This is a genomic window from Streptomyces sp. NPDC054770 (assembly GCF_053611985.1).
On the sequence record NZ_JBSHBL010000045.1, the window covers coordinates 1 to 56856 of the forward strand.

At 71.8% G+C, this 56856-nt stretch carries 47 protein-coding genes and 1 tRNA gene (1 of these 48 only partly in view); 20 read left to right on the top strand and 28 right to left on the bottom strand.

The features are described from left to right. Positions 1-114: 114 nt before the first annotated feature. The 5 genes from ACWGKQ_RS32145 to ACWGKQ_RS32165 are packed head-to-tail and all read right to left on the bottom strand — an operon-like array spanning position 115 to position 5608. Positions 115-912 (bottom strand): type III pantothenate kinase, encoded by a 798-nt coding sequence (locus ACWGKQ_RS32145; protein ID WP_189263137.1) that lies wholly within the window; start codon positions 910-912, stop codon positions 115-117. A gap of 4 nt (positions 913-916) precedes the next feature. Continuing rightward, positions 917-1894 carry a carboxylating nicotinate-nucleotide diphosphorylase gene (gene nadC / locus ACWGKQ_RS32150; protein ID WP_453295521.1) on the bottom strand — a complete coding sequence of 326 codons (978 nt, stop codon included), beginning with the start codon at positions 1892-1894 and terminating at the stop codon, positions 917-919. Between the two features lie 5 nt (positions 1895-1899). After that, positions 1900-3648, bottom strand: coding sequence for an L-aspartate oxidase (locus ACWGKQ_RS32155; protein ID WP_453295522.1), 1749 nt, complete (start codon positions 3646-3648; stop codon positions 1900-1902). After that, the gene (gene panC / locus ACWGKQ_RS32160; RefSeq protein ID WP_453295523.1) at positions 3645-4646 is read right to left on the bottom strand and encodes a pantoate--beta-alanine ligase; all 1002 of its coding nucleotides are present in this window, start codon (positions 4644-4646) and stop codon (positions 3645-3647) included. The genes ACWGKQ_RS32155 and panC overlap by 4 nt, the downstream gene beginning before the upstream one ends. After that, complete coding sequence (locus tag ACWGKQ_RS32165) at positions 4643-5608, bottom strand: Rossmann-like and DUF2520 domain-containing protein (RefSeq protein WP_453295524.1); 966 nt, start codon at positions 5606-5608, stop codon at positions 4643-4645. Before ACWGKQ_RS32165 ends, panC begins: the two co-directional genes overlap by 4 nt. A gap of 173 nt (positions 5609-5781) precedes the next feature. Here ACWGKQ_RS32165 and ACWGKQ_RS32170 point away from each other — a divergent pair, with 173 nt between their 5' ends. Then, positions 5782-7005 carry a threonine aldolase family protein gene (locus tag ACWGKQ_RS32170; protein ID WP_453295525.1) on the top strand — a complete coding sequence of 408 codons (1224 nt, stop codon included), beginning with the start codon at positions 5782-5784 and terminating at the stop codon, positions 7003-7005. Between the two features lie 122 nt (positions 7006-7127). Here ACWGKQ_RS32170 and ACWGKQ_RS32175 read toward each other — a convergent pair whose 3' ends face one another. Together ACWGKQ_RS32175 and ACWGKQ_RS32180 are read right to left on the bottom strand one after the other, a co-directional pair. Continuing rightward, a complete protein-coding gene (locus tag ACWGKQ_RS32175) occupies positions 7128-7802 on the bottom strand; it encodes a response regulator (RefSeq protein ID WP_453295526.1) in 675 nt (224 codons plus the stop codon). Between the two features lie 82 nt (positions 7803-7884). Next, positions 7885-9090 (bottom strand): sensor histidine kinase, encoded by a 1206-nt coding sequence (locus ACWGKQ_RS32180; protein ID WP_453295527.1) that lies wholly within the window; start codon positions 9088-9090, stop codon positions 7885-7887. 118 nt (positions 9091-9208) lie between these two features. On the opposite strand from ACWGKQ_RS32180, the gene ACWGKQ_RS32185 reads away from it, so the two are divergent. After that, positions 9209-10231 (top strand): SAM-dependent methyltransferase, encoded by a 1023-nt coding sequence (locus ACWGKQ_RS32185; protein ID WP_453295528.1) that lies wholly within the window; start codon positions 9209-9211, stop codon positions 10229-10231. Positions 10232-10301: 70 nt separating this feature from the next. On the opposite strand, the gene ACWGKQ_RS32190 is transcribed toward ACWGKQ_RS32185, so the two are convergent. Further along, positions 10302-11453 (bottom strand): NADH-quinone oxidoreductase subunit D, encoded by a 1152-nt coding sequence (locus ACWGKQ_RS32190; RefSeq protein WP_453295529.1) that lies wholly within the window; start codon positions 11451-11453, stop codon positions 10302-10304. A gap of 31 nt (positions 11454-11484) precedes the next feature. Here ACWGKQ_RS32190 and ACWGKQ_RS32195 point away from each other — a divergent pair, with 31 nt between their 5' ends. Both ACWGKQ_RS32195 and ACWGKQ_RS32200 read left to right on the top strand, forming a co-directional pair. Further along, the gene (locus ACWGKQ_RS32195; RefSeq protein ID WP_453295530.1) at positions 11485-11988 is read left to right on the top strand and encodes a PH domain-containing protein; all 504 of its coding nucleotides are present in this window, start codon (positions 11485-11487) and stop codon (positions 11986-11988) included. Continuing rightward, the gene (locus tag ACWGKQ_RS32200; RefSeq protein ID WP_453295531.1) at positions 11985-13313 is read left to right on the top strand and encodes a PH domain-containing protein; all 1329 of its coding nucleotides are present in this window, start codon (positions 11985-11987) and stop codon (positions 13311-13313) included. The genes ACWGKQ_RS32195 and ACWGKQ_RS32200 overlap by 4 nt, the downstream gene beginning before the upstream one ends. 142 nt (positions 13314-13455) lie before the next feature. Here the strand turns inward: ACWGKQ_RS32200 and ACWGKQ_RS32205 are convergent, their stop codons facing one another. Continuing rightward, on the bottom strand, positions 13456-14709 hold the full coding sequence (locus ACWGKQ_RS32205) for a hypothetical protein (protein WP_453295532.1): 1254 nt from the start codon (positions 14707-14709) through the stop codon (positions 13456-13458). Positions 14710-14806: 97 nt separating this feature from the next. Continuing rightward, positions 14807-15940 (bottom strand): alpha/beta hydrolase, encoded by a 1134-nt coding sequence (locus tag ACWGKQ_RS32210; RefSeq protein WP_453295533.1) that lies wholly within the window; start codon positions 15938-15940, stop codon positions 14807-14809. A gap of 224 nt (positions 15941-16164) precedes the next feature. Between ACWGKQ_RS32210 and ACWGKQ_RS32215 the strand changes: the two genes are divergently transcribed. The 6 genes from ACWGKQ_RS32215 (at position 16165) to ACWGKQ_RS32240 (ending at position 21322) form a co-directional block, all read left to right on the top strand. Continuing rightward, a complete protein-coding gene (locus ACWGKQ_RS32215; protein ID WP_453295534.1) occupies positions 16165-17976 on the top strand; it encodes a phosphatidylglycerol lysyltransferase domain-containing protein in 1812 nt (603 codons plus the stop codon). 100 nt (positions 17977-18076) lie between these two features. Next, positions 18077-19045, top strand: a complete 969-nt coding sequence (folP, locus tag ACWGKQ_RS32220; RefSeq protein WP_453295535.1) for a dihydropteroate synthase — start codon at positions 18077-18079, stop codon at positions 19043-19045. Beyond that, positions 19042-19545, top strand: a complete 504-nt coding sequence (locus ACWGKQ_RS32225; protein ID WP_453295536.1) for a nuclear transport factor 2 family protein — start codon at positions 19042-19044, stop codon at positions 19543-19545. Before folP ends, ACWGKQ_RS32225 begins: the two co-directional genes overlap by 4 nt. 270 nt (positions 19546-19815) lie before the next feature. Further along, positions 19816-20175, top strand: coding sequence for a dihydroneopterin aldolase (gene folB, locus ACWGKQ_RS32230; RefSeq protein ID WP_453295537.1), 360 nt, complete (start codon positions 19816-19818; stop codon positions 20173-20175). Continuing rightward, positions 20172-20783, top strand: a complete 612-nt coding sequence (folK, locus tag ACWGKQ_RS32235) for a 2-amino-4-hydroxy-6-hydroxymethyldihydropteridine diphosphokinase (protein WP_453295538.1) — start codon at positions 20172-20174, stop codon at positions 20781-20783. The genes folB and folK overlap by 4 nt, the downstream gene beginning before the upstream one ends. Positions 20784-20833: 50 nt before the next feature. Next, positions 20834-21322, top strand: a complete 489-nt coding sequence (locus tag ACWGKQ_RS32240; protein WP_453295539.1) for a DUF3180 domain-containing protein — start codon at positions 20834-20836, stop codon at positions 21320-21322. A 46-nt stretch (positions 21323-21368) separates the two neighbouring features. Here ACWGKQ_RS32240 and folE read toward each other — a convergent pair whose 3' ends face one another. The 6 genes from folE to dacB form a co-directional block, all read right to left on the bottom strand. Continuing rightward, complete coding sequence (folE, locus tag ACWGKQ_RS32245) at positions 21369-21974, bottom strand: GTP cyclohydrolase I FolE (protein ID WP_453295540.1); 606 nt, start codon at positions 21972-21974, stop codon at positions 21369-21371. A gap of 136 nt (positions 21975-22110) precedes the next feature. Next, entirely contained in the window at positions 22111-24150 is a 2040-nt protein-coding gene (gene ftsH / locus ACWGKQ_RS32250; RefSeq protein ID WP_453295541.1) for an ATP-dependent zinc metalloprotease FtsH, read from the bottom strand. Between the two features lie 208 nt (positions 24151-24358). Then, a complete protein-coding gene (gene hpt / locus ACWGKQ_RS32255) occupies positions 24359-24919 on the bottom strand; it encodes a hypoxanthine phosphoribosyltransferase (protein WP_046730905.1) in 561 nt (186 codons plus the stop codon). 76 nt (positions 24920-24995) lie between these two features. Further along, positions 24996-26120, bottom strand: a complete 1125-nt coding sequence (gene tilS / locus ACWGKQ_RS32260) for a tRNA lysidine(34) synthetase TilS (RefSeq protein ID WP_453295542.1) — start codon at positions 26118-26120, stop codon at positions 24996-24998. A gap of 191 nt (positions 26121-26311) precedes the next feature. Next, a complete protein-coding gene (locus tag ACWGKQ_RS32265) occupies positions 26312-27445 on the bottom strand; it encodes a zinc-dependent metalloprotease (protein ID WP_453295543.1) in 1134 nt (377 codons plus the stop codon). Between the two features lie 128 nt (positions 27446-27573). Next, the gene (dacB, locus tag ACWGKQ_RS32270) at positions 27574-29211 is read right to left on the bottom strand and encodes a D-alanyl-D-alanine carboxypeptidase/D-alanyl-D-alanine endopeptidase (RefSeq protein ID WP_453295544.1); all 1638 of its coding nucleotides are present in this window, start codon (positions 29209-29211) and stop codon (positions 27574-27576) included. Between the two features lie 124 nt (positions 29212-29335). Between dacB and ACWGKQ_RS32275 the strand changes: the two genes are divergently transcribed. Continuing rightward, positions 29336-29827 carry an inorganic diphosphatase gene (locus tag ACWGKQ_RS32275; protein ID WP_089099927.1) on the top strand — a complete coding sequence of 164 codons (492 nt, stop codon included), beginning with the start codon at positions 29336-29338 and terminating at the stop codon, positions 29825-29827. A 129-nt stretch (positions 29828-29956) separates the two neighbouring features. After that, on the top strand, positions 29957-31615 hold the full coding sequence (locus ACWGKQ_RS32280) for a threonine/serine ThrE exporter family protein (protein WP_453295545.1): 1659 nt from the start codon (positions 29957-29959) through the stop codon (positions 31613-31615). A gap of 78 nt (positions 31616-31693) precedes the next feature. On the opposite strand, the gene ACWGKQ_RS32285 is transcribed toward ACWGKQ_RS32280, so the two are convergent. Beyond that, positions 31694-32569, bottom strand: a complete 876-nt coding sequence (locus ACWGKQ_RS32285) for a DedA family protein (RefSeq protein ID WP_453295546.1) — start codon at positions 32567-32569, stop codon at positions 31694-31696. A gap of 138 nt (positions 32570-32707) precedes the next feature. On the opposite strand from ACWGKQ_RS32285, the gene ACWGKQ_RS32290 reads away from it, so the two are divergent. Then, positions 32708-33073, top strand: a complete 366-nt coding sequence (locus ACWGKQ_RS32290; protein WP_391379029.1) for a YbjQ family protein — start codon at positions 32708-32710, stop codon at positions 33071-33073. Positions 33074-33100: 27 nt separating this feature from the next. On the opposite strand, the gene ACWGKQ_RS32295 is transcribed toward ACWGKQ_RS32290, so the two are convergent. Further along, positions 33101-33862, bottom strand: coding sequence for a MerR family transcriptional regulator (locus ACWGKQ_RS32295; RefSeq protein WP_453295547.1), 762 nt, complete (start codon positions 33860-33862; stop codon positions 33101-33103). Positions 33863-33994: 132 nt separating this feature from the next. Here ACWGKQ_RS32295 and ACWGKQ_RS32300 point away from each other — a divergent pair, with 132 nt between their 5' ends. Then, the gene (locus ACWGKQ_RS32300) at positions 33995-35281 is read left to right on the top strand and encodes an ion channel protein (RefSeq protein ID WP_453295548.1); all 1287 of its coding nucleotides are present in this window, start codon (positions 33995-33997) and stop codon (positions 35279-35281) included. Between the two features lie 67 nt (positions 35282-35348). Beyond that, a complete protein-coding gene (locus tag ACWGKQ_RS32305; protein WP_453295549.1) occupies positions 35349-36749 on the top strand; it encodes a glutamate decarboxylase in 1401 nt (466 codons plus the stop codon). 7 nt (positions 36750-36756) lie between these two features. On the opposite strand, the gene ACWGKQ_RS32310 is transcribed toward ACWGKQ_RS32305, so the two are convergent. From ACWGKQ_RS32310 to ACWGKQ_RS32320, 3 genes are all read right to left on the bottom strand, one after another. Then, positions 36757-37296, bottom strand: a complete 540-nt coding sequence (locus ACWGKQ_RS32310) for a DinB family protein (RefSeq protein WP_453295550.1) — start codon at positions 37294-37296, stop codon at positions 36757-36759. A 109-nt stretch (positions 37297-37405) separates the two neighbouring features. Beyond that, complete coding sequence (locus ACWGKQ_RS32315; RefSeq protein WP_453295551.1) at positions 37406-38866, bottom strand: aldehyde dehydrogenase family protein; 1461 nt, start codon at positions 38864-38866, stop codon at positions 37406-37408. Between the two features lie 154 nt (positions 38867-39020). After that, on the bottom strand, positions 39021-39845 hold the full coding sequence (locus ACWGKQ_RS32320) for a helix-turn-helix domain-containing protein (RefSeq protein WP_453295586.1): 825 nt from the start codon (positions 39843-39845) through the stop codon (positions 39021-39023). 354 nt (positions 39846-40199) lie between these two features. Here ACWGKQ_RS32320 and ACWGKQ_RS32325 point away from each other — a divergent pair, with 354 nt between their 5' ends. Beyond that, positions 40200-40679, top strand: a complete 480-nt coding sequence (locus ACWGKQ_RS32325) for an ATP-binding protein (RefSeq protein ID WP_453295552.1) — start codon at positions 40200-40202, stop codon at positions 40677-40679. A 90-nt stretch (positions 40680-40769) separates the two neighbouring features. Here the strand turns inward: ACWGKQ_RS32325 and ACWGKQ_RS32330 are convergent, their stop codons facing one another. Further along, positions 40770-40988, bottom strand: coding sequence for a DUF397 domain-containing protein (locus tag ACWGKQ_RS32330; protein WP_089100703.1), 219 nt, complete (start codon positions 40986-40988; stop codon positions 40770-40772). Positions 40989-42003: 1015 nt separating this feature from the next. Here ACWGKQ_RS32330 and ACWGKQ_RS32335 point away from each other — a divergent pair. Then, positions 42004-42468, top strand: coding sequence for a hypothetical protein (locus ACWGKQ_RS32335; protein ID WP_453295587.1), 465 nt, complete (start codon positions 42004-42006; stop codon positions 42466-42468). A 165-nt stretch (positions 42469-42633) separates the two neighbouring features. Next, a complete protein-coding gene (locus ACWGKQ_RS32340) occupies positions 42634-43149 on the top strand; it encodes a DUF4232 domain-containing protein (RefSeq protein ID WP_453295553.1) in 516 nt (171 codons plus the stop codon). A 221-nt stretch (positions 43150-43370) separates the two neighbouring features. On the opposite strand, the gene ACWGKQ_RS32345 is transcribed toward ACWGKQ_RS32340, so the two are convergent. Beyond that, entirely contained in the window at positions 43371-44501 is a 1131-nt protein-coding gene (locus ACWGKQ_RS32345; protein ID WP_453295554.1) for a DUF2786 domain-containing protein, read from the bottom strand. Positions 44502-44648: 147 nt separating this feature from the next. Here ACWGKQ_RS32345 and ACWGKQ_RS32350 point away from each other — a divergent pair, with 147 nt between their 5' ends. Next, positions 44649-45455 (top strand): Clp protease N-terminal domain-containing protein, encoded by an 807-nt coding sequence (locus ACWGKQ_RS32350; RefSeq protein ID WP_453295555.1) that lies wholly within the window; start codon positions 44649-44651, stop codon positions 45453-45455. Between the two features lie 67 nt (positions 45456-45522). After that, the gene (locus ACWGKQ_RS32355; protein WP_453295556.1) at positions 45523-47211 is read left to right on the top strand and encodes a bifunctional 3'-5' exonuclease/DNA polymerase; all 1689 of its coding nucleotides are present in this window, start codon (positions 45523-45525) and stop codon (positions 47209-47211) included. Positions 47212-47229: 18 nt separating this feature from the next. On the opposite strand, the gene ACWGKQ_RS32360 is transcribed toward ACWGKQ_RS32355, so the two are convergent. From ACWGKQ_RS32360 to ACWGKQ_RS32380, 5 genes are all read right to left on the bottom strand, one after another. Further along, a complete protein-coding gene (locus ACWGKQ_RS32360) occupies positions 47230-50772 on the bottom strand; it encodes a BTAD domain-containing putative transcriptional regulator (RefSeq protein WP_453295557.1) in 3543 nt (1180 codons plus the stop codon). Between the two features lie 376 nt (positions 50773-51148). Further along, the gene (locus tag ACWGKQ_RS32365) at positions 51149-52042 is read right to left on the bottom strand and encodes a glycosyltransferase family 2 protein (protein WP_453295558.1); all 894 of its coding nucleotides are present in this window, start codon (positions 52040-52042) and stop codon (positions 51149-51151) included. Positions 52043-52244: 202 nt separating this feature from the next. Next, on the bottom strand, positions 52245-55001 hold the full coding sequence (locus ACWGKQ_RS32370) for a SpoIIE family protein phosphatase (protein WP_453295559.1): 2757 nt from the start codon (positions 54999-55001) through the stop codon (positions 52245-52247). A gap of 154 nt (positions 55002-55155) precedes the next feature. After that, a tRNA-Thr gene (locus ACWGKQ_RS32375) sits at positions 55156-55229 on the bottom strand. Between the two features lie 107 nt (positions 55230-55336). Next, positions 55337-56856, bottom strand: partial view of an alpha/beta hydrolase gene (locus ACWGKQ_RS32380; protein WP_453295560.1) — the 3' portion only. It continues 97 nt past the right edge of the window; 1520 of the gene's 1617 nt are visible here — the last part of the coding sequence; its start codon lies off the right edge, out of view; it ends in the stop codon at positions 55337-55339.

Genomic DNA, 56856 nt, shown 5'->3' on the forward strand with positions numbered 1-56856 from the left:
TGGGGGTGGAGCTCCCCGTACCGGGGCGGTCGAAGGTGGCCAACCCCCTGGTGTGCCGGGTCGGGTTGGGGCGGTGGGGGCTAGAAAACCCCCGCCCGCCCCCACCGCCCCCGCTCACATCCGCGACACGTTCCGCTCGTACACCAACCGCAGCCCCACCAGCGTCAGCCACGGCTCATGCTCGTCGATCACCGACGACTCCCCGAGCACCATCGGCGCCAGCCCACCCGTCGCGATCACCGTCACATCGTCCGGATCGTCCGCCAGCTCCCGCGCCATCCGCCCGACCACCCCGTCGACCTGCCCGGCGAACCCGTACACGATGCCCGCCTGCATGGCCTCCACCGTGTTCTTCCCGATCACACTCCGCGGCCGTGCCACCTCGATCTTCCGCAGCTGCGCGCCCTTGACGCCCAGCGCCTCCACGGAGATCTCGATACCGGGCGCGATCACACCCCCGACGTACTCCCCGCGCGCGGACACCGCGTCGAAGGTCGTGGCCGTCCCGAAGTCGACGACGATCGCGGGCCCGCCGTACAGCTCGACGGCGGCGACCGCGTTGATGATCCGGTCGGCGCCGACCTCCTTGGGGTTGTCGGTGAGGATCGGCACCCCGGTCTTCACCCCCGGCTCCACCAGCACGGCCGGCACGTCGCCGTAGTAGCGCCGGGTGACCTCGCGCAGCTCGTGCAGCACGCTCGGCACGGTCGCGCAGATCGCGATCCCGTCGATGCCGTCGCCGAGCTCGTCGCCGAGCAGCGGGTGCATGCCCATCAGGCCCTGGAGGAGCACCGCCAGCTCGTCGGCGGTACGGCGGGCGTCCGTCGAGATGCGCCAGTGCTCGACGATGTCCTCGCCGTCGAAGAGGCCGAGGACGGTGTGGGTGTTGCCGACGTCGATCGTGAGGAGCATGGGGTCACTCCGCCTCGCGCAGATCCAGGCCGATGTCCAGGATCGGCGAGGAGTGGGTGAGGGCGCCGACGGCCAGGAAGTCCACGCCGGTGTCGGCGTACGCCCGGGCGTTGTCCAGCGTGAGCCGCCCGGACGCCTCCAGGAGCGCGCGCCCGCCGACGATGGCGACGGCCTCCTCGCACTCCCCCGGCGTGAAGTTGTCCAGCAGGATCAGGTCGGCGCCCGCGTCGACGACCTCGCGCAGCTGGTGCAGGGTGTCGACCTCGACCTCGATCGCCAGCTCCGGGAATGCCTCGCGGACGGCCTTGAAGGCCTGGGCGACGCCGCCGGCGGCGACCACGTGGTTGTCCTTGACCAGGGCCGCGTCGGAGAGCGACATGCGGTGGTTGACGCCGCCGCCGCTGCGCACCGCGAACTTCTCCAGGGAGCGCAGCCCCGGGGTGGTCTTGCGGGTGTCGCGCACGCGCGTGGTGGTGCCCTCCAGCTCGTCCGCCCACGCGCGCGTGGCGGTCGCGATGCCGGAGAGGCGGTTCAGGATGTTGAGCGCGCTGCGCTCGGCGGTGAGCAGGTCGCGGGTACGGGTGGTGATCGACAGCAGCTTCTGCCCGGCCTCGACCCGGTCGCCGTCCTCGACGTGCCGCTCGACCTCGAACTCGTCGGTGCAGACCACGGAGACCACGGCCTCGGCGACCCTGAGGCCCGCGACCACACCGGCCTCGCGTGCGACGAAGTCGCCGGTGGCCACGGCCTCCTCGGGGATCGTCGCGACGGTCGTCACGTCCACGCCGTTGTCCAGGTCCTCCTGGACGGCCACGTTGGCGATGTCCTCGACCTCGATCGGGTCGAGTCCAGCGGCGGCCAGCAGTTCGGCGAGCGCGGGGTCGAGCCCGCACTCCAGGTACTCCTCGCCGCCCTCGGCGCCACAGGCACAGCCGTCGCCGCAGCCGCCGCCGTCGGCGAGGGGAAGGTCGTTGGTGCTCACGTCTGTCACTGCTCCTGGTGTGGCTGGTGCGGCCGGGTAGGGGGGAAGTCTGCGGTGTCGGTGGTGCCCACGGCCAGCGTCCGGTCGGGATTCAGCCGTACGACGATGTGGCGTGCCCAGCGGGCGTCGTCGCGGTCGGCGTGGTCCTCGCGCCAGTGGCAGCCGCGGGTCTCCTCGCGGCGGCGGGCCGCCTCGACGAGCACGCGCGCGACGCACAGGAGGTTGGTGGCCTCCCAGGTGTCGACGCCGGGCTCGGCGGTCTTGCCGTTCTCGTCGAGGGCGTCGCGGGCGTCCGTGTGCAGCCGCTGGAGCTGTCCGGCGGCCCTGGCGAGGGACTCCTCGGAGCGCAGCACGCCGGCGCCCTCGGTCATGATCCGCTGGATGGCGAAGCGGGCCTCGGGGGCGAGCAGCGGGTGCGCGGGCTTCTCGGGGTGCGGGACCGGTGCGGGCACGCGCGCGTGCAGGCCGTGCTCCGCGCGGGCCCCGGTGATGTCGGCGGCGATGCGCTCGGCGTAGACGAGGCCTTCGAGCAGGGAGTTGGAGGCGAGCCGGTTCGCGCCGTGCACGCCGGTGCACGCGACCTCGCCGCACGCGTAGAGCCCGGGGACGGTCGTACGCCCCCGCGCGTCGGTGCGCACGCCCCCGGAGGCGTAGTGGGCGGCCGGTGCTATCGGGATGGGCTCGGTGACCGGGTCGATGCCGTTGGACCGGCAGGCGGCCAGGATGGTCGGGAAGCGGTGCTCCCACATGTCGGCGCCGAAGTGCCGGGCGTCGAGGTACATGTGCTCGGCGTCCTGCTCCTGCATGCGCCGCATGATGCCCTTGGCGACGATGTCCCGGGGCGCCAGCTCGGCCAGTTCGTGCTGTCCCACCATGAAGCGCGTGCCGTCCGCGTCGACCAGGTACGCGCCCTCGCCGCGCACCGCCTCGGAGACCAGCGGCTGCTGGCCCTCCGCGTCCGGGCCGAGGAAGAGCACGGTCGGGTGGAACTGCACGAATTCGAGGTCGCTGACCTCGGCGCCGGCGCGCAGGGCCAGTGCCACGCCGTCGCCGGTCGACACCGACGGGTTGGTGGTCGCGGAGAACACCTGGCCCATGCCGCCGGTCGCGAGGACGACCGCGGGGGCGTGCACGGCGCCCACGCCGTCGTGCTGGCCCTCGCCCATGACGTGCAGGGTGACACCGGCCGTACGGCCCTCGGCGTCGGTCAGCAGGTCCAGGACGAGCGCGTTCTCGATGGCGCGCAGCCCACGCGCGCGTACCGCTTCCACGAGGGCCCGGGAGACCTCGGCGCCGGTGGCGTCGCCGCCCGCGTGCGCGATCCGGCGCCGGTGGTGGCCGCCCTCGCGGGTGAGGTCGAGGCCGCCCTCGGAGGACTCGTCGAAGATCGCACCGGTGTCGATGAGCCGCCGTACCGCGCCGGGGCCCTCGGTGACGAGGATCCGTACCGCGTCCTCGTCGCAGAGACCGGCGCCGGCCACCAGGGTGTCGCCGAGGTGCTGTTCGGGGGTGTCGCCCTCGCCGAGGGCCGCGGCGATGCCGCCCTGCGCCCAGCGCGTGGAGCCGTCGTCCAGGCGGGCCTTGGTGACGACGACCGTGCTGAGCCCGGCGGCCTGGCAGCGCAGGGCGGCGGTCAGGCCGGCCACCCCGGACCCGACGACGACCACGTCCGCCGAGATGCTCCACCCGGGGGCGGGCGCGTGCAGTCGTATGCCGGTGCTGGTGCCTGTGCTGCTGGTGCCTGTGCTGGTCACGAGGCGGCTCCGAGGGTTCCGAAGGTGAGCGGGAGGTTGTCGATCAGCCGGGTCGTCCCGACCCGGGCGGCGACGGCGAGGACGGCCTCTCCGGTGAAGTCGTCGTCGATCTCGGTGAAGTCGGAGGGGTCGACCAGGGCGAGGTAGTCCAGTTCGAGCGGCGGGTCGTAGTGGGCGGCCTCGTCCAGGACCTGGCGGGCGGCCGCGCGGATCGCCGCGGCGGCGTTCGGCACGGCCTTGGCGACGGCGTGCGCGTCGGCGGCCGCGCGGGATTCACCTATGGCGCTGAGCGCCTCGGCGCGCGCCCGCGTGGACGGCACCTCGAGCGCCCGCGCGCGCAGCGCCTCCTGTGCGGCGTGCCGGTCGGCACCGGCGAACAGGGCGCGGGACAGCGCGAGCGCCGTGCGCCGGTCGTCGGCCGACAGGTAGCGGTTGCGGCTGGACAGCGCGAGCCCGTCGGTCTCGCGCACGGTCGGTACGCCGACGATCTCGATGCCGAAGTTCAGGTCGCGCACCATGCGCCGGATCACGGCCAGCTGCTGGGCGTCCTTCTGCCCGAACAGGGCCACGTCGGGGCGGGTGAGGTGCAGCAGCTTGGCGACGACGGTGAGGACGCCGTCGAAGTGCCCGGGGCGGGAGGCGCCCTCCAGGAGCGTGCCCATCGGCCCCGCGGTGACCCGCACCTGGGGCTGGCCGCCCGGGTAGACCTCGTCGGCCGACGGGGCGAACACGGCGTCCGCGCCCGCCTGTTCCGCGATCTTCAGGTCGGCTTCCAGGGTGCGCGGGTAGCGGTCGAGGTCCTCGCCGGCGCCGAACTGGAGCGGGTTGACGAAGACGGTGACGACGACCTCGCCGTCCGGGCCCGCGATCTCGCGTGCGGCGCGGACCAGGGTGGCGTGGCCCTCGTGCAGGGCGCCCATGGTCATCACGACGGCCCGGCGGCCGTGTCGCACGCGCGCGTGCAGTTCCTCGGCGGTGCGCAGCAGGGCGGTGCTCATCGGGGGTTCCCCTCGGTGCCGTTGGTGCCGGTCGTGCCGTCGCCGCCGCCCGCACCGCCCGCGCTGTTCGCGAGGACGCCGAGCAGGTCCTCGGCGAGCTCCGGCTTCAGCAGGCCGTGCGCGAGCGCCCGGTCGGCCGTCGCGCGGGCCATCGCCAGGTAGCCGTCGACGGCCTGCGGGGCGTGCCTGCGCAACTCGGTGACGTGCGCGGCGACGGTGCCCGCGTCCCCGCGCGCGACCGGCCCGGTCAGCGCCGCGTCGCCGGAGCGCAGGGCGTTGTCCAGGGCGGCGCCGAGCAGCGGGCCGAGCATCCGGTCCGGGGCCTCGACACCGGCGGTGCGCAGCAGCTCCATGGACTGGGCGACCAGGGTGACCAGGTGGTTGGCGCCCAGGGCGAGGGCCGCGTGGTAGAGCGGGCGGTTCTCCTCGGAGATCCACTCCGGCTCGCCGCCCATCTCGATGACCAGGGCCTCGGCGGCCAGCCGCAGCTCCTCGGGCGCGGTCACCCCGAACGAGCAGCCCGCCAGCCGCTGCACGTCCACCGGCGTCCCGGTGAAGGTCATCGCCGGGTGCAGGGCCAGCGGCAGCGCGCCCGCGCGCAGGGCCGGGTCCAGGACCTTCGCGCCGTACCGCCCGGAGGTGTGCACGAGCAGCTGGCCGGGTCGTACGGCACCGGTCTCGGCGAGGCCGGCGACCAGGCCGGACAGGGCGTCGTCGGGGACGGTCAGCAGGACCAGGTCGGCGCGCCGCAGGACCTCGGCGGGGGGTACCAGCGGGACGTCGGGCAGCATCGCCTCGGCGCGCCGCCGGGAGGCGTCGGAGACCCCGGAGACGGCCACCGGGCGGTGCCCGGCGAGTTGCAGGGACGCGGCCAGCGCGGGGCCCACCCGGCCGGCGCCGACGACACCGACGGTGAGCCGCGCGGGACGGTCGCCGGGGTCTGGCTGTTGGACTGTACTCACGCGAGAGTGGCCTTCCCGTTCCAGTCCGCTCTGGGTACCGGACGATTTCTCGTCATGTTAACGCTATCCGGTCCGGGCCCGATCGGTTGTCCACAGGCTGTGGGTTACCGGTCACACCTGCGGCACGGAAAATGCCAGGCACCCGGTCGACGCGCCACGGCATCATCCACGGCATGACTGATACGGCGACGGCCCAGGACGAGCAGCCCACAGAACCTCTGCCGACGGAACCTCTGCCGGCCGAAGAACAGATGCGGGAGCGACGCGCCGCCGCCTACCGGCAGGCCACCCGCGTCCTCGCACGCATGGGAATGCGGGCCTCGCTCCGCGAACGGCTCGCGCGGCTCCAGGAGGCGGCACCCGAGGTGTACGACCTGGACGAATCGTCGGACATCTACGGCAACGGCGTCGTCGAGGCCGTGGAACGGCGCGTCGCGTCGCTGCTGGGCACGGAGGCCGCCGCGTTCTTCCCGACCGGCACGATGGCGCAGCAGGTCGCCCTGCGCTGCTGGGCGGCCCGGACCGGCAACCCCACGGTCGCCCTGCACGCTCTCGCCCACCCCGAGGTGCACGAACGCAACGCCTTCCGCGAGGTGGCCGGCCTGCGCACGGTCCGCGTCACCGGCGAGCCCCGGCTCCCGACCGCCCAGGAGATACGCGACTTCGCGGAGCCCTTCGGGACGCTGATGCTGGAGCTGCCCCTCAGGGACGCCGGTTTCGTCCTGCCCACCTGGGAGGAGCTCACGGAGCTGGTGGAGGCGGCGCGGGAGCGTGACGCGGTGGTGCACTTCGACGGCGCGCGCCTGTGGGAGTCCACCGTGCACTTCGGACGCCCCCTGCCGGAGATCGCGGACCTGGCGGACAGCGTCTACGTGTCGTTCTACAAGTCCCTCGACGGATTCGGCGGCGCCGCGCTGGCCGGCCCGAAGCCCCTGATCGAGGAGGCGAAGACCTGGCGCCACCGCTACGGCGGCATGATCTTCCAGCAGTTCCCGACGGCGCTCGCGGCCTTGATCGGCCTGGAGCGCGAGCTGCCCCGCCTCCCGGACTACGTCCGCCACGCGCGCGTGGTCGCCGCGGCGCTGCGCGAAGGCTTCGCCGAGTCAGGCCTCCCCTGGACCCGCATCCACCCCGAGGAACCGCACACCCACCAGTTCCAGCTCTGGCTGCCGTACGACGCCGACGTCCTGCTGGAGGCGGCGGTACGCCAGGCCGAGGAGACCGGCACCTACCTCTTCACCGGCTTCTGGGAGCCGAAGGGCCCGGGCCTGTCGATGACGGAGGTGACGGTAGCGGAGGCGGGCCTGGAGTGGACGGCGCAGGACGTGAAGGCGGCGGTCGCGGACTTCGCCGGACGACTGCTGGAAGGCCCCGCCTCTGGAGGGCCCCACCTCTGAAGCGCCCCGCTCTGAAGCGCCCCGTCAGGGGCGCGGGGAACTGCGCGAGCAACCGAACACAACCCGCACCCGCCCACAGCAGGCACCCGGCACCCCAATAGGCGCCCGGCCCCCCTCAGACGTCAGCCGTGTCCGCCCCCCGCCCGCACCAGCCCGGTCTCGTAGGCCAGCACAACCACCTGCACGCGGTCCCGCAGCCCGAGCTTGGTCAGGATGCGGCCCACATGGGTCTTCACGGTCGCCTCGGACAGCACGAGCCGGCTCGCGATCTCGCCGTTCGACAGGCCCTGCGCGACCAGCACCATCACCTCGCGCTCACGGTCGGTGAGCCGGTCCAGTTCCTGGTGCCGGGGCTCCTTGCCGGCGGAGGGCAGCATCGGCGCGAAGCGGTCGAGGAGGCGCCGGGTGGTGGAGGGCGCGACGACGGCGTCGCCGCTGTGCACGGAGCGGATGGCGGCCAGCAGCTCGCCCGGGGGCACGTCCTTGAGCATGAAGCCGGAGGCGCCCGCCTTCAGTCCCGAGAAGGCGTACTCGTCGAGGTCGAAGGTGGTCAGGATGAGCACCTTGGGCGCATCGGGCTCCGCGCAGATGCGCCGGGTGGTCTCCACGCCGTCCAGTTTGGGCATGCGCACGTCCATCAGGACGACGTCCACGGCGGTGGCCTTCAGCACCTGGAGGGCCTCGACGCCGTCGCCCGCCTCCGCGACGACCTCCATGTCCGGCTGGGCCGCAAGCACCATCCGGAACCCGGTGCGCAGCAGCACCTGGTCGTCGACGAGCATCACGCGGATCGTCATCGGGTCCTCTTCCGTTTCCGTTTCTTGTTCGGGCGTTCACCCCCGGGGCGTGACAGGTGTCAACACGGGGCGTGCGTCAGTGTCAATGCGCCGGTTTGAGCGGCAGCAGGGCACTGATGCGGAATCCTCCGCCAGGCCGGGGGCCCGCGTCGAGGGTGCCGCCCACCATGCCGACCCGTTCGCGCATGCCGATCAGGCCGTGTCCCTGGCCGTCGGCGCCGCCGTCCTCGTACATCTCGTGCGGGGCGCCCTTGCCGTCGTCCTCGACCAGCAGGCCGAGTCCGTCGTCGAAGTAGACCAGCCGCACGCTGGCGCCCGTGTTGGGGCCGCCGTGCTTGCGGGTGTTGGTGAGCGCCTCCTGCACGATCCGGTACGCCGTGAGCTCGACGCCGCTGGGCAGCGGGCGCGGGGTGCCCTCGACCTTGAAGTCGACGGGCAGGCCGGAGCTGCGGCACTGCTCGACGAGGTCGTCGATCTGCTCGACGTCGGGCTGCGGAACGTACTCGCCGACCTCCTTGTGCTCGCCGGTGCGCAGCACGCCCAGCAGGCGGCGCATCTCGGCGAGGGCCTGGCGGCCGGTGGAGGAGATCGTCTCCAGGGCCTTCTTCGCCTGGTCGGGGGCGGCGTCGAGGACGTAGGCGGCACCGTCGGCCTGGACCACCATCACCGACACGTTGTGCGCGACCACGTCGTGCAGCTCACGGGCGATCCGGGCGCGCTCGGCGGCGACCGCGACCTTGGCCTGCGCCTCGCGCTCCTTCTCCAGCCGGGCGGCACGCTCCTCCAGCTGCGCGAAGTAGGCGCGGCGGGTGCGCATGGAGTCACCGAGCACCCAGGCGAGCACGAACGGCACCGTCTGGAACAGCACGATCGCGATGTGCCCCGGGAAACTCGCCTCGTCCTGCGGCCACCGGATCTCCGCCAGGGGCGCCGCGCACAGCCCGGCGTAGAGGCCGAACCGGGACGCCCAGCGCGCGCCGACCGCGGCGTTCGTGCAGACGATCACCAGCATGGCGAAGTTGGCGACGGTCGTCTCCACGTCCAGCACCAGCTGGACCAGGCCGGTGGCCGCGGCCAGCAGCAGCATCGGCTCCGGGAAACGGCGGCGCAGCGCGACGACGACGCTCATCACTACGGACACGGCCAGCATGGCGCCCCTGGATCCGTGGTGCCCCTGATCCCCGTCGAGCTTCCAGGTGCTCGCGCCGGAGATCCCGAGCAGGACGACGGCCCAGAAGCTGTCGACCCATGTCGGGTGCCTGCGGAGGAAGTCATAGAGGCGCTGCACGTAACCCAGAGTAGGGAAGCGTGATAGGTGCAGGGGTCAACCGGAGGGCCGATCCCTGTTCCGCACGTGTACTCCGCAAGGTGGAGAAGGTGATCACCTGTACGCCTAGTCTGGCCAGGTGACGGATGAGGCGACGCGTGAGACGGCCGAGGACGCCCGTGGCTGGTGTGCGGCCACCGAGGCGGCCCTGTACGGCCCCGGCGGCTTCTACCGCCGCCCGGAGGGCCCGGCCGGGCACTTCCGTACGTCGGTGCACGCCTCGCGGCTGTTCGCCGAGGCCGTGGCCGAACTGCTGTGCCGGGTCGACGAGGCCCTGGGCAGCCCCGGGACGCTGGACTTCGTCGACATGGGCGCCGGCCGGGGCGAGCTGGTCACCGGCGTGCTCGCCGTCCTGCCCGCCGACGTGGCGGCACGCACGCGTGCGTACGCCGTCGAGCTCGCCGACCGGCCGCCGGGCCTTCCCGACCGGATCACCTGGCTGACCGAACTCCCGCGCACGGTCACCGGCCTGCTCTTCGCCAACGAATGGCTGGACAACGTACCGGTCGAGGTCGCCGAGGTGGACGCGGCCGGAGTGCCCCGGCTGGTGCGGGTCCGGCGGGACGGCACGGAGCTGCTCGGCGAGCGTGTCTCGGGCGCGGACGCGGAGTGGCTCGCCCGGTGGTGGCCGCTGGGTACCGAGCCGGGGCTGCGCGCGGAGATCGGGCTGCCCCGGGACCGGGCGTGGGCGTCCGCCGCCGCCTCCGTCCAGCGGGGGCTCGCGGTGGCCGTGGACTACGCGCACACCTCGCACGCGCGTCCCCCGTTCGGGACGCTCACCGGCTTCCGTGAGGGGCGGGCGACGGCCCCCGTGCCGGACGGGTCGTGCGACATCACGGCGCACGTCGCCCTGGACGCGTGCGCGGCGCTCGATCCGGCGCTCCGGCTGCCCGAGGCGTTCCTGTGCACCCAGCGCACCGCCCTGCGCGCCCTGGGCCTGATCGGCGCCCGCCCCCCGCTCACGCTCGCCTCCACGCACCCCGCCGGCTACGTGCGCGCCCTCTCGATCGCCGGAGAGGCCGCCGAACTGACCGCCGCCGGCGGCCTGGGCGACTTCGGCTGGCTGCTGCAGCCTGTGGGCATCGAGAACCCGCTGCTCTAGCCGGCCGGGCACCCGGGGAGAATGTGCTGCGCCGGCCCGCCGGGCGCCCCGCGCCCACTGGTCTCCGGCCCTACTTGTCGATGTCCCCCACCACGAAGAACATCGACCCGAGGATCGCGACCATGTCCGCCACCAGCGTCCCCGGCAGCAGTTCGGTCAGGGCCTGGATGTTGTTGTACGACGCCGAACGCAGCTTCAGCCGGTACGGGGTCTTCTCGCCCTTGCTGACGAGGTAGTAGCCGTTGATGCCGAGCGGGTTCTCGGTCCAGGCGTAGGTGTGGCCCTCGGGTGCCTTGAGGACCTTGGGGAGCCGCTGGTTGATCGGTCCCGGCGGCAGGTCGGCGATCCGGTCCAGGCAGGCGTCGGCCAGGTCCAGGGCGTTGTGGGTCTGCGCCAGGAGGCACTCGAAGCGGGCCAGGCAGTCGCCCTCGGTCCGGGTGACCACCTCGAGCGTGTCCTGGAGCTCGCCGTAGGCGAGGTAGGGCTCGTCGCGGCGCAGGTCGAAGTCGACGCCCGAGGCGCGCGCGATGGGCCCGCTCACGCCGTACGCGTGCACGGCCTCCGGCGCGAGGGCGCCCACGCCCCGGGTGCGGCCGCGGAAGATCTCGTTGCCGAGGACCAGGTCGTCGAAGACGTCCATGCGGGAGCGCACCGCGGACACGGCCGCACGCGCGCGTGCGGTCCAGCCGGCCGGCAGGTCCTCCTTGAGGCCGCCGACGCGGTTGAACATGTAGTGCATGCGCCCGCCGGAGACCTCCTCCATGACGTTCTGGAGGACCTCGCGCTCGGTGAACGCGTAGAAGACCGGGGTGATCCCGCCGAGCTCCAGCGGGTAGGAGCCGAGGAACATCAGGTGGTTGAGGACCCGGTTCAGTTCGGCGAGCAGGGTGCGCGTCCACACCGCGCGGACCGGCACCTCCATGCCGAGCATCCGCTCCACGGCGAGGACCACGCCCAGCTCGTTGGAGAAGGCCGACAGCCAGTCGTGGCGGTTGGCGAGCATGATGATCTGCCGGTAGTCGCGGGCCTCGAAGAGCTTCTCCGCGCCCCGGTGCATGTAGCCGATCACCGGCTCCGCGGAGACGATCCGCTCACCGTCCAGGACGAGCCGCAGCCGCAGCACGCCGTGCGTGGCGGGGTGCTGGGGGCCGATGTTGAGCACCATGTCGGTGCTCTCGGCGGCGCCGCCGATCCCGACCGTCGTCTCCGTCGTAGGCGTCATGGACCCAGTCTCCCCTACGTACGCTGGCCCTATGGAGACGGGGAGCGCGGCCGGCGCCGAGACGACGGGGACCGAGCCGCTGTGGACGGGGCTGCCGCCGGGACTGCTGCGGATGCGCAGGCTGCTGCTGGTGGTGTGGCTGGGGCTGCTCGCACTGGCCGCGGGAGTGCTGCCGGGCCTGTTCGCGGGCCCGGAGTGGGCGGCCTTCGCGCTGCTGCCGCTGGCCGCGCTGGCCTGGGGCTGGGTGCTGCTGGGCCGCAACTGGCGCTCCTGGCGGTACGCCGAGCGCGCCGACGACCTGCTGATCACCCGCGGGGTGCTGTGGCGCGAGGAGACCGTGGTGCCGTACGGGCGGATGCAGCTGGTGGAGGTGACGTCCGGGCCCGTCGAGCGGTATTTCGGGCTCGCCAGCGTGCAGCTGCACACCGCGGCCGCGGCCACCGACGCGACGATCCCCGGGCTCGACCCGGCCGAGGCGGAACGCCTGCGCGACCGGCTGACCGAGCTCGGCGGGGCCCGATCGGCGGGACTGTGACCGCGCCGGGCGTCGAGGGCGCCATACGCGCGGGCAAGGCGGCGGGCGAGCGGCGCCTGCATCCGGTGACGCCGTTCCGGCGGGCGTGGGCGCCGGTCGCGGTGCTCACCGGCTGGGCGGTGCACGACCCGAACCAGGCGCAGGAGCAGCTCACCAAGCTGACCACGACCATGGTCCTGGGCGGGCTTGCCGTCCTGGTCACGGCGGGGGCCCTGTACGGCTTCCTCACCTGGTGGTTCACCTACTTCTCGGTGACCGACAGCGAACTGCGGATACGCACCGGCCTGCTGTTCCGGCGCACCGCGCACATCCGGCTGGAGCGGATCCAGGCCGTCGACGTCACGCAGCCGCTCCTCGCGCGCGTGGCGGGCGTCGCCAAGCTGCGCATAGACGTCGTCGGAACCGACAAGAAGGACGAACTGGCCTTCCTGGGGCAGGGCGAGGCGCGGGCGCTCCGCGCGGAACTGCTCGCGCGCGCCGCCGGGTTCGCGCCCGAGACGGCGCGCGAGGTCGGCGAGGCACCGGCGCACGAGCTGATGCGCGTGCCCCCGAACAAGCTCGCGATCTCGATCCTGCTGACCGGCGCCACCTGGGGCTCGCTGGCCGCCGCCCTCGTCGCCCCGCCGTTCCTCTGGGTGGCCACGCACAGCGTGTGGACGGTCCTGGCCACCGCGGTGCCGCTGCTCGGCGCGGCGGCCACCACCAGTGTGGGGCGGTTCGTCGGGGAGTACGACTGGACGGTCGGGGAGTCCCCGGACGGGCTGCGCATCGACCACGGGCTCCTGGACCGCACGCACGAGACGGTGCCGCCGGGTCGGGTGCAGACGGTGCGGATCGTGGAGCCGCTGCTGTGGCGGCCGATGCGCTGGGTGCGGGTGGAGCTGGACGTGGCCGGGTCGGCGAACTCCGTGCTGGTCCCGGTCGCCCCGCGCGCGGTCGCCGAGTCGGTGGTCGCGCGCGTGCTGCCCGGTGTGAACGTCCCCGGCGAACTGCTGCGGCCACCGGGGCGGGCCCGGTGGTGCCGGCCGCTGTGGTGGCACGGGTACGGGCTCGCGGTCACGGACGCGGTGTTCGCGGCGCGGCACGGGCTGCTGCGCCGGCACCTCGCGCTCGTCCCGCACGCCAAGGTCCAGAGCGTACGGCTGACCCAGGGGCCCTGGGGGCGGCTGTGGCGGCTCGCGGACGTTCATGTGGACACGGGAGCCAACAAGACCGTGACGACCCGTCTGCGGGGCGCCGAGGAGGCCGCGGGCCTGCTGCGCGAGCAGGCCGAGCGCTCACGGACGGGGCGCCGGTCGGCCCGCCCGGACCGCTGGATGGCCTGACGGCCGAACCGGTCGGTGGTCGGGTGGAAAGAGGGTGCTGCCGTGAGCGCCCCTTCAGGGGCGCGGGGAACTGCGCGACCAGCCACGATGGCGCGGCACCCGACCACCCACCGACCGTCCCCGGCTCAGAATCGCCACGTGTTCAGGATGCGGCGCTGCGCAGGCCGCCGAGGTTGATCTGCTCGGTCTCGTCGTGCGCGGTCAGGTCGATGACCTGGCCGACGCCCCGCGCCTGCGCGTCGGCGGGCTTGAACTCGGCCTCGGACTCGGCCTTGTGGAGCGCGAGCGCCTCCTGGCCCACGACGTCCGCGAGGTCCTCGTTGTGCACGGTGTCCAGCTCGCCGGCCGACGAGCCCTTCTGGGTGCCGAAGAAGTCGAAGCCGCCGGTGACCAGCGGGCGCGGGATCGGCGCGGCCGGCAGGACCGCCACCGCGGTCGGCACCGTGAAGTGCCCCGAAGGCTTCACGGAGTTGGCGGACGGAGCCGTCGCGGGGTGGGCGTCGTGCTCCGCGGGCACCGGGGTGGTGTCCGCCTCCGCCGGCGCCTGGGTGGTCTCCTGCTCCGCCGGTGCCGGGGCGATGTCCTCGTCCTCCTCCGGCCCGGCGGTGGTGACGGCGGCCGCGCGCGCGTGCCCGTCGGCCGCCTCGGGCTGCCCCTCCGCCTCGTCCTCCGGCGCGCTCTCGCCCTTCGGGGCCGCGGGCTCGGCGGCCGTCTCCGCCATATCCTCGCCGTCCGCGCCGGCCTCGGCCGCCGGGGCGTCCTTCTCGTCGAACCGGGCCAATGCCACCTTGGCCCGCAGGAACAGCTTGGAACCCTCCGGCGAGAAGACCGCGGGAACCGTCTCCTCGACCGTCAGCCCGTCGGTCTTCTCCGCGGCGCCCGCCGCGGCCTCGTCCGCCTCGTCCGCACTCCCGGCGGCCGGGAGCTCGTTCGACGGCGCGGTGGCCTCGATCTCCAGCAGCCGGCGGCCCTCCAGGGCGCTCGCGCGCTCGGTCTCGGCCGTGGCGTAGCGGCGCAGCAGGGACGCGTGCTCGTTGCGCAGCCCCGCCAGCTCCGCCCGCTTCGCGCGCAGCCGCTGCTCCAGCTTGGCGCGCAGCTCCCGCGACTCCTCCAGGTCGGTCTCCAGCTCGGCGATCCGCTCCTCGTGGCGCCACTCGTCGCTCGCACGCGCGCGTGACAGGTCGGCCACCTGCTTGCCCGCGTCGGTGTCCCAGCGCCGCATGACGGCGGCACCGACGGCAGCGGTGGCCGCGGCTATCGCGGCCAGGGTGCGCAGCACCGTCGGTTGGGAGAACAACCAGGGGCCCAAGGCGCAGACGAGGGAGACACCGGCGATCGCCGAAGGAGGCAACAGCCTGTGCAAAGGCGGGGAATGACGGTGGCGTCCACGTGGCATGGCCAGAAACTTACCGCGCGTAGGCGAATCGTGGTGCCCCGGGCCGTAAAAACACAGCGACAACGAAGTCTTTCCACGGTATCGGCAGGGCCAGGACTCAGCGGTCGCCCAATCGGCCGCTGAGCCACTCCAGCGTCGCGGGGATCTCGCGGCGCCAGGTATTGAAGTTGTGGCCGCCGCTGTCGAGGATGATCGACGAGATCCGGGTCAGCTTCGTGGCCTCCACGGACGCGATGAATTTCAGCGTGGCCTTGTAGTTGGTTTCTCCGACCTTGCTGCTCGTGACCAGCAGGGAGGTGTCCGGGGCGGGCTCGTGCCGCAGGAACCACCAGAGGTCCGCGCGGTTCTGGAGATTCCGGTCGCCCTGGAAGAGGTCACCGGTCGTGGGGTCCAGGGGCGCCTTGTAGGACGGGGAGAGCCCGGCACCGGCCGCGTACACGCCGGGGTGGTGCATCGCGAGCTTGAGCGCGCAGTAGCCGCCCGTCGAGTCGCCGACGATCCCCCAGCCGCCCGGCTTCCCGTTCCCGGCGGCCCGGTAGTGCGCGCGTACGGCGTCCGGCAGGTCCCTGGCGAAGAAGGTCTCGGTCTGCGGGCCGTGCGGGACGTCCACGCACTCGGTGTCCCGGGGCGGCGCGACGGTGGGCCGCAGCATCACCAGGATCGTCGGCCGCATCCGCCCGGCCCGGACCAGGTGCTGCTCCGTACGCGGGTAGTGCAGCTTGTCGACCAGCGCCCGCGCGGTGCCGGGATAGCCGCTGAGGACGACCACCACCGGGAACGTACGCGTGCGGTACTGCGGCTGGAAGTACTCCGGGGGCAGGTACACGTACGCGGGCGTGGCGATGTGGGTCGTACGTCCGACGATATCGACCTGCTGGACCTGACCGGCCGTCCGGGGCAGCGAGCCGCCCATGCCGTGCACCTCGGACGTGGACACCACCTGGACCGGGCCGCCGGCCGGGCCGCCCGCCGTGTGGTTGACGACGACGCCCTGGTCGGTTTCCGTGCCGAGCAGGTCGCCCCAGCTCGCGTAGAAACCGAAAGCCTGGTTGACGGCTATCCCCAGGCACGCGAAGAGCGCCAACTGAGTGGCCAGCAAAAGACCGACGCGGCCGCTGACGGCCCGTAGGCTGCGGCGCGCCAGCCGGGGCCATGACCACACCGTGCCTACGAACAGCAGTACGGCCAACAAGATCGTCAATGCCAGCATTTTGTCGCTCGTGAGACCCATGAGGTGTTACCTGCCTGCGCTTTCCCCCGCGGTCGTCGCCAGTTTCAGCGAGCCTTGCCCCGGGCTTTCCCTGGCCTTTGAACCGGCTTTCCGGTGAGGAGTGAACCTCTCCCCCCGAGACACCGTCCTAGAGGGCGCAATGTCGCCGGATGCCCGAATCGGGCCCGGATCCAAGGTCTCTCGCAGAACTACGGGATGCGATGTCTGTCAGGATAGATGGGGAAATGTCGGGCGAGGTTCCGAGCCGATCAGGCCGGGCGCGGCGCATAGTCCGCGGCCCGCGCCCTGAGGCCGTCCCCGCCCTGGTCGGCAGGGCGTGCGCGGTCGTAGGCGTCCTGGACATCGCGGCGGGCGTGTTCCCGCGCTTCCGTCACAGCCGTATGCACGCCATGGCCGAGGTACTGCCCGGCTCGCTCGGCCCGTTCGCCGCCGCGCTCTCGCTCAGCGTCGGCGTGCTGTTGCTGCTGCTCGCGCACGGGCTCAAGCGGCGCAAGCGCCGGGCGTGGCGGGCCGCGGTCGTCCTGCTGCCGGCCGGTGCCGTGTCGCAGTTCGTGTACCGGCACTCGGTCATCGGCGCGCTGATCTCGCTGGCGCTGTTCGTGCCGCTCGTGCTCCACCGCGACGAGTTCAAGGCGCTGCCCGACCCGCGCAGCCGCTGGCGGGCGCTCGCCAACTTCGTCCTCATGAGCGCCGGTTCCCTCGCGCTCGGGCTGATCATCGTCAGCGCCCACCCGAAGCGCACGATCGGCGACCCCAGCCTGGCCGACCGCATCACCCACGTCCTGTACGGCCTGTTCGGCTTCGAAGGCCCCGTCGACTACGAGGGCTCCACCTCCTGGACGGTGGCCTTCTCGCTCGGTGCCCTCGGCCTGATCACCGCGGTCACCACCATCTACCTCGCCTTCCGCCCCGAACACCCCGCCGCACACCTCACCGAGGAGGACGAGTCGCAGCTGCGCGCCCTCCTTGCGAAGCACGGCGCCCGCGACTCCCTCGGCCACTTCGCGCTCCGCCGCGACAAGGCGGTCGTCTTCTCGCCCAGCGGCAAGGCCGCGGTCACCTACCGCGTCGTCTCTGGCGTGATGCTCGCCAGCGGCGACCCCATCGGCGACGTCGAGGCCTGGCCCGGCGCCATCGAACGCTTCATGGACGAGGCCAAGGCCCACTCCTGGACCCCCGCCGTCATGGGCTGCTCGGAGACGGGCGGCGAGGTGTGGACCCGCGAGACCGGCCTGGACGCCCTCGAACTGGGCGACGAGGCGGTGGTGGACGTAGCGGATTTCTCGCTCGCCGGACGCGCGATGCGCAACGTGCGCCAGATGGTCAAGCGCATCGAGCGGGCCGGCTACGAAACCCGGGTACGGCGCATCCGTGACGTCGGCGAGGCCGAGCTGGACCGCATCCGCCGGGCGGCGGAGGACTGGCGCGGCACCGACACCGAGCGCGGCTTCTCCATGGCGCTCGGCCGCATCGGCGACCCCGCCGACGGCGACTGCCTGATCGCCACCGCCCACAAGGCCGACGAGACACCCGGCCCCTACGGCGACCTCAAGGCGATCCTGCACTTCGTGCCCTGGGGCACCGACGGGGTCTCGCTCGACCTGATGCGCCGCGACCGCGCGGCCGACCCCGGGATGAACGAACTGCTCATCGTGGCCGCCCTCCAGGCGTCCCCGAAGCTCGGCATCACCCGGATCTCGCTCAACTTCGCGATGTTCCGCTCGGCGCTCGCCCGCGGCGAGAAGATCGGCGCGGGCCCGGTGCTGCGCGCCTGGCGCGGACTGCTGGTGTTCCTGTCCCGCTGGTTCCAGATCGAGTCGCTGTACAAGTTCAACGCGAAGTTCCAGCCCCGCTGGGAGCCGCGCTTCGTGGTCTACCGGGCCTCCGGCGACCTGCCGCGCATCGGCCTCGCCGCCATGCAGGCCGAGGGCTTCGTCAGCCTCGCCCTGCCGCTGCCGCGCTTCCTGCGCCCTCGGCCGCCAGCCCCCCGCCCGTGCGCCCACAGCGTCGCCGAACAGGGTGTACGAGCGGCCTGACCCCGTGACCGGCCCGAGCGGACGCCCCTCCCCCTCCGGCCCGGGGGCGCCGCTCGGGCCACGGGAGCTGGCCCCGAGGCCCTGGGCCTACGCTGAACGTATGAGCAACCACAGCGGACGTGGCCAGGTGACAGGGCTTCCGGCATGGGACCGGTGCGCCGTCATGGGGGTCGTGAACGTCACCCCCGACTCCTTCTCCGACGGCGGCCGCTGGTTCGACACGACCGCCGCCGTCAAACACGGCCTCGTGCTCGTCGCCGAGGGCGCCGACCTGGTCGACGTCGGCGGCGAGTCCACCCGCCCGGGCGCCACCCGCGTCGACGAGGACGAGGAACTGCGCCGCGTCATCCCGGTGGTCCGCGGTCTCGCCGCCGAAGGCGTCGTCGTCTCGGTCGACACCATGCGCGCCTCCGTCGCCGCCCAGGCCCTCGCCGCCGGCGCCGCCCTCGTCAACGACGTCAGCGGCGGCCTCGCCGACCCCGACATGATCCCCGTCGTCGCCGACTCCGGCGCCCCCTTCGTCGTCATGCACTGGCGCGGCTTCATGGCGGCGGGCGGCAGCAACGTCAAGGGCGTGTACGACGACGTCGTCGGCGAAGTCCTCGACGAACTGCACGCGCGCGTGGACGCCGTCCTGGCCGGCGGCATCTCCCCCGACCGCATCGTGGTCGACCCCGGCCTCGGCTTCTCCAAGAACTCCGAGCACGACCTGGCGCTGCTCGCCCACCTCGACCGGCTGCACGCCCTGGGCCACCCGCTGCTCGTCGCCGCCTCCCGCAAGCGGTTCCTCGGCCGGGTCCTCGCCGGGCCCGAGGGGGCGCCTCCGCCGGCCCGGGAGCGCGACGCGGCGACGGCCGCCGTCTCCGCGCTCGCGGCGCACGCCGGCGCGTGGGCGGTGCGCGTGCACGAGGTGCGCGCCACGGCGGACGCGGTCCGGGTCGCGCGCGCCATAGAGGAGGCGCGCACCGGAGCGGACGCGCCGGGCACCCAGGCAGCGCAGGTCACCGAGGCCTCGCAGGTCAGCCAGGCCGCGCAGAACGCTTCCCGCCGCGCAGAAGGAGCCCGGTGAGCGCCCCCCATACGGACGTCGAGCAGGTCGAGGCGGCCAACACCGCCTTCTACGAGGCACTGGAGAACGGCGACTTCGAGACCGTCTCCTCCCTCTGGCTCACCCCCGCCGACCTGGGCGTCGACGAGGAGTACCACGACCCGGCCGACAGCGGTGTGATCTCCTGCGTGCACCCGGGCTGGCCGGTGCTGACCGGCCGCGGCGAGGTCCTGCGGTCGTACGCGCTGATCATGGCGAACACCGACTACATCCAGTTCTTCCTCACCGACGTGCATGTCTCCGTCACCGGCGACACCGCCCTGGTGACCTGCACGGAGAACATCCTCAGCGGCGGCCCGGCCCCCGAGGGCGGCCAGGAGCTCGGCCCGCTGGTCGGGCAGCTGGTCGTCGCCACCAACGTGTTCCGGCGCGCCCGGGACGGCTGGAAGCTCTGGTCCCACCACGCCTCCCCGGTGCTGTCCGAGACCGACGAGGACGAGGAGGAGGACACGCCCTCCTGAGCGCGGGACACCCCTCGTGGCCCCCGCACGGCCCCCTCGCGGACTAAGAGTGGCTGGAATCACGAACTCGCGAGTAGGTACGGCTACCGGCCCATGAGCCCCAAGGTTCTCCGGGGGAAACACGCGATGAACCCTGTCGCGCCCCGGCGGGCCCGCCCGCCCCGTACCCCGGCTCTGTCAGTGCCCGCAGGTAGATTCGTGTCCAGCCGGTCCGTCGCCCGCACGCGATGCCGCCCGGCCGCCGCACCGACGATTGCAGGAGTGATTCGCGTGGATCGTGTCGCGCTGCGCGGGCTGAGGGCCCGTGGGCACCACGGTGTCTTCCCCAAGGAGCGCGAGGAGGGCCAGACCTTCATCGTGGACCTCGTCCTCGGCCTGGACACCCGGCCGGCGGCCGCCGACGACGATCTGGCGAAGACCGTGCACTACGGCGTCGTGGCCGAGGAGGTCGTCGCCGTGGTCGAGGGGGAGCCGGTGAACCTGATCGAGACGCTCGCCGAGCGGATCGCCCGGGTCTGCCTCAAGCACGAGGGGGTAAGAGAGGTCGAAGTCCAGGTCCACAAGCCGGACGCGCCCATCACCGTCCCCTTCGACGACGTCACCGTCACCATCACCCGGAGCCGAGTATGACCGCATCCTCCCTGCGGGGTCCCAGCGACCCGACCGTACAGCCGGTGCCCGCCTCCGTCGTCGAGCAGGTCGACGCCGCCGACACCACGCTGTCCAACCCCAAACGAGCCGTGGTCGCCCTCGGCTCCAACCTCGGCAACCGCCTGGAGACCCTCCAGGGCGCCATCGACGCCCTGGAGGACACCCCTGGCGTCCGCATCAAGGCCGTGTCGCCGGTGTACGAGACGGAGCCGTGGGGCGTCGAGCCCGGCAGCCAGCCGACGTACTACAACGCGATCGTGGTGCTGAAGACCACCCTCCCGCCGTCCTCCCTGCTGGAGCGGGCGCACGCGGTGGAGGAGGCGTTCAACCGGGTGCGGGACGAGCACTGGGGCCCGCGCACCCTCGACGTCGACATCGTCGCCTACGCCGACGTCGTCTCCGACGACCCGCAGCTCACCCTCCCGCACCCGCGCGCCCACGAGCGCGCCTTCGTCCTCGCGCCCTGGTACGACATCGACCCCGAGGCCCTGCTGCCCGGCCGCGGCACGGTCGCGGAGCTGCTGACCGCCGTCACCCGGCACGGTGTGGAGGCACGCGGGGATCTGGAACTCCGACTGCCCGAGTAGTCGTTAAGGTCAAGACGACCACATCGCTGCGGGGGAGCTGAAGGAACACAGTGAAAGAGCTGCGGATCAGGGTGCTGGCCGGTGTCTTCGTCGTGGCCGGAGTGCTGTCCTGGGCGGGGGCCCGGCTGTGGAACGCGGTGGGGACCCTGCCCAGCGTGCCGGTGGCCGCCCCGATCGTCCTCGCGCTGATCGCCGTGGTCCTGCTCTCCACGGCGCTCTCGCTGCGCGCCCGCCTCAAGGCCCAGCGCGAGCGCCGCCCCGGCGCCAAGGGCGTCGACCCCCTGATGGCCGCCCGCGCGGTGGTCTTCGGCCAGGCCAGCGCCCTGGTCGCGGCCCTGGTCGCCGGGATGTACGGCGGCACCGGCGTCTTCCTGCTGGAACTCCTCGACCTCCCCACCCGCCGCGAACAGGCCCTCTACGCGGCCTTCTCGGTCGTCGCCGGCATCGCCGTGATAGCGGCGGCGATGTTCCTGGAACGGGTGTGCAAGCTCCCGGAGGACGACGACAACAACCACAGCGGGGCCGAGCCCGTGGCGTGAATCCGGCCCCTCGACGGCGTCAGCGGCGTCAGTGGCGTCAGCGGCGTCAGCGGGCCATGATGAGGCTCATCGCCTCGTTCCGCGTCGCCGCGTCCCGCAGCTGGCCGCGCACCGCCGACGTTATGGTCTTCGCGCCGGGCTTGCGGATCCCGCGCATCGACATGCACATGTGCTCGCACTCGACGACCACGATGACGCCCCGCGGCTCCAGGATCGACATCAGGGAGTCGGCGATCTGCGTGGTGAGCCGTTCCTGCACCTGCGGGCGGCGGGCGTAGACGTCCACCAGTCGGGCCAGCTTGGACAGTCCGGTGATCTTCCCGCTCACGGACGGGATGTACCCGACATGGGCCACGCCCCGGAACGGGACCAGATGATGCTCACAGGTGCTGTAGACCTCGATGTCCTTCACCAGCACCATCTCGTCGTGGCCGATGTCGAACGTGGTGGTGAGGACGTCCTCGGGCTTCTGCCACAACCCCGCGAAGATCTCCTGGTAGGCCCGCGCCACCCGTGCCGGAGTCTCCCGGAGGCCCTCGCGGTCCGGGTCCTCGCCGACCGCGAGGAGGAGTTCGCGGACGGCGTTCTCGGCGCGTTTCTCGTCGAACTCGCCGATGGTGCCCTCGCCGTCCAGGGTCACGGGGTCGGTCATCTGGGGTGCCTCGTTCCTTCGGGGCGGCGCACGTGGGCCGCGCGCCTCAGCTGCGGGCATACCGAAATGCCGCGCCCCCCAGGCTAGATCCTGGGGGGCGCGGCATCCATTCCGAGCCGGGTGAGGCCGGTGTGAGTCAGCTCTCGGGACGGTCCTCCGGGGCCTTCTCGACCGCGGCGGCGGGCTCGGCCGCCGTGGACTTCACCGTGCTGATCGCCGGCGTCGAGCCGTTCGCCCCGTTGGTCAGTGCGAGCTCCCTGGGGGAGAGCACCGGCGGGCGGGTGGACGGCGTACGGCGGGAGGAGCCGGTCCACGCGGGACGCGCGGGCCGCTTGTGGATCGCCGCGAAGACCTCGGCGATCTCCTCCTTGTTCAGGGTCTCCTTCTCCAGGAGCTGGAGCACCAGGTTGTCGAGGACGTCACGGTTCTCGACCAGGATCTCCCAGGCCTCGTTATGAGCGTTCTCGATCAGTTTCTTTACTTCCTCGTCCACCAGGGCGGCGACCTCTTCCGAGTAGTCGCGCTGGTGGGACATCTCACGGCCGAGGAAGGGCTCGGTGTTGTCGCCGCCGAACTTGATCGCGCCGAGACGCTCGGTCATGCCGTACTGCGTGACCATCGCGCGAGCGGTGGCCGTGGCCTTCTCGATGTCGTTGGCTGCGCCGGTGGTCGGGTCGTGGAAGACCAGTTCCTCGGCCGCGCGGCCGCCCAGCATGTAGGCGAGCTGGTCGAGCATCTCGTTGCGCGTGGTCGAGTACTTGTCCTCGTCCGGCAGGACCATCGTGTAGCCGAGGGCGCGGCCCCGGGACAGGATCGTGATCTTGTGGACCGGGTCGGAGTTCGGCGAGGCCGCCGCGACCAGGGCGTGACCGCCCTCGTGGTACGCGGTGATCTTCTTCTCCTTGTCCGACATGATCCGGGTCCGCTTCTGCGGGCCCGCGACCACGCGGTCGATCGCCTCGTCGAGCATCTGGTTGTCGATGAGCTTGCGGTCGCTGCGGGCCGTGAGCAGCGCCGCCTCGTTGAGCACGTTCGACAGGTCCGCGCCGGTGAAGCCCGGGGTACGGCGGGCGACCGCCGCGAGGTCGACGTCGGGCGCGACCGGCTTGCCCTTCTGGTGGACCTTGAGGATCTCCAGACGGCCCTGCAGGTCCGGCGGGTCGACCGCGATCTGGCGGTCGAAGCGGCCGGGACGCAGCAGCGCCGGGTCGAGGATGTCGGGCCGGTTCGTCGCGGCGATGAGGATCACACCGCCCTTGACGTCGAAGCCGTCCATCTCGACGAGCAGCTGGTTCAGCGTCTGCTCGCGCTCGTCGTGACCGCCGCCGAGGCCGGCGCCGCGGTGGCGGCCGACCGCGTCGATCTCGTCGACGAAGACGATCGCCGGGGCGTTCGCCTTGGCCTGCTCGAAGAGGTCACGGACCCGGGAGGCACCGACACCGACGAACATCTCGACGAAGTCGGAACCGGAGATCGAGTAGAAGGGCACCCCTGCCTCGCCGGCGACGGCACGCGCGAGCAGCGTCTTGCCGGTACCGGGGCGGCCGTAGAGGAGCACGCCCTTGGGGATCTTGGCGCCGACCGCCTGGAACTTGGCCGGCTCCTGGAGGAACTCCTTGATCTCGTGGAGTTCCTCGACGGCCTCGTCGCAGCCCGCGACGTCCGCGAAGGTCGTCTTCGGGGTGTCCTTGGTGATGAGCTTCGCCTTGGACTTGCCGAAGTTCATGACCCTGGAACCGCCGCCCTGCATCTGGTTCATCAGGAACAGGAAGACGACCACGATGAGGACGAAGGGCAGCAGGGAGAGCAGGACGCTGACGAACGCGTTCTGCTTGGTCGGCGCGACGGTGTAACCGTCGGGGATCTGCTTGTCCTGGAACTTGGTCTGCAGCGTATTGGCGATGGTGACGCCCTGGTCGCCGATGTAGCTCGCCTGGATCTTCGAGCTGCCGTCGACCTTCTCGCCGTTCTTGAGCGTGACCTTGATGGTCTGCTCGTCACCGGTGGTCAGCTTCGCCGATTCCACCTTGTTGTCATTGATCGCCGCCACGACCTGGCCGGTGTCCACCGTCTTGTAGCCGCCGGACGAGCCGACGACCTGCATCAACACGACCACGGCAAGGACGGCCAGCACGATCCACATGACCGGCCCACGGAAGTATCGCTTCACGTCCATCCATACGGAGCGGTGTCGCCCCGTCCCTCCTGCCATAGTGAGTTTGATAAGACAGTTCTTCTGACGGTACCCCAGCATTGTGGCCCGAAGCCGCACGAAGCTGCTCGGACGGCTGGTGAAACCCGTCTCTGCATGCTCCAACGGCGCGAAACCCGCTGGGGTTCCCGATCGTCTTACGTAAGTGGACCTCCGGCGTATCAGCCGGGGGTCAGCCGCCGTAGACGTGAGGCGCGAGCGTACCGACGAACGGGAGATTGCGGTACTTCTCGGCGTAGTCGAGGCCGTAGCCGACGACGAACTCGTTGGGGATGTCGAAGCCGACCCACTCGACGTCGATGGCGACCTTGGCCGCGTCCGGCTTGCGCAGCAGGGTGCAGATCTTCAGGGTCTCGGGCTCACGGGAGCCGAGGTTGTTGATCAGCCAGGACAGGGTCAGGCCCGAGTCGATGATGTCCTCGACGATCAGGACGTGCTTGCCCTTGATGTCGGTGTCGAGGTCCTTGAGGATCCGCACCACACCGGAGGACTGGGTGCCCGCGCCGTACGAGGACACGGCCATCCAGTCCATGGTGACGGGGGTGGACAGCGCCCGGGCGAGGTCCGCCATGACCATCACGGCGCCCTTGAGGACGCCGACGATGAGCAGGTCCTTGCCCGCGTACTCCGCGTCGATCTTCGCGGCCAGCTCTGCCAGCTTCGCGTCGATCTCTTCCTTGGTGATGAGCACCTGCTGGAGGTCGGCACCCATGTCTTTCGCGTCCACCCGCATCACTTTCGGTCGGTCGTCCCACCGGCCTACCCGGCCTTTCGGAGGAGCGCCGAGGAGCTCTCCGGGAGGTCGGGATTCAGCCTTGCCGAATCACCAGTCTGCCACCCTGGCGCTGGGCGACGACTTTGCCGGGGAGGTTGATGGCCCCCTGGCCGCGCCAGCCGGTGATGAGGCGGTCGACTTCCTCGATGTGCCGGGCGAACAGGGAACCGGCCGGTGCGCCCGCCTCGATGGCCGCACGGCGCAGGATCCGGCGGCGTACCGCGGGGGGCAGGGCGTAGAGCTTGGCGCACTCCAGCAGGCCCGCGGCGTCCCGTACGGAGGCCTCGGCCTGGCTGGCCCAGGTGTCGAGGGCGTCGGCGTCGTCGCGGGAGAGCTGGGCGGTGCGGGCGAGCGCCTCGACGACGCCTTTGCCGAGGGCCTTCTCCAGGGCGGGCAGGCCCTCGTGACGGAGCCGGGAGCGGGTGTAGGCCGGGTCCGCGTTGTGAGGATCGTCCCAGACGGGGAGGGCCTGGACCATGCAGGCCTTGCGGGCGGTCTGCCGGTCCAGCTGGAGGAACGGGCGGCGGTAACGGCCGCCGGCCCCCGAGACCGCGGCCATTCCGGACAGGGAGCGGATGCCGGAGCCGCGGGCGAGGCCGAGCAGGACGGTTTCGGCCTGGTCGTCTCTGGTGTGGCCGAGCAGGATCGCGGCGCCGCCGTGCCGTTCGAGGGCGGCGTCCAGGGCGGCGTAGCGGGCGTCCCGGGCGGCGGCTTCGGGGCCGCCGTCGCGGCCGACGGTCACGGTGATGGCCTCGACCGGGTCGAGGCCGAGTTCGCGCAGCCGTAGGACGACTTCGTCGGCGCGCAGGTCGGAGCCGGGCTGCAGGCCGTGGTCGACGGTGATGCCGCCGGCGCGGATGCCGAGCTTGGGGGCTTCGAAGGCGAGGGCGGAGGCGAGCGCCATGGAGTCGGCGCCGCCGGAGCACGCGACGAGGACGAGCGGGGAGGGGGGCCGCTCGTTCGGTGTCTGCTCCGGGATCTCGGGGACCTCGGGGAGGCCGCCGGCGGGGCGCGCGAGGCGCACGCCGATGCGCCCGCCGGTGCGGTCACCGGTGCGGTCACCGGTGGTACGACTGTGGCGGCTGTCGTCGGTGAGGATGTCGTGGAGGACGCGGCGGACCGCCAGGCGTATCGCCGCGACCGCAGGATGGGGACCCATGTCCGGTTCCCTTCATGAAGTTTTCGGGGGGTGAACCCGAGATCGGTCACTCAGAGTGTGTAGATGGTGACAGAAACGGGCCGTTCCCCGAGCATTGCACGCCTACCCATCGCTCACGGTCCCTCGGACGGGTGATTGGAGGGGCGTTCGCCTGCCGTCGGCCGGTTTCGGTTCACCACACATCCACTGGTTCACGACTCTGCCTTGCGGTGCACCCGCGCGACCCAGTCCGCCGGTTTGGCGATCTCCGCCTTGGTCGGCAGGGTGTTCGGGGAGGTCCACACCCGGTTGAAACCGTCCATGCCGACCTGCTCGACGACCGCTCGCACGAACCGTTCGCCGTCCCGGTACTGACGGAGTTTGGCATCCAGGCCGAGCAGCCGGCGCAGGGTCATGTCGAGCCGGGAGGCGCCCTTGGCGCGCCGCTGCTGGAACTTCTCGCGGATCTCGGCGACGGTCGGTACGACCGCGGGTCCGACGCCGTCCATGACGAAGTCGGCGTGGCCCTCCAGGAGGGACATGACGGCGGTGAGCCGGCCGAGGATCTCGCGCTGGGCGGGGGTCTGCACCAGTTCGACGAACGACCGTCCGCCGTCGTCCTCCTCGGCCTCGGGGCGGCCGCCGGCGAGGGACTGGGCGGCGTCCCGGACGCGTTCGAGGACGGTCATCGGGTCGACGTCGGTCTCCGCGAGGAACGACTGGATCTCGCCCTCCAGATGGGCGCGCAGCCAGGGCACCGCCGTGAACTGGGTGCGGTGCGTCTCCTCGTGCAGGCACACCCACAGGCGGAAGTCGTGGGGCTGTACGTCGAGTTCGCGCTCCACGTGGACGATGTTGGGGGCGACGAGCAGCAGCCGGCCGCCGCCGTTCTCGTCCGCCGGGAGGTCGCGGGAGGAGGGGGCGAAGGTCTCGTACTGGCCGAGGACCCGGGACGACAGGAACGACAGGAGCATGCCGAGCTCCACGCCGGTGACCTTGCCGCCGACCGCGCCGAGGACGGTGCCGCCGGGGGTGCCGGCGCGCCGCTCCTGCATCTTCTCGAGCAGCGGCTTGAGCAGCTCCCGGAAGCCGGCGACGTTCGCCTTCACCCAGCCGGGCCTGTCCACCACCAGAACGGGGGTGTCGTGTACGTCGTCGGTCCCCATACGAGTGAAGCCCCGGACGTGTTCCTCCGAGGCCTTCGCGTGCCGCCGCAGCTCCGCGACGATGCTCCGGGCCTCGTCGCGGCTCACCTCGGGGCCCGGCCGCACGAGCCGCGTCGCGGTCGCCACCGCGAGATTCCAGTCGACCATCCCAGATGAAGCAGCGCCACCGATGCTCGTCATGCGTCAACCGTACGTTAGCGCTCCCACTTGGGGCAGGCCGTGGGGGTTGGTGAGGTTGGCGTGACTTGTGCGGTGGGGCGGGGTGGGGGGCTTGCGTGGGCAGGGGCGGGCGCCTGCCCACGGCGGTTCTACAAGCCCGCCAGCGCCGTCGCCGTCTTGTCCAGAGCCGCCTGGGCCTCCACCGGGTTTGTCGTGTTCGAGGTCAGGAAGGCGAAGGCCAGGAGGCGGCCGTCCTTGTCGACGACCGTGCCCGCGAGGGTGTTGACGCCGGTCAGGGTGCCGGTCTTCGCGCGTACGACGCCTGCCGCGCCGTCCGTGTAGCGGCCGGTGAGGGTGCCGGTGAAGTGGGCGACGGGAAGGCCGGTGAGGACCGCGCGCAGACCCGGCCGGCCGGCGTCGGCGGCCTTGACCAGGAGGGCGGTGAGGAGGTTCGCGGTCAGCCGGTCGTCGCGGTTCAGGCCGCTGCCGTCGTGGAAGGAGGCACCGGTCATCGGCAGGCCCAGCTCGGTGAGTTGGGCGTCGATCGCGGCCGCTCCCCCGTCGAAGCTCGCGAGCTTTCCGGTCGCCAGCGCGGTCTGGCGGGCCAGGGCCTCGGCGATGTCGTTGTCGCTGTTGGTCAGCATGCGCTCGACGACCGAGGACAGCGGCGGCGAGGAGACGGTGGCGAGGGTGTCGGCCCGGCTGCTCGCCTTGGAGGTGCCGGGGGACGTGGTCTTGATGCCGGCGTCCGCCAGGAAGCCCGCGAACTTCTGTGCCGCGTCGGCCGCCGGGTCGCTCACCCGGGTCACCGGCCCCTCGGTGGAGTCGTTGGTGCGGCCCTCGTCGGCCGTCAGGGGGGTCACGCGCGCGAGGTTGCCGTTGACGCCGATGGGGTGCAGGTCGGGGCCTGAGTAGAGGGTGGTGTCGTACGAGAGGGTGATCTGTTTGATGCCCCGCGCGGTCAGCGACTTCGCCGTCTCGGTGGCGAGGGTGCGCAGGCTGGCCCAGCCCGCGGCGTCCTTGCGGGCGGTCAGGGTGGGGTCGCCGCCGCCGACCAGGACGACCTCCCTGGTGCCGGGTTCGAGGGCCACGCGCGTGGTGAAGCGGTGGTCGGGGCCGAGGGCGGAGAGGGCGGCGACCGCGGTGGCGATCTTGGTGGTGGAGGCGGGGGCGAGGGCCGTGTCGGCGCCGGAGCCGTACAGGCGCCTGCCGGTGGCCACGTCGACGACCACGGCGGTGCGGGTGCTGCCGAGCGCCGGGGCGTCAAGCAGGGGCCCCAGGAGGCCGGTGAGGGCCGCTCCGGAGATTCCGGCGGACTTTCCGGCGGGCGCCGACTTCACGGTGTTCGTGGCGCCGCCCAGGCCCGTCAGGACGGGTCCGGCGCTGGGTGCGGGGCCGGGCTCGCCGTCGGCTGTGACGGAGTCCGCACCCGAGCCGTGATCTGTGCCACCCGTCCGCTCCAGGGCGACGGCCCGGTCCCGCTCGGCCGTACGCTGACCGTTGGCGTCCCAGGGGCCCGCCGCGGTCACCGCACCGGCGGCCAGCGCGAGCCCGGCCGTGGCGGCGCCCGCGGTGTACTGCCAGGTCCTGAGGGTCCGGGAGCGAGGGCGAGGGGAGCGGACCAGGGTGGCCAGCCGGGGTCCCGTCGCGCGCGCGACGCGTGCGAGCTCGCGCGCAACACGTGCGAGCTGCGGTCCCACTGCCCGCCGCAACCGCTCGACCTGCGGTTTCGTGGCGGTCGCGAGGCGGGCCAGACGCGGTCGCAGGGCGCCCGCGATCTTCCGCACACGCGGTTTCGCGGACTGCCAAGGCCTCAGCTCTGGCACGACCACCAGCCCCTTTCGCGATCACACACCTGCGTGGGGGACACTTAACCATCAGAACTATGTGTTGATCATGGAGGAGCCACCGGTGGAGTTCGACGTCACGATCGAGATCCCGAAGGGTTCGCGGAACAAGTACGAGGTGGACCACGAGACCGGTCGGATCCGCCTGGACCGTCGTCTCTTCACCTCGACCGCCTACCCGACCGACTACGGCTTCGTCGAGAACACCCTCGGCGAGGACGGCGACCCGCTGGACGCGCTGGTCATCCTGGACGAGCCCACCTTCCCGGGCTGCCTCATCAAGTGCCGCGCGATCGGCATGTTCCGGATGACGGACGAGGCCGGCGGCGACGACAAGCTGCTGTGCGTCCCGGCGACCGACCCGCGCGTGGAGCACCTGCGGGACATCCACCACGTGTCGGAGTTCGACCGCCTGGAGATCCAGCACTTCTTCGAGGTCTACAAGGACCTGGAGCCCGGCAAGTCCGTCGAGGGCGCCAACTGGGTGGGCCGTACCGACGCCGAGGTCGAGATCGAGCGGTCGTACAAGCGCTTCAAGGAGTCGGGCGGTCACTGAGACCACCCCGGCAAGCCGTAACCGGGAAACGGGCCGCACGCACGCGTGGGGCCCGTTTTTCGTGCCCGCTGTGCGGTCATGCGCATACTGAGGCTCAGGTGAAGACGTCGTTCAGGGAGCGTTACGACGGTGACGGAGGCGGAGGACCGCAAACCCAGGTCGGACGAGGCACGGTACGACCCGGAGCTCACGTCCGAGTTCGCGGTGCCGGCGGGCGTCGCGTCCCCCGAGGGCGGCGGCGGTGAGCCGGAGACGACGTCCGAGTTCGCGGTACCCGCGGGGCTCGCGACGCGGCAGCCGGCGGGTGCCGAGCCGGAGGGGTCGGCGTTCAGCCTGCCGAGCACCTACAGCGTTCACGAGGCCCCGCCCGTCTTCACGCCCGCCTCCGGGTTCCCCGCGGTCAGTCTGGTCAAGGACGCGCCCTGGCAGGACCGGATGCGCACGATGCTGCGCATGCCGGTGGCCGAGCGGCCGGCGCCGGAGTCGGTGCAGAAGGCCGAGGAGGGCGGCCCCGCCGTCCCGCGCGTGCTCGACCTGACCCTGCGTATCGGGGAGTTGCTGCTGGCGGGCGGCGAGGGCGCGGAGGACGTGGAGGCCGCGATGTTCGCGGTCTGCCGGTCGTACGGTCTCGACCGCTGCGAGCCGGGCGTCACCTTCACGCTGCTGGCGATCTCGTACCAGCCCTCACTCGTCGACGACCCGGTGACGGCGTCCCGGACGGTGCGGCGGCGCGGGACCGACTACACGCGGCTGTCGGCCGTCTTCCGGCTCGTGGACGACCTCACCGACCCCGAGACCCATGTCTCCCTGGAGGAGGCCTACCGGCGGCTCGCGGAGATCCGCCGCAACCGGCACCCGTACCCCGGCTGGGCGCTGACCGCGGCGAGCGGGCTGCTGGCCGGGGCCGCCTCCGTGCTGGTCGGCGGTGACCTGCTGGTGTTCGTGGCGGCCGCGATCGGCGCGATGCTCGGCGACCGGCTGGCGTGGCTGTGCGCGGGGCGGGGGCTGCCGGAGTTCTACCAGTTCATGATCGCCGCGATGCCGCCGGCCTCGATCGGGGTGGCCTTCTCGCTCGCCCACGTCGATGTCGCGGCCTCCGCCGTCGTCACCGGTGGACTCTTCGCGCTGCTGCCCGGGCGGGCCCTGGTCGCGGGCGTCCAGGACGGGCTCACCGGGTTCTACATCACCGCCTCCGCGCGCCTGCTGGAGGTCATGTACTTCTTCGTCGGCATCGTCATCGGGGTGCTGACGGTCCTGTACTTCGGGGTGAAGCTGGGCGGCCGGCTCAATCCCGACGCGGCGCTGTCCACGGCGGACCGGCCGCTGCTCCAGATCGCCGCGTCGATGGTGCTGTCGCTGACCTTCGCCGTACTGCTCCAGCAGGAACGATCCACCGTGCTGGCCGTCACCCTCAACGGGGGTGTCGCGTGGTCGGTCTACGGCGCGATGCACTACGCCGGAAGAATCTCGCCAGTCGCCTCCACGGCCGTCGCGGCGGGGCTGGTGGGGCTGTTCGGGCAGCTGCTGTCGCGGTACCGGTTCGCGTCCGCGCTGCCGTACACGACGGCGGCGATCGGGCCGCTGCTGCCGGGGTCGGCGACCTACTTCGGGCTGCTGTCGATGGCTCAGAACGAGGTCGACAAGGGGCTGGTGTCGCTGGCCAAGGCGGCGTCCTTGGCCATGGCGATCGCCATCGGGGTCAATCTGGGGTCGGAGATCTCCCGGCTGACCTTGCGAGTGGGATCGGCCGGGAAGCGCAGGGCTGCGAAGCGGACGAGGGGGTTCTGAGCGCCCAGTGAGGTGGGAGCTGCGGCGCGACCGCGACCGCGGGTGCGTTGTGGCTGATCGCGCAGTTCCCCGCGCCCCTCAGGGGCGGTACTGCTGGTCCTCGCTGTATGGGGACGGGTACTGCTGCTGGCCGTAACCGCCCTGGTCGTAGTACGGCTGCTGGCCGTACTGCTGCTGGGGGTGCTGGCCGTACTGGGGCTGGGGCTGGGGCTGCTGGCCGTACTGCTGCTGCGGGGTGTACGTCGGCTCGATGCGGCGGAGCTGGGTCGTCGCGTCGTCCATCATCGGCGGGGCCGGCTGCTGCTGGAGCGGCTGCTGGGTGCGGGGCGCCTTCTTGTCCTTCGCGCGGGCCCGCAGGAACTCGATGATGATCGGGACCACCGAGACGAGGACGATCAGGATCAGGATCGCCTCGATGTTGTTCTTGACGAAGTCGATCTTGCCGAGCCAGGAGCCGAGCAGGGTGACGCCGGCGCCCCACATGACGCCGCCGATGACGTTGAAGGTGAGGAACGAGCGGTAGGCCATGCCGCTGACGCCGGCGATGATCGGGGTGAACGTGCGGATCACCGGCACGAAGCGGGCCAGGATCAGGGACTTCGGGCCGTGCTTCTCGAAGAACTCGTGCGCCTTGGTGACGTTCTCCCGCTTGAAGAGGCGGGAGTCCGGGCGGTTGAAGAGCGACGGGCCGACCTTCTTGCCGAACATGTAGCCCGCCTGGTCGCCGAGGATCGCGGCGACGCAGATCAGGGCGATGGCGGCCCAGAGCGGGAAGTCCAGCTGGTGCGAGGTGATCAGCAGGCCGCAGGTGAACAGGAGCGAGTCGCCCGGGAGGAAGAAGCCGATAAGGAGGCCGGACTCGGCGAAGACGACCAGGAGCAGGCCCCAGATGCCGAACGAGTCGAGAAGTTTGTTCGGATCCAGCCAGCTCGGGCCGAGGGCGAGCGTCATCACGGTTCCGGGCTCCTGAGGGGGGAAGGCACGTCGGGTTCCTTGTGCGGGCGCACAAAGCTATCAACGTAATGTGTCCGCCCCAGGTTCCACCGGTGGAACCTGGATGGACTGTGCCCGGCCTGGGGAATGGCTGTGGACATGGGTATCGAAGAATACGGCGGCGGTCAGGGACCGCAGGCCGATGTGCTGGTCGTCACCACGAACGACGTTCCCGGGTACCGGGTGCGGGAGGTCATCGGCGAGGTCTTCGGGCTGACCGTGCGCTCCCGGCACCTGGGCAGTCAGATCGGCGCGGGTCTGAAGTCGATGATCGGCGGTGAGCTGAAGGGGCTGACGAAGACGCTCGTCCAGACCCGCAACCAGGCCATGGAGCGGCTGATCGAGCAGGCACGCGCGCGTGGTGCCAACGCCGTGCTGGCCTTCCGGTTCGACGTGACCGAGGCGGCGGACACGGGGACCGAGGTCTGCGCGTACGGCACCGCCGTCATCCTCGACAAGGAGTAGCCGGCAAGGAGTGGCCGGCAGAGGCAGTCACGCCGTGTGGCGGGCCGCGTTGGCCTCGATGGCCTCCTTCAGGTGGTCGGCGAGGCCCGGGGCCATGGCGTCGTAGAAGGCCTTGAAGCGCTCGTCGGAGACGTACATGCCGGCGAGGCAGCGGTGCATCTCGTACGGGCAGTCGTAGAACCAGCCCGAGATGTGCTGGCGGTGCTCCTCGGCCAGATCCATGGCCCGTTCACCGGCCGGCGGCTCGGCCGCGGTCACCAGGGCGGCGTAACGCTCGCTCCAGTCGTCGACCTCGGCCTTCATGCGCTGCCAGTCGGCCTTGGTGTACCGGGCGGCCCGGCGCTGCGACTCGGCGTAGGCCTCGGTGCCGCCCCAGCGCTGCTCGGCCTCCTCGGCGTACTGCTCGGGGTCCTTGTCGCCGAAGACCTCGAAGCGTTCCTCGGGGGTGAGGTTGATGCCCATCCTGCGTGCCTCCATGGCGTGTTCCACGGCCGCGGCCATCTTCTGGAGCTGTTCGATCCGGGCGGTCAGCAGTTCGTGCTGCCGGCGCAGATGTGCCCCGGGGTCCGCGTCCGGGTCGTCGAGCAGGGCCGCGACCTCGTCGAGCGGGAAGCCGAGCTCCCGGTAGAACAGGATCTTCTGGAGCCGGTCGAGGTCGGCGTCGCCGTAGCGCCGGTGTCCCGCGCCGCTGCGCTCGCCCGGCACCAGCAGGCCGATCTCGTCGTAGTGGTGCAGGGTGCGCACGGTCACGCCGGCGAAACCGGCGACCTGTCCCACGGAGTAGCTCACGTCCGCTCCTTCTCGTTTCCTTCCGTGCTCCACCCTGGGTCCTCACGCCACGTGAGGTGCAAGCCCGTGCCACGGGGGGCTTTCAGAATCATTCGGGATGTTATGTCGGTTTTGCCCGCTTATCGTGGGCCCGTGGCCCAGGACACCGCGCGGCAGGCGCTCCCCACCCCGCCCTCGGCCCCCCCGCGCGCCCTGCTGCCGCTGATCCTGCCCGCACTGGTCGTCGGTGTCGGCAGCAGCCTGCTGTTCGTGCTGGTGAGCTCGCTGGCCGAACGGTTGCAGCACGTGCTGTGGACCAACCTGCCGGACGCGCTCGGCATCGGACGGTACTCGGTGCTGTGGATGCTGGTGATGCTCACGGCCACCGGGATCGCGGTGGGGCTGGTGGTGTGGAAGGTGCCCGGGCACGCGGGGCCCGATCCGGCCACCCTGGGCCTGGAGGCGGTGGCGCTGCCGCCGGCCGTGCTGCCGGGGCTGGTGCTGGCGACCGTATTGATGCTGGCGGGCGGGCCGAGCCTCGGTCCGGAGAACCCGCTCATCGCCATCAATGTCGGGCTCGCGCTGTGGCTGGGGCGGCTCGCGATGCCCCGGCTGCCGGGCTCGCTGTGGCCCGCGCTGGCCGACGCGGCGACGCTCGGCGCGTTGTTCGGCACTCCGGTGGCGGCGGCCCTGGTGATCTCCGAGGCGCTGGCCGGGAAGCCGCTCAAGGGTGCGCTGTGGGACAACCTCTTCGGGCCGCTGATGGCCGCGGGGGCGGGCGCGATGACGACCGCGCTGATGGCCCGTCCGACCCTGGATCTCGGGCTGCCCGCGCTCGGCCGGACGCGCTGGCCCGATCTGCTGGCGGCCCTGGTGATCGCCCCCGCCGCCGCGCTGCTCGGCATGTGCGCCGTCGGGGCCTTCCCGTTCGTCCACGGGGCCTTCCGGCGCCTCGGACACCCCATGGTGGCGCTGCCGGCCGGCGGGCTCGTGCTGGGGCTCCTGGGGGCGCTGGGCGGCAGCCTGACGCTCTTCAAGGGGCTGGACGAGGTCGCGGAGCTCGCGAAGGATCCCGAGGGCTGGTCGGCGGGACAGTTCGCCCTGATGACCGTCGTGAAGCTGGCCGCCCTGCTGGTGGCCGCCGCCTGCGGGTTCCGTGGCGGCCGGATCTTCCCGTCGGTTTTCATCGGCGCCGCCTTCGGGTTGTGCGCCCATGCCCTGGTGCCCGCCGTCCAGCCCTCGGTGGGCGTGGCGGCAGGCGTGTTGGGCATGCTGTTGGCCGTCACCCGCCAGGGCTGGGTGAGCCTGTTCACGGCCGCGGTGCTCGTGGCCTCGCCGACCATCATCGCGTTGCTGTGCATCGCGTCGCTGCCCGCGTGGCTGCTGGTGACCGGGCGGCCGAGAATGCAGTTGCGGGCGGACGGTACGGCCCTGCGCTGACCCTTGAGAATTCCCTCAAGTCATTCAAGTCGTTCAAGTCGTTCATGTCGTCCAGGAGGCACGCTCCATGCCGCTGCACAAAGGTTCCCAGAAACACCAAGAGCGACCCATGTCCGTCAACCCGTTCTTCGGTGAGGCGAACCCGGTCGCCGGTATGGCCGAGGCCCCGCCCACGCACCGGCTGCCGGACGGCCCGCTGCCGCCGTCCACGGCCTACCAGCTGGTGCACGACGAGCTGATGCTGGACGGCAACGCCCGGCTGAATCTGGCCACTTTCGTCACCACGTGGATGGAGCCCCAGGCCAAGGTCCTGATGGCGGAGTGCGACGACAAGAACATGATCGACAAGGACGAGTACCCGCGCACCGCCGAGTTGGAGCGGCGCTGTGTGGCGATGCTCGCCGACCTCTGGAACGCGCCGGATCCGGCCAACACCATCGGCTGTTCCACGACCGGTTCCAGCGAGGCCTGCATGCTGGCCGGGATGGCGCTGAAGCGCCGCTGGAGCAAGCGGAACCCCACGCAGACGGGCCGCCCGAACCTCATCATGGGCATCAACGTCCAGGTCTGCTGGGAGAAGTTCTGCAACTTCTGGGAGGTGGAGCCGCGGTTCGTCCCCATGGAGGGCGAGCGCTACCACCTGGACCCGCAGGCCGCCGCCGACCTCTGCGACGAGAACACCATCGGGGTCGTCGCCATCCTCGGCTCCACCTTCGACGGGTCGTACGAGCCGGTCGCCGATCTCTGCGCGGCCCTGGACGCCCTCCAGGAGCGCACCGGGATCGACGTGCCGGTCCATGTGGACGGCGCGTCCGGCGGGATGATCGCGCCCTTCCTCGACGAGGACCTGGTGTGGGACTTCCGGCTGCCGCGCGTGGCGTCGATCAACACCTCGGGGCACAAGTACGGCCTGGTCTACCCCGGCGTCGGCTGGGCGCTGTGGCGGGACAAGGAGGCACTGCCCGAGGAACTGGTCTTCCGGGTCAACTACCTGGGCGGCGACATGCCCACCTTCGCCCTCAACTTCTCCCGCCCCGGCGCCCAGGTGGTCGCGCAGTACTACACGTTCCTGCGGCTCGGCCGGGACGGCTACCGCGCGGTGCAGCAGGCGTCCCGGGACGTGGCGACCGGGCTCGCCGACCGCATCGAGGCGCTCGGCGACTTCCGGCTGCTGACGCGGGGCGACGAGTTGCCCGTGTTCGCCTTCACGACCGCCGACCACGTGACCTCGTACGACGTCTTCGACGTCTCCCGGCGGCTGCGCGAGGGCGGCTGGCTGGTACCGGCCTACACCTTCCCGGCGAACCGGGAGGACCTCTCGGTGCTGCGGGTGGTGTGCCGCAACGGCTTCTCGAAGGACCTGGCCGACCTGTTCGTCGAGGACCTGACCCGGCTGCTGCCCGAACTGCGCCGGCAGCCGCACCCGCTGATCCAGGACAAGGGGGCGGCCACCAGCTTCCACCACTGAGCAGGATCTAGGAATCCTGTTCCAGCGCCACCAGTTCGAAGGCCGTCTTCCCGTCCAGGGACTCGCGGATGATGTCGGCGTGGCCCGCGTGGCGGGCGGTCTCGCGAATCAGGTGGAGGCAGACCCAGCGCATGGAGACCCGGCCCTCCGGCGGGAACCAGGGCTGCGGCGGGAGCGGGAAGGTGTCGTCGAGGCTGGGGACCGAGCGGATGAACTTCTCGGTCTCGGCGGCGACCTGCTCCCAGTACGCGAGCTGGGAGGCCACCGTCTCGTCGCCGACCAGCTGGAAGGTCTCGTGCCAGTTCGACTGGTCCCGCTCGATCGCCGGCGGCTCCTGCTTCGCCCGGGCGATCCAGCTCTGCTCGACCTCGGCGGCGTGCTTGAGCAGACCCGCCAGGGACAGTTCGCTCGCGCTCGGCCTGCTCGCCGCCTGCTCGTCCGTCAGGCCGAGCAGCGCCCGGCGAATGCCGCCGCGCTGTTCCGCGATGAAGGAGAGCAGTGCTCCGCGCTCGTCGCCCTGCACTTCCGCGCGAACGTGAGTGACCATGACCGGCCGCCTTTCCTCGGGTCGTGTTGCCCTGACCCGACCGAAGCTACGGGCCCTTTAGGACAGATCGCGTCCTAAAGGGCCCGTCGTGGCCGAGGAACTTCCGGAGCTAGAACGGGAAGCCGCTCCGGCCGTGCTGTACCGAGATCCACTTCAGGGTGGTGAAGGACTCCACGGTCGTCTCGCCGTTCAGACGGCCGATCCCCGAGTGCTTCTCGCCGCCGAAGGGGACGACCGGCTCGTCGTGCACGGTGCCGTCGTTGACGTGGAACATCCCGGTGTCGATCTGCTTGGCGAAGGCCACGCCCCGCTCGACGTCGCCGGTGTGGACCGCGCCGCTGAGGCCGTAGGGGGTGTCGTTGACCAGGCGTACGGCCTCTTCCTCGCCGTCGAACGGGATGAGGAAGGCGACCGGGCCGAAGACCTCCTGCCGGAGCAGGTCGGAGTCGGCCGGGACGCCGGTGAGGACGGACGGCTCGACCAGGTTGTCGGTGGTCCTGCCGTGCACCAGGGCGGTGGCGCCCTCGGCGACGGCCTGCTGGACGGTGGCCGAAACCGACTCCGCCTGCTGGGAGTTGATCAGGGGGCCGATGACGGTCTGCGGGTCGCTCGGGTCGCCGGCCTTGAGGGTCCTCACCTTGGCGACGAACTTCTCGGTGAACTCGTCCGCGATCGAGCGGTCGACCAGGACTCGGTTGGCGGCCATGCAGACCTGGCCCTGGTGGACGTACCGGCTGAAGACCGCCGCGTCGACCGCGTAGTCGATGTCGGCGTCGTCGAGGACCACGATCGCGCTGTTGCCGCCCAGTTCGAGCACCGTGCGCTTGAAGAGCGAGGCGCAGACGGTGGCCACGTGCCGGCCGACCTTGTCGGAGCCGGTGAAGGAGATGACCTTCGGGACCGGGTGCTCGATGAAGGCGTCGCCGATCTCCGCGATGTCCGTGACGACGACGTTGAGCAGACCGCCGGGCAGGCCCGCGTCCTCGAAGATCTTCGCGACCAGGGTGCCGCCGACGATCGGGGTGTTCTGGTGCGGCTTGAGGACCACGGCGTTGCCGAGCGCGAGCGCCGGGGCGACCGACTTGATCGACAGCAGGAAGGGGAAGTTGAAGGGGCTGATCACGCCCACGACACCGACCGGCACGCGGTAGACGCGGTTCTCCTTGCCGTCCACCGGGGAGGGCAGGATCCGGCCTTCGGGGCGCAGTGCCCACTGGATCGACTCGCGCAGGAACTCCTTGGCGAGGTGCAGCTCGAAGGCGGCCTTCAGACGGGTGCCGCCGAGCTCGGCGATGATCGCCTCGGTGATCTCGGCGTCGCGCTCCTCGATGAGGCGCAGGGCCTTCTCGAACACGGCGCGGCGGGCGTAGGGATTGGTGGCGGCCCACTGCTTCTGGGCGCGCGCGGCGGCCTGGTAGGCCTGATCTATCTCCTCGACCGCGGCTATCGTGATCGACGCGAGCTTCTCGCCGTCGTACGGGTTGAAGTCGATGATGTCCCAGGAACCGGTCCCCTGGCGCCACTCGCCGTCGATGTACTGCTGGGCCAGGTCGGTGAAATAGGACGACATGTGATCCCTCGATCCCCTGCTGCGACGGCAGTCGATGCGGACACCCGGTCCACATCCACATCACGGTCTGATCACGCGTCATGGTACTTGCGTCACACAGGAGTTGGGGCGTCAGTTCGATGATCTAGGGAAATCCCCAGGTGCATCGATATATCTACGACAGCTGCAGCAGCCCGCGCAGCAGGTCCCGGCTCTCGTCAGGCCCGGGGCTGTCCTGCTGGAGTTCCTTCAGTGCCTGCTCGTACTGGGCGACGTCCTCGCGCTTGTCGAGGTAGAGGGCGCTGGTGAGCTGTTCCAGGTAGACCACGTCGGACAGGTCGGACTCGGGGAAGCTCAGGACGGTGAACGAGCCGCCCTCCCCGGAGTGCCCGCCGAAGCTGAACGGCATGATCTGGAGCCGTACGTTGGGCCGCTCGGACATCTCCACCAGGTGCTGGAGCTGACCGCGCATCACCTCGCGATCGCCGTAGGGCCGGCGCAGGGCGGCCTCGTCGAGGACGATGTGGAAGTCGGGTGCGTTCTCGGCCACCAGATACTTCTGCCGCTCCAGCCGCAGCGTGACCCGCCGTTCGACGTCGGCCTCGCTGGCCCCCTTCATACCGCGCCGTACCACCGCGCGTGCGTACTCCTCGGTCTGGAGGAGGCCGTGGATGAACTGCACCTCGTAGGCGCGGATCAGATGCGCCGCGCCCTCCAGGCCGACATAGGTGGGGAACCAGGTCGGCAGGACGTCGGAGTAACTGTGCCACCAGCCCGCGACGTTGGCCTCCCGGGCAAGGGAGAGGAGCTGTTCGCGTTCGGCCTCGTCGGTGATGCCGTACAGCGTCAGCAGGTCTTCCACGTCCCTCGTCTTGAAGCTCACGCGACCCAGCTCCATGCGGCTGATCTTCGACTCGGAGGCACGGATCGAGTACCCGGCGGCCTCGCGCGTGATCCCCCGGGCCTCACGCAGCCGCCTGAGTTGCGAGCCGAGCAGCATTCGCCGCACCACCGATCCGGGCTCTCCCGCGCTCACGTTCGCCAGCCTCCCCAACCGTCTTCAGGGCCCGCAGTCTGCCACTAAAACACTTCGAGCAGTACTCGTCCGGTTACGGAAACGGAAAGCGGCCAAAGTTTAAGCGCAGGAAGTTGCAAGCAGGTAGTGAGCCAAGGACAACAAGTTGGCGGAAAAAATGGCCAACAAGCGGTACGGGAGGGTCCAATTCGGTCGCGTGCACGTGCATCTGCCCTTGCATCTGCTGTGCGCATCCGAAACCATGGTCCCGCGCCACCGCTGCATCGCAACGACCGCGAATTCCGGGGAGTGCCTCGCATGGGGACGAATGGATCGACCATGCTCAAGCCATTACGGCAGGGCCTTCCGCCGCTTGATCCCGCGGCCGTGTCCAACGCCGCCTCCTGCGCCCTGCCGGCCCGCTACGAAGCGGTGCGCGAAGCCCGCCAGTTCACCCGGAGAACGCTCGGCCAGTGGGACGTCGGCGACCGCTTCGACGACGTCTGCCTGGTCGTCTCGGAGCTCGTCACCAACGCGCTGCGGCACGCGACCCCCGGCGAGGCCGACTGCCTCGCCGGGCCGCACGGGCCGGCGGTGCGGCTGCACCTGATGCGGTGGACCGGACGGCTGGTGTGCGCGGTGCGCGACCCCAGCCACGAGACCCCCACCCCCCGTGAATCCGACGACTTCTCGGCGGAGTCGGGCCGCGGGCTCTTCCTGGTCGACTCCTTCAGCGACAGCTGGGGCTGGCACCCGCTGGCGGGCACCCTGAGCGGCAAGGTCGTGTGGGCGCTGTTCCGGCTCCAGTCCGCCGAGTGACGGACCCGGCGTCTTCGGACGCCGGGTTTCTACGCGCGTTACCGCGCGTTGTGCACCGAACGCACCGGATTGCCCCGGGTATGGCCGCCGTCAGCTCGTGATCAGGTGGTCGAACTCGCCGTCCTTGACACCGAGGAGCATCGCCTCGATCTCGGCGCGCGTGTAGACGAGCGCCGGCCCGTCCGGGAAGCGCGAGTTGCGGACCGCCACGTCGCCGCCCGGCAGCCGGGCGAACTCCACGCAGGAGCCCTGCGAGTTGCTGTGCCTGCTCTTCTGCCAGGCCACTCCGTCCAGCTGCGTGGCAGCCATGCCGTTGTACACGTCAAACCCCCCGTACACGCCGTCAACGTCGAGGTTCACAGGTCGCTCCCCGGTGGTGCACTAACTGGCTGATGTGACCATTGATGCCATTGATGCAGCGGTCAACTGACCCGGATCATAACCTTGTTCACGTGCAGATGCATGAGCAGATGCACGTGCACGGGGGGTGTTCCTGCGGTTACAGCTTTGACGTCCGCTTTACTCAACCCGTTCCAGCGTCTGCCCCAGTCTCCGCAGGACATGCGACCGCCAGCCCCCCGCCCATGATCCCTCGCGCCGACAGCCGCGCGGGACCGCCCGGATCGAATCCTTCGTGCACTAGGGAAAGACGCGTACCTCGGCTCCCGTGTTCCGGTGTCCATGTGATGGTCCGGTGAGCGAGATTGACCGGATCGGGACCGGACCACCGGACGGAGGGCATCCGCTCCCTGCCGTGGGCGAGAACCCGCACGTCGACGACGCCGGTGAAGGTCCGGCGGGGACGGAGCACCGATATGGCGAAGAAGAGCGGGAGCGCGAAGAGCGGACGAGGCGGGAGGCCGCCGCGCGGCGGGGCGTCCGCGGGGCCGGGCTGACGGAGATCCCGCCGCGGCCGTCCTCGACCGCGGCCGAGCGCCTCGGCGCCGGGCGTGAGCTGCGCGGGCAGCCGCCGGAGGCGAGCGCCTCGCGCGCGTGCGCGACGGCGGCCGGACGGACGGCCGTCCGCGCGGTTGCTTCCGTGGGTTCGCCCTGTCATGGGTGAATCCGCCGGGTCGGGCCCACAGCGGATACCTACCTGGCGCACCCGGATCCCCGTGGCGAGTGCTGGTAGCTTGCCGCTGTCGTCCGGGGCGGCCGGGCGGCCGACCCCCTAGAGCTCGGGAGCGTTGCGGTGACCACGGCTACGGCGAGTACGGCTACGACGCACATGGAGACGGCGGAGACGGCTGCGGTGGAAACGGCTGTGCCGGAGACGGCTGCGGTGGAGACGGCCGTGGCGGGCACGCGGTCGGCTCTGCGGATCATGGCCGCCGCCGCGGGGCTGGTGGGCGCGCTCGCGCTGACCGCGTGCAGTGGCGGTGACTCCGGCAGCGACTCCTCGGCCACCCCGTCGGACACGTCGTCCGCGGCCGCCACCGCCACGGCCGGTTCGGACGGCTCCACGGCCTCCTCCGACGCGCTCCAGGGCAGCTGGATCACCACGAGCGGCGGCAAGATCGTCGCCCTGGTGGTCACCGGCAAGGAGGCCGGGCTCTTCGAGACCGGTGGATCCGTGTGCACCGGGACCGCCGGCGAGGAGGCCGGGATGCGGATGATCCATCTCACCTGCACGGACGGCAGCAAGGACCGGGTCACCGGAATGGTCGACTCGGTCAGCAAGAGCGGCATGAAGGTCACCTGGTCCGGAAAATCGGGTGAGGAGACCTACACCAAGGCCGAGGGCGGCAAGCTGCCGTCGGGGCTGCCGACGGCGAGCCTTGGGCAGTAGGGCCGTATCCGGCCGTCGAGCGGTCTGTTTTCCCGGTTCCCACCGGCCTGCGCGGGGCTGTGGGAACGCGTCGTGGAGCGGTCGAGGACGGGGGCGGGCGCGCGGCGGCCGGGCCGGGGCGTGATGATGCTCGGACACCGTCACGACCTCGATGGGGATCTGCTCATGCGCGTCATTCCGCTCACCGTCACCACCCTCGCCGCCGCCCTCGCCCTGACCGCCTGCGGCAACGGCGGCTCGGGCTCCAGCGGCAAGAACAGCTCGGCCTGCGAGATCGGCAAGGTCTCCGTCCAGGTCGGCTCCGCGAGCGTCGCGCCGACCACGGGGGACACCGGCGAGGTGCCGGTGTCCATCACCAACCAGAGTGCGCCGTGCACGCTCGACGGGTTCGCCGGCGTGACGCTGAAGGCGGGCGGCACGTCGGCGGCGGTTGCCGCGCAGTCGGGTGCCAAGACCGACAAGCTGAAGCTCGCCAAGGGCGACTCCGCGACGTTCTCGGTCAGTTATGTGCGGGGCAAGGACGGCGACAAGGCGAGCCTCGCGGCGACGTCGATGACGGTGTCCCTGCCGGGGAGCGACGCGACGCAGAGCTTCCCGTGGAAGTACGGCGCGGTTGCGGGCAAGGGGACGGCGGAGGAGCCAAACGCCGCGGTGGGGACGTTCCAGCAGGCGGGGGACTGACGGCAAGGGTTCGGGGGCGGTGCGGTCGGGTTTCGGCTGACCGCGGGTGGGGGGGTTCTCGCGCCCACGCGGCGGCAGCCGCATATCGACACAGCCCCGCGCCCCCTACGGGCGCTCCCGGTCGGGATTCGGCGCACCTCCGGTGGGGGTTGAGCGCGCAGTTCCCCGCGCCCCTTACGGGGCGCCTCCTTCGGGGCGCGTTGAGGCCGGGCCCTTGAGGCTCAGGGTATTTGAGGGTGTGAGCGGACCTGGGCCTGGTCCGCTGCCCTTGTGCCCGCTGTCCAGCCGGCCTCGTCGGTGGCTCCGCGCAGGCGGGTCGTGGTGGTGTCGGGGAACATCTGGTGCATGCGGTCGGTCACGGCCAGCTCTCTCGTGGCCAGGACCGGGAGGAGGGTCTGGGGCGCCTCGGTCTCGGCCGCCCGTGCCGTCGCTCTGAGGCGGTCGCCGACGCGGTGGGCGTAGGCGGCCAGGAAGGACTGGCGGAAGGTCTTCGTACGCTTGCGGCCGCCCGCCCGCTGCGCGGCCTCCGCCTTCGTCATCGCGTGCGTGGCCTGCACCAGCAGCGAGGTGTGGAGCAGCTCGACCACCTCCAGGTCCGCTTCGAAGCCGACGACCGTGGAGAAGGCCAGCGGTTCGTTCCACACCGCGCGGCAGTGGTTGGCGGTGGCGACCGCGTCCAGCAGTACCGCCTTGGCCTGCTCGTACGGCGGCTCGACCCCGATCCGGCAGGCACCCGGAGTGTCCGGCGCGGGCGCCCCCGCGGCGAGCAGCGCCTCGTCGACGCTGTGCCGGGCCATCAGTTCCTGCGCCTTGGCGCTGAGCGCCTCCGCCTCCTCCGGGAAGCCGGTCGCCTCGGCCTTGGCGAGCAGCGCGCGGATCCGGGTGAGCATGCGGGACTCCGGCCGGTGCGCGGCCGCGCGGGGGCCGGGCTCGTCGAGGGGCTCCAGCGCGGGCAGCCGCAGCAGCAGCCGGTACAGCTCCAGGACGGCGGTGGCGTGCGAGAAGCGGTCGCCCACGCGCGCGTGGCCGTCCGCTGCCGGCAGTGCGTCCAGCTGCGCCCGCCAGCGGGGGCCGCGCGGCCGGTCGTCCGGCGCCTGCGCCCGGATCAGCCCGGTGGCGAGCCGGACGTGCGGGTCGTCCAGCTCGCGCCGTACCAGTCGTACGACGTCGGCGGGCTGCCAGCCGCGCCGCCAGGCCGCCGCGACGAACTCCCGGCCCCGGTGCGCGAGTTCCCCGTCCGCGCCGGAATCGGCCGCGAGGAGGGACGCGCCCGTGTCGAGGCCGGAGTCGGTGTCGTCGTACAGGGCGCTCTGGAAGGCTCGGTCGACGGTGGTGGGCTGGCTGCTGGTCACGTGTCGATCGTGCCATGCGGCGCCGACGGCGGTCGGCGGCTGTCCACACCCTGTGGACAACTGTCCGGTCCTCGCCGTCGGGTTCACTTTCCATCGGACTGTCAACCCACGGTTGACAGCCATAGGGTGTCAACCTATGGTTGACACATGGCTACCGACCCGAACATCACGGCATCCGTGCGCCTCGACGACCTCATCGCGGCGATCAAGAAGGTGCACCCCGAACCCCTCGACCAGCTCCAGGACGCGGTGATCGCCGCCGATCACCTGGGCGACGTGGCCGACCACCTGATCGGCCACTTCGTCGACCAGGCCCGGCGCTCGGGCGCGTCCTGGACCGACATCGGCAAGAGCATGGGCGTCACCCGGCAGGCGGCACAGAAACGCTTCGTGCCGAAGGAGTCCGCCGCCCTCGACCCCAGCCAGGGCTTCGACCGCTACACCCTGCGCGCGCGGAACGTGGTCATGGCGGCCCACAACGAGGCACTCGCGGCACGCAACCCCGAGGGCCGCCCCGAGCACCTGGTCCTCGGCCTGCTGGCCGAGCCGGACGGCATCGCGGCGAAGGCGATCCTCGCGCAGGGCGTCCTGCTGGACACCGTGCGCCAGGCGGCGACGGCCGCGCTCCCACCGGCCGCGGACGACGTCCCCGACCTCGTCCCCTACGGCCCGGAAGCCAAGAAGGCCCTCGAACTCACCTTCCGCGAGGCCCTCCGCCTCGGCCACAACTACATCGGCACCGAACACCTGCTGCTGGCCCTCCTGGAGCACGAGAACGGCGACGGCGTCCTCAGCGACCTGGGCATCACCAAGCCCGCGACCGAGGAGTACATCGCCAAGGTGCTGGGACTGCTGCGGGAGCAGAAGAACGCGGCGGCGGAGGCGGCGGGAGCGGCAGAGGCGGCGGCCGGCAAGCCGGAGGAGGGCGGGGCGGAGGCGGGCGGGGCGGGCTGAACTGTCCATCGAAACACTGAATCCGCAGGTCAGGGCGATTGTCAGTGGCGGGTGCCAGACTCGCAGCATGACCGACCGGTGGGCTCTCGCTCCGGCCGAGGACGGTGGCGTGGACGTCGCCCCCCTCGGCCCGGACGGGCTGCCCGCCGGGCCGGTGCGGCGGGAGCCCGATCTCGCCGGGGCGGTCAGGGGCCGCCCGGAGGTAACACGCTGGGTGTGGCGGTCGACCGCCGAGGTCTACCCGCGTCTGCTCGCCACGGGGGTGCGAGTCGAGCGGTGCTACGACATCGAGGACGCCGAGACACTTCTGCTGGGCCACGAGGGACGGTCCGGCGAGCCGCACTCGGCCGCCGCCGCCCTGGCCCGCCTCCGCGGCGGCCCCGTACCGCCCGACCCGCCGCCGCGCGCGGCCGAACCGGGCGCGCAGTCCCCGCTGTTCGAGCCGCAGGGCACCGCCCGCCTGACGCTCGACGAGTTGCTCGCGGTCTACGCCGAGCAGCAGCGCCGGCACGACCGGGCCGAGCACCCGGACCGGATGCGGCTGCTGACCGCCGCCGAGTCGGCGGGGATGCTGGTCGCCGCCGAGATGAACCGCGCGGGCCTGCCCTGGAGCGCCGAGGTGCACCGCGAGGTGCTGCGCGAACTGCTCGGCGAGCGGTACGCGGGCGGCGGCGAGCCGCGCCGGCTGGCCGAGCTGGCCGACGAGGTGTCGGCCGCGTTCGGCAGGCGGGTGCGCCCTGACCTCCCGGCCGATGTGGTCAAGGCCTTCGCCCAGGCCGGGATCAAGGTGAAGTCGACCCGCCGCTGGGAGCTGTCGGGCATCGACCACCCGGCCGTGGAACCGCTCCTCGAATACAAGAAGCTGTACCGGATCTGGGTGGCGCACGGCTGGAGCTGGCTCCAGGACTGGGTGCGCGACGGCCGGTTCCGGCCCGAGTTCCACGCGGGCGGTACGGTCACCGGGCGCTGGGTGACCAACGGCGGGGGCGCCCTCCAGATCCCCAAGGTGATCCGGCGGGCCGCGGTCGCCGACCCCGGCTGGCGACTGGTCGTGGCCGACGCCGACCAGATGGAACCGCGCGTACTGGCGGCGATCTCCCGCGACCCCGGGCTGATGGAGGTCGCCGGGCGGGAGACCGACCTCTACCAGTCCGTCTCCGACCGCGCCTTCTCCGGCGACCGCGCGCAGGCCAAGCTCGCCGTCCTCGGCGCGGTCTACGGCCAGACCTCCGGCGACGGCCTGAAGAACCTGGCCGCGCTGCGCCGCCGGTTCCCCAAGGCGGTGGCCTACGTCGACGAGGCGGCGCGGGCGGGCGAGGAGGGCCGGCTGGTGCGCACCTGGCTGGGCCGGACCTGTCCGCCGGCGACCGGCGCGGGCGACGGCACGGAGGAGGCGGGGATGCCCCAGGAGGAGCCGGAGGAGCAGGCGGCCGAGGGCTGGGTGCCGGGGTACGCCTCCACCAATTCCCGGGCCCGGGGCCGTTTCGCGCGCAACTTCGTGGTCCAGGGCAGCGCCGCCGACTGGGCCCTGCTGATGCTCGCGGCACTGCGCCGGACCTGCGCGGACATGGCGGCCGAGCTGGTCTTCTTCCAGCACGACGAGGTGATCGTGCACTGTCCCGAGAAGGAGACCGAGACGGTCGTGGCGGCGATACGGGAGGCGGCCGACCTGGCGGGACGGCTGACGTTCGGGCAGACGCCGGTGCGGTTCCCGTTCACGACGGCGGTGGTGGAGTGCTATGCCGACGCGAAGTGAACAGCCGGATCAGGCACATCAGTCGGGCCGGTCGGATCGGTCGGTTCGGTCGGTTCGGTCGGTTCGGTCACCGGGTGCCAGCAGGTCGCGCAGCTCGGCGAGGACGTCCGGCTCGTCCGTGCCGTCCAGGGCGGTGAGGGCCTCGCGCCAGACGCCGTACGCCTCGCCGGCCCGCCCCTGCTCGCGCAGGAGCAGACCGAGCTGGTGGCGGGCGAGACCGCCGCTGTAGCGGTCGGCGCGGGCGTCGGCGCGGTGCAGGAGTTCGGCGCACTCGCGGTGGGCGCGTTCGGTACGGCCGAGGGCGCGCAGCGCACGGACCAGGCCGAGCCGGGTCTGGGACTCGCCGTGCCAGTCGCCGTGGCCGCCGAGGATGCGCAGGCTCTCCTCGAAGTGCGCGGCGGCGGCCGCCGGTTCGCCGAGGCTCAGGTGGGCGTAGCCGATGTTGCAGTGCGCCGAGTGCTGCAGGATGACGGCGCCGATCGCATCCCCGATGGCCAGTGAGCGCCGGTGCTGCTCGATGGCTGCGCGCGGGTCGGTGTGCTCGTGGAGGTTGCCGAGGTGGCTGTGGGTGACGGCCTCGCCGTAGGGGTCGTTCAGCTGCCGGGAGTAGTCCAGGCTCTGCCGCAGTGCCTCGCCCGACTCGTCGTACCGGCCGAGCCCCTCGAGGAGCAGCCCCCGGTTGTTCAGGCCGCGCCGGATCCAGGACGCCTCGCCCAGCCGCCGCCACAGGGCCAGCGCCCCGTCGGTCAGGGCGAGGGCCTCCCGCTGGCGGCCGGTCAGGAAGCGCAGGCCCGCGAGGTCGCCCAGGGCGTAGGCCTCGGCGGGTTCGTCGCCGAGGCGCCGGGCGGCGGCCAGGGCGGCGGTGCCGAGCACCTCCATCTCGGCGACCCGGCCGCTGCGCAGGACGTAGGGGTAGAGGAGCCGGACGAGCGTGGAGAGGTAGGCGCTGATCCGTGTGTCGGCGGTGTCGGCGTACCGCGCCACCAGGGCGACGATGTTCTCCAGCTCCATGTCGCCCCAGGCGAAGGCGTGCTCGGCGTGCTCGAACGCCGGCAGAGCGGCGGCGTACGGCTGGTGTTCGGGAGGCTGGGCGGTGGTGGGACGGCGGCGGTCGCCCTGGTCGAGTCCGGGTTCGAGGATCGCGACCAGGGCGCGGTCGGCGACGGCGGCGAACCAGCGCAGGGCGGTGAGGGCGGCCTCGGTGCGATCGGTGCCGCCGGCCCCTCCGGCCAGCTCGCGGGCGAAGTCCCGCACCAGGTCGTGCGGGGTGTAGCGGCCGTACGCGGTCTCCTCCAGGAGGGCCACGTCGACCAGGCGGTCCAGGGCGGCCTCGGCACGGCGCTCGTCGGTGCCGGTGAGCCGGGCGATCAGGGGGGCGCCGTAGGTGGGCAGGTCGAGGGCGCCGAGGTGGGGCAGGACGAGGGCGGCGTCGCGGTCGGGGGCGCGGTCGGAGGCGGCGAGGGCGTCATGGGCGACGGCGAGGGAGCGCCGGACGCTCAGGTCGTCGTATTCGAGGTGCCGCAACCTGTCCTCGTTGGCGGCGAGTTGACCGGCCAGTGCCTCGGGGGTGAGGGCGCGGCGGGCGGCCAGCCGGGCGGCCACGACGCGGAGGGCCAGCGGGAGCCGGCCGGTGAGGCCGACCAGGGGGTGACCGGCGTCGATCTCGTCCCGCCCGCTGACCGCGCGCAGCAGCGCGGCGCTGTCCTCGCCGGTCAGCGGCCCGAGCGGGAAGCGGTGGGCACCGTCGAGCGCAGTGAGCGGCGAACGGCTGGTGACGATCACGGCGCAGCCGGGGCCGCCGGGGAGCAGCGGCCGTACCTGGGCGGCGTTCGCGGCGTCGTCGAGGAGCAGCAGGGTGCGGGTGGGGGCGAGCAGGGAACGCAGCAACGCGGTGGCGGCGTCGGGGTGTTCTGGGATGTGCCGGGGGTCGGCGCCGAGGTCTCTCAGCAGCGCGGCGAGGGCCTGGCCGGGGGCGAGCGGGGGCATGCCGGGGGTGGCGCCGTGCAGGTTGACGTAGAGCTGGCCGTCGGGGAAACGGTCCCGCAGGTGGTGGGCGACGTGGAGCGCGAGGGCGCTCTTGCCGACGCCGGCCATGCCGCTGATGACGGTGACGGCGGGGGTGAGAGTGACCTTGGCCTCGGCTTCGCCTTCGGCGTGTGTTGTCTTCCCACCCGCACCACCCATGACAGTTTCGTAGTCGGGTGCGGGTGGCCCCTGTGGGGCGAAATCACCGTCGGCGGCTGCGGGGGGATGGGGATCGGTGGGGGCGGGGGTCAGTCCCTCGCGGGTGGTGGTGCGGTCGGTGAGGTGGGCCGGGGGCGGCGGAGTGAGAGCGCTGGCCGACTCCTCGCAGGCGGCGGTGCGGTCGACGGAGCGGGACGGGAGCGGCGGAGTGAGAGCGCTGGCCGACTCCTCGCGGGCGGTGGAGTGGGGCGGGGGTGGGGGAGCCAGGGCTCGGGTCAGCTGTTCGGCGGCGGTGATGCGGCCGGTGAAGTGTGCTGGAGGTGGGGGGAGTTGGGCGGGGCGGGGGGACGGGGAGTTGTCGCGCGTAGATGCAGGGGTGGCGGGTCCGGCCATGACTCCGGCGGACTCCGCTCGTTCATCGGTGCCTTCGGCTTTCGGCCGACGGCTCGTTGACGCGCCCCTCAGGGGCGCGGGGAACTGCGCGGCCAGCCCCCACCGGCCCGCACCCGCCCCGCCCCCGGCACCTTCGTCCGGCGCACCCTCGTCCGAGGCCCCTCCGCCGGACACGCCTTCGGACGGCGCCCCCTCCCCCGGCAGTCCCTCCCCCACCGCACCGCTCCCCCGCAGCACCTCCACATGGGCCCGGCGTACCGACGGGCCCGGTTCGATGCCCAGTTCGTCTCTCAGGCGGTTGCGCAGGTCGCGGTGGACGGCGAGGGCCTCGGCCTGGCGGCCGGTGCGGTGGAGGGCGAGCATCAGCTGGCGGTGGTAGGCCTCGCGGAGCGGATGCTGCGCGACGAGTGCCGCCAATTCCGGTACGACCCCGCCCAGTCGGGACCCGCCGAGGGCGAGCTCCGCGTCGTAGTACCACTCCAGCAGAAGCAGCCGGGCCTCCTCCAGGCGCTGCACGAAGGCGAAGCCGCCGAATTCCGCGGGGAGGCCGCCGAGCGGGCTGCCGCGCCAAAGCGCGAGCGCCTCGGCGCAGGCGCGCAGCACCGGCGCCCACTCCCGCCGGCCGTGCGCCGCGCGCGCCTGGGCCACCCGGGCGTCGAACACGTCGACGTCCAGTTCACCGTCGTCGACACGCAGCAGATATCCGGGCGGTACGGCCCGCAGCCGTTCCGGGTCGTCGAGGAGACGGCGCAGCCGGGCGACGTGGTTGTGCAGCGAGGCACGCGCCGACACCGGGGGCGCCCCGTCCCACAGCGCCTCCCTGAGCGACTCGACGGAGACCACCCGCCCGGCCTCCAGCAGCAGCGCGGCAAGCAGTGCGCGCACCTTGGGGCTGCCGATGGGGCGTACGCCGGACGCGTCGTAGAGGACCGGAGGTCCCAGCAGTCCGAACCGCAGCTCGTACCGCCGCATCACTCCGCCCATCGCCTTCCCGCACGGCGGAGGTACCCGCCGGTCCTGGGTCCTGGCGGAATTCCATCCCGGAGGGGATGACTTCCCGCCACCTTCTCTGTGCCGGTCGGAGCCGGAATCCGCTGGGTTTCCGGCCTGCCCCCGGAGTCGTACGACGGCTTCAGGCCAACCGGTTCGCGACCTCCGGGAGAACCGCTGGCCACATGTTAGCGATCCGTTGGCGAGCACTGATGTGATCTTCGCATCGGACCGGGTCCGACGGCGCACGCGTAGATCGCGTAACTCGGGGGAGTGTCGCCGCAGGCCTGGATCCGGGGACGCGAGAGGGTTCCGGTCGGCGGAGGTGATCGACCGGGGCCCTCGTCCCGTCTCCGGAACGGACTCCGGGTCAGACGACGGGTGGGCGGCCCAGGCGCGTGAGTTGCCAGACCGTGCGCCAGCGCATGGGTCGGCGTTCCCCGGCCGGTTCGCGTATTCCCTCGACGAAGCCCGCGAACCAGGCGCGCAGGCCGCCGCCCGACCGGGTGCGCAGCAGCGTGATCAGTATCCAGACGCCCAGGTGGACCGGGATCAGCGGCAACGGCAGCCGACGGCGGGTCAGCCAGACCCGGTTGCGGGCGGTGACCCGGAAGTAGACGGCATGCCGGGCGGGTGAGGTCCTCGGGTGCTGGAGGAGCAACTCGGGGGCGTAGAGGATCCGCCAGCCGGCGTCGGCGGCCCGCCAGGCGAGGTCGGTCTCCTCGTGCGCGAAGAAGAACTCGGCGGGCCAGTCGCCGGTTTCGGCGAGCATGTCCATGCGCAGGGCATGGCCGCCGCCGAGGAACCCGGTGACGTAACCCCCGCGCATCGGATCGGCGTTGCCGACGCGCGGCACGTGCCGACGCTGGGTCACACCGCGTTCGTCGGCGATCCGGAAGCCGACGATGCCGAGGCGGGGTTCGGCGGCGAACAGATCCCGGACCTGCCGGAACACCTCGACGTCGACGAGCACTCCGTCGTCGTCGAGTTCGACGACGACGTCCACGTCGCCGAACGCGCGCAGGGCGGCGATGGCGACGTTGCGGCCGCCGGGACAGCCGAGGTTGTCCTCGACCTCGACGGTGGTGACCTCGCCGGGCAGGTCGAGGCGGCCGGCGAACTCGGGCAGCCGGCACCCGTTGCCGATGATCACGATGCGGTCGGGGGCGAGGTCCTGCTTGGCGACGGACTCGAGCAGGGCGTCGACTTCGTCGGGACGGTTCCCCATGGTCACCACGGCGACCCCGAGCCTCGGCTCCTGCATGCCCCTCACCCCATCCGGCCGACGGCGGCAGCCGCACCTGTCCCCAGGATGGTCATTGTTCACCAAGACGTCACCACAGGTAGGTCGATACTCCATAAATGGGCCTGTCCCGTGGAGGCGCGCGGACGCTCTTTGCGCACCGGACGGGAATGCTCCGGACACGGCAGCGGGAGGCACCGCTCCGGGGCCGCACGGCGAGGCGTCACGGGTAAGGCTGCTCGGCCCATATGACCTTGCCGTCGCCGGTGTACCGGGTGCCCCAGCGATGGGTGAGCTGTGCGACCAGGAACAGACCCCGGCCGCCCTCGTCGGTGCTCTTGGCACGGCGCAGCCGCGGCGAGGTGCTGCTGCCGTCGGTGACCTCGCAGACCAGCGCGCGGTCACGGAGCAGTCGTACCTGGATCGGCGGACCGCCGTAGCGGATGGCGTTGGTGGCCAGCTCGCTGACGGCCAGTTCGGTGGCGAACGCCAGCTCCTCCAGCCCCCAGTCGGCGAGTTGCCCGGTCACCGCCGAGCGCAGACCGGAGACGGCGGCCGGGTCGACCGGCAGGTCCCACCGCGCCACCTGCTTGCCGTCCAGGGCGCGGGTGCGGGCGACCAGTAGCGCCACATCGTCCTGGGGACCGGAGGGGAGGAGTGTCTCCAGCAGTGTGCGGCAGACCTGCTCCGGGGTGCGGGCGGGGCCGGCGAGCGCATCGCGCATCGCGGTGAGCATGGTGTCGGCGTCCCAGGAGCGGTCGCGGCGCAGGCCGTTGGTGAAGAGCACCAGCTCACTGCCTTCGTCCAGTTCCACGTCGACGGTCTCGAACGGACCGCCGCCCAGGCCGAGGGGCGGCCCGGTCGGCACTTCGGGACAGTCCACGGTTCCGTCCGGGCGGACCAGCACAGGCGCCGGGTTCCCGGCGTTGGCCATGGTGAGGCGCCGGCTGGCCGGGTCGTAGACCGCATACAGGCAGGTGGCGCCCGCGATCACCTCCCCGGCACGTCCCCGGCCCTCCTGTTCGAGTTCGAGGCGTGCGACCAGGTCGTCGAGATGGGCGAGGACCTCGTCGGTCGGCAGGTCGAGATCGGAGAAGTTGCGCACCGCCGTGCACAACCGCCCCATGGTGGCCGAGGCGCGTACTCCGCGGCCGACCACGTCACCGACCACGAGTGCCACCCGGGCCCCGGAGAGCGGGATGACGTCGAACCAGTCGCCGCTGGCTCCGCCGCGCGCGGGCAGGTAGCGGTGGGCGACCTCGACGGCGTTCTGCTCGGGCACCTCGTGGAGCAGCAGGCTGGTCTGCAGGGCGAGGGCGGTGGTGTGCTCACGGGTGTAGCGGCGGGCGTTGTCGATGCAGACGGCCGCGCGGCTGACGAGTTCCTCGGCTAGTGAGAGGTCGTCCTCCTCGAAGGGGCCGGGCTGTTCGGAGCGGTAGAAGCTGACCACGCCGAGGACGACGCCCCGGGCGCGCAGCGGCACGGTGATGAGCGAGTGGATGCCGGCCTCACGGATCCGGGCGGCGCGGGCCGGATCCTGGGCGGTCCACCCGGGCGCGGCGTTCAGGTCCGGTTCGAGGATCGACTCCTCGGTGGTGAGGCTGGTCGCCTGCGGGGTGGCCGGGGCAGGTGTGATCAGTGTGCCCACCTGGTGCAGCGACGAGTTCGGGCGGACTCCCCTGAGCGCGACCCGGCGGGTCGCCTCACCCGGGCCCGGCGGCTCCTCGCCGCCCAGCACGGCATCGGGCAGATCGACGGCGGCGAAGTCGGCGAACTTCGGGACCACGACCTCGGTCAGCTCCTCGGCGGTACGCGTCACATCGAGAGTGGAGCCGATCCGGCACCCGGCTTCGGTGAGCAGCGACAGACGCTGCCGGGACAGCAACGCGAGCCGCCCCACGCCCGCCTCGCCCACCGCGACCAGCCATCGGGTGGCGGTCGGCGGCGAAGGCGGCGGGGCGGTCGGCGGCCAAGGCTGCGGGGCGGGCGGTTCGCGGGCGCCGGAGCTGCCGGCCGGTTCGACGATCGTCTCGGCCGACCTCTTCGCCGTGGAGTCCAGGCGGCGCAGCGCACCGTCGGGCAGTACGGCCTCCACCGCCAGCCCGGTCATCCCGGTGGGGCTGTGCACCGGTCGGCTCAGCAGGATGGCGACACGGCCGTGGGCGAGCCTGGCCTCGGTGAGGCAGGTGCGTCCCGCGGAGATCATTTCGGCCGCTTTCTCCAGCAGGAGGATGCGGTCCCGCTGCTCCAGCCGGTCATCAGGGAGCAGCCCGGTGCAGACCGGCTCACCGGACCGGCCCGACCCGGCCCCCGCTTGCCGGCGGGCCCGCAGAAAGGAGAGCAGCAGGGCCCGTTCACGGCCCCTGATCTGCCCGAGCAGGCGCTGTTCGATGGCCTCCGCCGTCTGGCTGACCAGGTCCAGCATGGCCGCCTCGGCGTCCTTGTGGTCGCAGGTCAGGTCCAGCGCCCCCAGGATCCGCCCGCTGAGCGGGTCGCGGATGGGGGTGGCGGCGCAGGCGAAGGGGCGCATGATGTCGGCGTAGTGCTCGCGCCCGCAGATGAACGACGGGCGCCTGGCCGCGAGCGCGGTGCCCATCCCGTTGGTGCCGACGCCGGGCTCGGGGAAGCCGAAGCCGGGCGCGAGCTGGATGGTGTCGAGGAAGCCGTTGAGCGAGGGTTCGCCGACGCGGCGCGCCAGTACCCGCGCCTGCTCGTCGCAGAGGGCGATGCAGACCTTGATCCCGGAGACCTTCGACGCGAGATCGTCCAGGACCGGTCCGGCGAGCTGGTCGAGCAGGCCGCCGAAGTCCAGATCCCGGTGGTAGAGGACATCGATGTGATCGGCCGCGACTCCCCGCGACTGGGATCGCTGCCAGGAGCGCAGTACCGACTCACGGACCCTGCCGCCCACCGGACGCTTGCCGAGGAAGCGGTCATGCGCGTGGCTCAGAGCTTCGGTGTCGTCCCACTCGACCGCCACTTCGGCCTGCTTCCCGATCCCGGGCGACGCCCGGGACCACTCCGCACAGCACGTACCAGATAATTTATTATATCGTTACTTTTCATCCCAAGTTACCCACGAGAACGAGAACGAAAAAACCCCGGGCCAGATTCCTGACCCGGGGTTCAAACGGAGCCGCTTTCGGGATTCGAACCCGAGACCTACGCATTACGAGTGCGTTGCTCTGGCCATCTGAGCTAAAGCGGCGCGTCGCCCGCACTATGGTGCGATCAGCGACGTCGGTAAGTCTACACAGTTTCGGGGGGTGCTCCGAACACGCCCCGGAGCGGTGGCGCCGGGGTCGGCCGCAGGGGTCATGAGCAGCGCTTTCCCGCTGTCGGCGGGGTGCCGCTGAGGAGGTAGTTGTCGATCGCGGAGTCGATGCAGGTGCTGCCCCGGCCGTAGGCGGTGTGGCCGTCGCCGACGTAGGTGAGGAGGCGGGCCGAGGAGAGCTGGCGGGCCAGGGACTGGGCCCAGGGGTAGGGGGTCGCCGGGTCGCGGGTGGTGCCGACCACGACGATGGGGGCGGCGCCCTTCGCCTTGATCCGGTGCGGCTCCCCCGTCGCCTTCACCGGCCAGTACGCGCAGTTCAGCGACGCCCACGCCAGGTTCGGGCCGAACACCGGGGACGCCTTCTCGAACTCGGGCAGCGCCTTCTCGACCTGCTCGGGGCTGGTGAAGGCGGGCGGTAGGTCCAGGCAGTTCACCGCGGCGTTGGCGAACATCAGGTTCGAGTAGCGGCCGTCGGAGTCCCGCTCGTAGTAGCTGTCGGAGAGGGCGAGCAGACCCGCGCCGTCGTTGTCCTTCATCGCCGCGCGCAGGGCGTCACGCAGCTGCTCCCACTCCGCCTGGTCGTACATCGCCGCGATCACGCCGGTCGTCCCGAGGGACTCGGTCAGCTTGCGGCCGTCCGGGTCGCCGGTCGGGACGGGGTGCGCGTCCAGCTTCTGGAAGAACGTCCTGAGGTTGTCGGCGATCTGCGTCGGCGTGCTGCCCTTGTCGCCGAGCGGGCAGTCGGTGCGCTTCGCGCAGTCCTTGGCGAAGGACTGGAACGCCGTCTCGAACCCGGCCGTCTGCTGGAGGTTCAGCTCGCGCGCGGACAGGGACGGGTCCATCGCGCCGTCCAGCACCATCCGGCCGACCCGCTCCGGGAACAGGCCCGCGTACGTCGCGCCGAGGAAGGTGCCGTACGACGCCCCCACGTAGTTCAGCTTCGGGTCGCCGAGCACCGCCCGCAGGATGTCCATGTCCCGCGCCGAGTCGGCGGTGGAGACATGGCGCAGCAGCTGCGCCGAATGCGTCCCGCAGGCCTCCGCGAACGTCTTGTACTCCCCGACCAGCCGGTCCGTCTCCTTCTGGTCGTCGGGGGTCATGTCGGTCTCGGTGAACGTGTCCATCTGCCGCCCGCTCAGGCACTTGACGGGCTCGCTGCGGGCGACTCCGCGCGGATCCACGGCGACCATGTCGTAACGCGCCCGTACCTCGGCGGGGTACCCGATGCCCGCGTACTGCTGGAGGTAGTCCACCGCCGAGCCGCCCGGCCCGCCCGGGTTGACCAGCAGCGAGCCGAGCGGCTTCGCCTTGCCGGTCGCCTTCTTCCGGGCGACGGCCAGCCGGACGTCACCGGCGCCGGGATCGGCGTAGTCCAGCGGTGCCTTCATCGTGGCGCACTGGAAGCCGGGGACTCCGCAGTCGCGCCAGGTGAGCTTCTGGTCGTAGTACGGCGTCAGCGCGGACGGCGTCGAGCGGGGCAGCGCGGCCAGCTGGGCGATGCCGGCCGACGTGGAGGCCGACGTCGACGTCACCGCGCTTCCCGAGGAGGAGCACGCGGAGA

Bases quoted from the DNA above. Each gene is read 5' to 3' on its own strand.
- ACWGKQ_RS32340 (WP_453295553.1), top strand. From the start codon at position 42,634: ATGCGCGTCATTCCGCTCACCGTCACCACCCTCGCCGCCGCCCTCGCC.
- ACWGKQ_RS32330 (WP_089100703.1), bottom strand. From the start codon at position 40,988: ATGGCTGCCACGCAGCTGGACGGAGTGGCCTGGCAGAAGAGCAGGCAC.
- ACWGKQ_RS32145 (WP_189263137.1), bottom strand. From the start codon at position 912: ATGCTCCTCACGATCGACGTCGGCAACACCCACACCGTCCTCGGCCTC.
- ACWGKQ_RS32170 (WP_453295525.1), top strand. From the start codon at position 5,782: ATGACTGATACGGCGACGGCCCAGGACGAGCAGCCCACAGAACCTCTG.
- ACWGKQ_RS32355 (WP_453295556.1), top strand. From the start codon at position 45,523: ATGACCGACCGGTGGGCTCTCGCTCCGGCCGAGGACGGTGGCGTGGAC.
- ACWGKQ_RS32325 (WP_453295552.1), top strand. From the start codon at position 40,200: ATGCTCAAGCCATTACGGCAGGGCCTTCCGCCGCTTGATCCCGCGGCC.
- folK (WP_453295538.1), top strand. From the start codon at position 20,172: ATGACCGCATCCTCCCTGCGGGGTCCCAGCGACCCGACCGTACAGCCG.
- ftsH (WP_453295541.1), bottom strand. From the start codon at position 24,150: ATGGACGTGAAGCGATACTTCCGTGGGCCGGTCATGTGGATCGTGCTG.
- hpt (WP_046730905.1), bottom strand. From the start codon at position 24,919: ATGCGGGTGGACGCGAAAGACATGGGTGCCGACCTCCAGCAGGTGCTC.
- ACWGKQ_RS32365 (WP_453295558.1), bottom strand. From the start codon at position 52,042: ATGCAGGAGCCGAGGCTCGGGGTCGCCGTGGTGACCATGGGGAACCGT.
- ACWGKQ_RS32190 (WP_453295529.1), bottom strand. From the start codon at position 11,453: ATGACGCCTACGACGGAGACGACGGTCGGGATCGGCGGCGCCGCCGAG.
- ACWGKQ_RS32315 (WP_453295551.1), bottom strand. From the start codon at position 38,866: ATGTCGTCCTATTTCACCGACCTGGCCCAGCAGTACATCGACGGCGAG.
- ACWGKQ_RS32205 (WP_453295532.1), bottom strand. From the start codon at position 14,709: ATGCCACGTGGACGCCACCGTCATTCCCCGCCTTTGCACAGGCTGTTG.
- tilS (WP_453295542.1), bottom strand. From the start codon at position 26,120: ATGGGTCCCCATCCTGCGGTCGCGGCGATACGCCTGGCGGTCCGCCGC.
- folE (WP_453295540.1), bottom strand. From the start codon at position 21,974: ATGACCGACCCCGTGACCCTGGACGGCGAGGGCACCATCGGCGAGTTC.
- ACWGKQ_RS32210 (WP_453295533.1), bottom strand. From the start codon at position 15,940: ATGGGTCTCACGAGCGACAAAATGCTGGCATTGACGATCTTGTTGGCC.
- ACWGKQ_RS32305 (WP_453295549.1), top strand. From the start codon at position 35,349: ATGCCGCTGCACAAAGGTTCCCAGAAACACCAAGAGCGACCCATGTCC.
- ACWGKQ_RS32310 (WP_453295550.1), bottom strand. From the start codon at position 37,296: ATGGTCACTCACGTTCGCGCGGAAGTGCAGGGCGACGAGCGCGGAGCA.
- ACWGKQ_RS32265 (WP_453295543.1), bottom strand. From the start codon at position 27,445: ATGACGAGCATCGGTGGCGCTGCTTCATCTGGGATGGTCGACTGGAAT.
- ACWGKQ_RS32175 (WP_453295526.1), bottom strand. From the start codon at position 7,802: ATGACGATCCGCGTGATGCTCGTCGACGACCAGGTGCTGCTGCGCACC.
- ACWGKQ_RS32360 (WP_453295557.1), bottom strand. From the start codon at position 50,772: ATGGGCGGAGTGATGCGGCGGTACGAGCTGCGGTTCGGACTGCTGGGA.
- ACWGKQ_RS32335 (WP_453295587.1), top strand. From the start codon at position 42,004: ATGGCCGCCGCCGCGGGGCTGGTGGGCGCGCTCGCGCTGACCGCGTGC.
- ACWGKQ_RS32290 (WP_391379029.1), top strand. From the start codon at position 32,708: ATGGGTATCGAAGAATACGGCGGCGGTCAGGGACCGCAGGCCGATGTG.
- ACWGKQ_RS32350 (WP_453295555.1), top strand. From the start codon at position 44,649: ATGGCTACCGACCCGAACATCACGGCATCCGTGCGCCTCGACGACCTC.
- ACWGKQ_RS32320 (WP_453295586.1), bottom strand. From the start codon at position 39,845: ATGCTGCTCGGCTCGCAACTCAGGCGGCTGCGTGAGGCCCGGGGGATC.
- ACWGKQ_RS32195 (WP_453295530.1), top strand. From the start codon at position 11,485: ATGGAGACGGGGAGCGCGGCCGGCGCCGAGACGACGGGGACCGAGCCG.
- folP (WP_453295535.1), top strand. From the start codon at position 18,077: ATGAGCAACCACAGCGGACGTGGCCAGGTGACAGGGCTTCCGGCATGG.
- panC (WP_453295523.1), bottom strand. From the start codon at position 4,646: ATGAGCACCGCCCTGCTGCGCACCGCCGAGGAACTGCACGCGCGCGTG.
- ACWGKQ_RS32215 (WP_453295534.1), top strand. From the start codon at position 16,165: ATGTCGGGCGAGGTTCCGAGCCGATCAGGCCGGGCGCGGCGCATAGTC.